Source organism: Enterocloster citroniae, from assembly GCF_040545455.1.
Lineage (GTDB): Bacteria > Bacillota > Clostridia > Lachnospirales > Lachnospiraceae > Enterocloster > Enterocloster citroniae.
The window spans coordinates 1-57671 of record NZ_JBEPLZ010000019.1 but is presented as its reverse complement, the minus strand read 5'-3'; the positions used below and the strand labels follow the sequence as shown (position 1 = coordinate 57671).

The window sequence follows — 57671 nt, the reverse complement described above, 5'->3', positions numbered from 1 at the left end:
GCAATGTATACCAGGCTCAGAAAAAGCCCTTTGGACTGTTGACAGAGGCATTGGACCAGCTGGAGAAGAATGAGGTTTACATTGCCACAGGCGCGCACAACAGCGCCATGTGGGGAGAGATACTGACAGCCACTGCCCGGATGCGCGGAGCCGTGGGCGCGGTTCTTGACGGATATACCAGGGATACGCCCCAGGTTCTGGAGCAGGACTTCCCGGTATTTGCAACCGGGCGCTGGGCCCAGGATTCCAGCATACGCACCAATGTTATTGATTTCAGGTGCACCATTGAAATCGGAGGCGTGATCATACATGACGGCGACCTGGTATTCGGTGACATGGACGGCGTTCTTATCATCCCCAAGGAAGCGGCCATCCGGTGTATTGAGGATGCTTTAAAAAAGGCGGCCGGTGAAAAGCAGGTGAGGAAGGCCATTGAAAACGGTATGTCCGCCACAGAGGCCTTCCATAAATTCGGCATCTTATAAAGTCCTGTTGTGGGCAATAAACTCCCGGAACTGCTCCAGGCTGTGATTGATCACCAGGCGTTCCGGGAAATCCGCTTCCTCCAAAAGAGGCTGGACGTGATCCAGGTTGGCGATGTCCGAGGTAAAATGGGCATCGCTGCTTGCTATGACAGGAACCTGCTGCTTGCGGCACAGGTCCAGCATCACGAGGGTATTTTCACGGGCGTGTTTGCGGGTGGGGGTGCGCAGGGAGTTGTTGTTGATCTCCAGCAGGGTGTGATGCCTCTTGGCTGCTGCCACCACTTCCTCATAGATCAGGGGACAGCTTCCGTCATCCGGGTGGCTGATGATATCCACATAGGGATTGGCGATGGCTCCCAGGATGGCGTCTGTGTTTTCCCTGGGGGAGCCTGGTTTATAACACATCTTGTGTATTCCGGCGATCCTCAGGTCCAGGTGCTTCATGTAGCGCTCCCCCAGATCCAGGGTGCCCTTATGATCAATGATATTGATCTCAGCTCCCAGCATCAGCTGGATGCCGAACATCTGACGCGGGACCACCTTCAGGTTCAGAAAGTAGATGTCCTTACAGGATCCGGCAATACCTTTGGTGTGCTCAGTGATGCCTAACAGCTTCAGTCCTTGCCGGGAGGCGGCGGATGCCATCTCGGTTATGGTGGCGTAAGCGTGTCCGCTGGCAATGGTGTGGGTGTGGACGTCAAGCTCAATTGGTGTCATGTTCCATTCCTCATTTCTTAAACGCAGATTTACCCTTAAGCGGACAAGGGGCGTGTGTCCGCTTGTCCGCTGGGGGTAGTGTAGATCAATGGTATATAGTCTACCACAAATCCTTGATAAAATCACAGATTTGTGGTAGACTTTCATAAAACGCAGCTGTCTGCCACCGGGTAGGCGGCCTGAAGCAGGGTTATGGTGTCCATGGCCCGCTTCTGTGCCTGAACACATTCCGTTAGGTCTTGGCGTGTGTTTGAACATTCCTTTCCTCCATCCGTGCCCCTGTTTTGGATCGCGTCTGCCGGAAAGGAATGTTCAAATACACTCTGGAAGGAATGGGTCCGGGCATTTTTTTGTCCTATCTTATATTGAACGGAGGAGAGAACATGAGTGAAAATAACCATATAGGAAGGGAATTTATAAAATACACCGGCCTGAATGTCCTTGGCATGATAGGTCTTTCCTGTTACATACTGGCGGATACGTTTTTTGTGTCAAAGGCCATGGGCACCAATGGGCTGGCTGCCCTGAACCTGGCGATCTCCGTGTACAGCCTGATCAGCGCCACGGGTCTGATGCTGGGGATCGGGGGAGCGACACGCTTTTCTATTTTCCATATCCAGGGAAATCAGGAGGAGGGGAGGAGGGGATTTACACGGACGGTTCTGCTGGGACTTATGGCAGGAGCCGTATTTTTTGCGGCAGGTGTTTTGGCAGCGCCTCTGATCGCAGGGATACTGGGAGCCAACGGGGATATATTGGGGGACACGGCCGTCTATCTCAGGGTCATACTCTGTTTTGCACCCTGTTTTATCATGAACAACATTCTGCTGGCGTTTGTGCGCAATGACGGAAACCCAAGGATATCCATGGCCGCCATGCTGACGGGAAGCATGGCCAATATTATTCTGGATTATGTATTCATGTTCCCCTTTTCCATGGGGATGTTTGGGGCCGCGTTTGCCACAGGGCTGGCGCCGGTCATAAGCATGGGGGTGCTTGCGCTGCATCTGTCCAGCAAAAAGAGCAGCCTGCATCTGCGCTCATCCAAGTGGAGATGGAAGGAGGCGCTTTCCATACTGTCACCGGGCGTTTCCTCCTTTGTCACGGAAATGTCATCAGGGGTCGTGCTCATTGTATTCAATCTGGTGATCCTGAGGCTGGCAGGCAATACAGGGGTGGCTGCCTATGGGATCGTTGCGAACCTGGCCCTGGTGGTGACCGCCGTGTTCACAGGGATCGCCCAGGGAATCCAGCCCCTTGTAAGCCGCGGATACGGGGCAGGGGACGGTAAAATGCTGAACATGATCCTTCGATCCGCCATGGTCCTGTCCCTGTCCCTGGCCGTGGGCATCTATATCAGCGCCAATCTGTGCTCAGGGACCGTGATCGCGGTTTTCAACAGCGAGGGCAGCCGGGATCTGGCAATGATTGCGGAAAGAGGGATCCGGCTGTATTTTGCGGGATTCCTCTTTGCGGGGCTGAACATTGTGAGCGCCGCCTTTTTAAGTGCGGTGATGGAGACGGGAAAGGCGTTTGGCGTCTCTGCGATCAGGGGATGTGCGGCGATCATTCCCCTGGCAGTCCTCCTTCCCATGGTATTTGGAATGGATGGTGTGTGGATGGCCTTTGTGCTGGCTGAGATGGCTGCCTGCGGGGTATCCGCCCGGGGGATTCTGGGCTTTGGCCGTTCATTTTCCCGTGTCACACCTTCATCTCACGAAACAGATTGACCATCTCAATGGCGCCCAGGGCGCATTCGTATCCTTTGTTGCCCGCTTTGGTTCCGGCCCGTTCAATGGCCTGTTCGATGGTATCCGTGGTCAGCACCCCGAACATCACAGGCAGGCCGTTTGAAAGGGAGGCCTGGGCAATGCCCTTGGACACCTCGCTGCAGACATAGTCATAATGGCTGGTGCTTCCGCGGATGACGGCGCCCAGGCAGATGACGGCATCGTATTTTCTGCTGGCAGCCATCTTGGCAGCCGCCAGCGGGATCTCAAAAGCGCCCGGCACCCAGGCCACATCGATCTCCTCCTCCCGCACATTGAGTCGTTTCAGGCCGTCCAGCGCTCCTCCCAAAAGTTTAGAGGTGATAAATTCATTAAAGCGGGCCGCTACGATCCCCACCCTTATCTGCTCTGATACAAGTTTTCCTTCATATATTGTCATGATCATTTCTCCTTTTTGGTTTTGTGTACCCTCGGAGTCTCCGAGAGTACACTTTTATGTTCAAAAGTGTATGTTTCCTTACCTGTAGTTCAGGATATGTCCCATGCGTTTCTGCTTTGTTTTCAGGTAAAAGATGTCATGGTCCGTTGCCTCGATCTGGATGGGGACCCGTTCCGTGATCTCCATGCCGAAACCGGACAGCTGGTAGACCTTATCCGGATTATTGGTGAGCAGCCGCAGGGTCTTTACCCCGAGATCCCTTAAAATCTGCGCTCCGATATAATACTCCCTCATGTCACCGTCAAATCCAAGGGCCAGATTGGCATCCAGGGTATCCATGCCTTGGTCCTGGAGCTGGTAGGCCCTCAGTTTATTGATCAGGCCGATGCCCCGCCCCTCCTGGCGCATGTACAGCAGGATGCCCCGCCCCTCTTTTTCGATCCGCTCCATGGCAGCGGCAAACTGCTGGCCGCAGTCGCACCGCATGGAGCCAAATGCATCGCCGGTCAGGCATTCGGAATGGACCCTGCAGAGCAGGCCGCGCCCGTCCCCGATCTCCCCCTTTACCAGAGCCACATGGTGTTCTCCGTTTAACCGGTTCACATAGCCATATGCTTTAAAATCTCCGTACCGGGTGGGCATACTGGTCACCGCCATGCATTCCACCAGGCATTCGTGCTGCTTGCGGTAATCCTTGATGGCTTGGATGGTGATAAAGGAAAGCCCCCACTTGCGGGCCAGGTCCATAAGCTCCGGAGTCCGCATCATGGTCCCGTCCTCTTTCATGATCTCACAGCACAGGCCGCACTCCTTTAAACCTGCCAGACGCATCAGGTCCACGGTGGCTTCCGTGTGGCCTTCCCGCTCCAGGACCCCGTTTTTTCTGGCCATCAGGGGGAACATATGGCCGGGTCTGCGAAAGTCCCCGGGCCGTGCATGGTCATCCGTGCAGAAGCGGGCGGTGGCCCCCCGTTCGGCCGCGGAAATGCCGGTGGTGGTGCTTACATGGTCCACGGATACTGTAAAGGCGGTTTCGTGGTTGTCGCCATTGTCCGCCACCATTTGGGGAAATTCCAGTTTACGGCAGAGCTCCATACTCATGGGCATGCAGATCAGCCCCTTGCCGTGTACTGCCATAAAGTTGACATTTTCCGTTGTGGCGTACTGGGCGGCGCAGATAAAATCCCCCTCATTTTCCCTGTCCTCATGGTCGGTTACCAGGATGATCCTGCCCTTTTGCAGGTCTTTAAGGGCATCTTCCACTGTGTTGAACTGAAACATATACTGTTACCTCCTTTAAGAATTAAAATCCATATTTTGTTAAGAAATCTCTGGTGATCGTTCCGGCGCAATGACTTTGGGAAATGCCGGCCCGGGAGATGTTGGGCTGGGGGCCGCCGGGTCCGGTGAAGCCGGCCCGGGAAACCTTGTCCTGGGAAAAAGATGAGGCGCCAAGAAGTTTCCCAATGTATTTTCCCACACAGTCATTCTCCAGGTTTACCCTGTCGCCGGCCCGTTTTGCACCAAGGGTGGTGTGGCGGATGGTATGGGGGATCACGGATACGCTGAAATCATGGTCCGTGACCCGGGCAACGGTCAGGCTGATGCCGTCCATGGCAATGGAGCCCTTTTCCACGATATAGAGCAGAATGCCCGGCGGCGCCTCCACGGTATACCAAACCGCGTTCCCGTCCTGCCGGATCATGGAAATGGTTCCGGTGCCGTCAATGTGTCCCGACACAATATGGCCTCCAAACCGCCCGTCCGCAGCCATGGCCCTCTCCAGGTTCACCAGACTTCCTGTTTTCAGATCCCCCAGGCATGACCGCGCCATTGTCTCATGCATGACATCGGCCTTGAAGCTGTCCTGTGACAGGGATGTGACCGTAAGGCATACGCCGTTTACCGCAATGCTGTCCCCCTGCCGGCTGCCGGAAGGGATGAGAGCTGCGCCGATTTGAAGAACGCAGGAGGCGGGGGTTTTGATCATGGATCTCAGGGCGCCGGTTTCTTCAATTATGCCTGTAAACATGCGGATACCTCGCTTTCCAGTAAAATATCGTCTCCCAGCACTGTGATACGGGGCTGTTTTAAGAAGAAAGCCTGTCCGGGAGCTCCCACGCCTTTTCCGTCCACAGGGGATGGAGCGTCCTTTCCTCCGAACAGCTTGGGCGCCACATAGGCCTGGACTTTATGTACCAGACCCTGATCCAGTGCGGACCAGTTAAGTGCGGCCCCTCCTTCCAGCAGGATGCTGTCAATGTTCATTTCCCCCAACCGCTTCATCAGGGCGGCCAGGTCCACATGCCCATCCGCCTGAGGCAGGGTGAGGATCTCGCAGCCCGCTTCCTCATAGGGACGGATTATATCCTCCTCTGTACGGCAGGTGGCCAGAATGGTCCTGACCGACCTGGCGGTGGATACGATCCTGGAAGTGGCAGGTGTGCGAAGGCGTGTGTCGCAGATGATCCGCACAGGGTTCCTGCCGTCCGGCAGACGGCAGGTGAGAAGGGGATCGTCCTTAAGGATGGTTCCCACACCTGCCATAATGGCGCTGTAGCGGTTCCTGTCCCTGTGGACCCGCATCCTTGCCTCATCTCCGGTGATCCACCTGGACCGTCCCGTACAGGTGGCTGTCTTTCCATCCATGGTCATGGCGTACTTCATCACAACGTAAGGCTGTTTTGTGCGGATGAAATGAAAGAAAACCTGATTCTGGGAAATGCACTCTGCTTCAAGCACGCCCTGAACCACCTGGATCCCGTGGCTGTTAAGGAGGGAGATCCCTTTTCCCGCCACCAGGGGATTGGGATCCGCGGTCCCTATGACAACGCGGCTTATGCCGCTTTCCATAATGGCATCCGTACAGGGGGGAGTCTTTCCGCAGTGGCAGCATGGTTCCAGCGTGACGTAGAGGGTGGCGCCCCGGGCCGTCCGGGTCAGGGAAGCCAGGGCCTCCCGTTCCGCGTGGGGACCGCCGTACTCACGGTGGTATCCCCGGCCTATGATCATCCCGTCCTTGACAATAACCGCTCCCACCAGTGGATTGGGATTCACCCGGCCTTCCCCTTTTTGGGCCAGCTTCAGGGCAAGGCCCATGTATTCTTCATCTGTCATTTTTACATCTGTCATTAAAACACCTCCAAATCTGTGGTTGGGTTGTATGGGGGATCTGTTTTATGGAAAACAAAAAACGCCTTGAACAAAGGTTCAGGGCGTGTAGAACAGGAACTGGGAATGTTTGGAAATCAAATAGCTGGCAGATGGCGGGTTCTGTTCATATATGACATTAAAGAACGGACATGATGCCGCCCGGACGGATCCGCAATCCAAAAAGCCCTGAAATGATAAAATCATTCCAGGGCAGTTAAACATTCTAACAGGTATGGATCCATTGAATAAAACAGATCCAACCATCCTATCTTCTTTCATCCAGACTTTACTGTCGGCTTCGGAGTTTCACCGAATCATGCCTTGCGGCTCGTGGGCTGTACCACCGGTAGGGAATTGCACCCTGCCCTGAAGATATTGATTCAATTGAATGTAATTATAGACAGGTAAACCGGATCTGTCAAGATATTTTTCTTGGGAGATTTCTATAAAGATTTTTTATAAAGATTTTTCACTCCGTATCCCATGATCAATTGTGATACATATTTTGGGTTCAGTGGTATAATAGAACCAGGGAAGGAGTCCGTATCAGTACAGGAGAAAGGTTCCCTGCAAAAAAAATAGGAGGATGGGCATATGAAAGACGGAAAAAAACTGATAATAACCATTGGCAGGCAGTTCGGCAGCGGCGGCAGTGAGATCGGCAGGCAGCTGGCAACGGAATTGGGACTGGGTTTTTACGACAAGAATATCCTCCGCATGGATTCGGATGAAAGCGGTATCAAGGAAAGCTTTTATTACATGACAGATGAAAAGGCGGGGAATAAACTGCTCTACAAGATCATAAAGGGCATGACACCGGAGATCGGATCCCCCTCCCTGGGCTCGGACCTGGTATCAGCGGACAATCTGTTCCGCTTCCAGTCGGAAGTTATCAGGAAGCTGGCGGCAGAGGAGGACTGTGTGTTCATTGGGCGGTGCGCCGATTATGTGCTGGAGGGAACGGAAGGGCTGGTCCGGATGTTCCTTTACGGGGACATGGATTACCGCGTCAGGCGTATAACGGAAAAAGAATATTTTGATCAAAAGGATGTCAAAAAGAACATCAAGAGGAACGACCGGGAACGCCGGGACTATTACCGGTATTATACCGGCCAGGACTGGCAGGATATGGAGAATTATGATGTGATGCTGAATACAGCCGTGCTGGGAACGGAAGGGACGGTCAGGGCGGTCAAGGCGTATCTTAAAATACGGGGATATGAGCTATAGGGTGTCAAACTTTTATGCACAGGACATGCATATAATAAGAAAGGCCATATTATATTTAGGTAATGATAAGAAATTATGAGGTATTACATGGCAACCAATCCAGAACGGACATCCAGTGGAATGCTGCAGATCAATGTAGTCAATATCCAGAACAACTTCCCCATTCAAAATGCCAGGGTGACAATCAGTTATAAGGGAGAGCCTACCAGCGCCATAGAACAGCTTCAGACCAACAGTTCAGGGCAGACAGAGACCGTATCCCTACCCGCCCCTCCGGTGGAACTGAGCCTGGAACCGGGCATTATCCAGCCCTATTCCGAATACAACCTTACAGTGGAGGCGGATGGATTTGATCCCCTTGTGGTGTCGGGTACGGAGATATTGGCTGAATCCACTGCGATCCAGCCTGTGAGCATGACTCCCCAGGGTGAGGGAACTCCTCCCGAAGACCCGATTGTAATTCCGGACCATACGCTGTACGGGGACTATCCGCCCAAGATCGCGGAGGCTGAGATCAAACCCGTGAACGAGAGCGGGGAAATTGTGTTAAGCCGTGTGGTGGTCCCCCAGACCATTGTGGTCCATGACGGGGCGCCCACGGACAGTACGGCCAAGGATTACTACGTACCGTACAGAGACTACATAAAGAACGTGGCCTCCAGTGAAATCTACTCCACCTGGCCCAGGGCCACCATCACGGCCAATGTGCTAGCAATCATGTCCTTTACATTAAACCGTGTGTATACGGAGTGGTACAGGAACCAGGGATATGATTTTACCATCACTTCCTCCACTGCGTTTGACCACAAATGGATCTATGGCAGGAACATATTTGAGAGCATTTCACAGATCGTGGATGAGATCTTTGACAGTTATCTGTCCAGACCCGGAGTGCGCCAGCCCATCCTCACCCAGTACTGTGACGGGCGCCAGGTGCAGTGCCCTAACTGGATGACACAGTGGGGATCCTGCTCATTGGGAGAGCAGGGGTACAGCCCCATTGAGATCCTGCGGCATTTCTACGGCAGCAGTATTTATATCAATACGGCGGAGCAGATTGCAGGGATCCCCGCCTCCTGGCCGGGGAATGACCTGACCATCGGAAGCTCAGGGGATAAGGTAAGGCAGATGCAGGAACAGCTGGATACCATTGCCACGGTTTACACCGCAATTCCCAGGGTGACGCCTGACGGGGTCTACGGGCCAAGGACAGCGGAGGCGGTCAGGGAGTTCCAGTCCATATTCGGCCTGCCCCAGACCGGGGTGGTGGACTTTGCCACCTGGTACAGGATATCGCATATTTATGTGGGAATCACCAGGATCGCGGAACTGGTATAGGGGCGCTCCCAGGATAAAAAGAGGATGAGAACAGCATAAGATCAGATGAGGACCGGGCAGGGCATATGGCATGGATAGAATGCCGTAAGGCCCTGCCTGATCATTTTGCGGGAGATGGGATGGAAATGATTCCTGAAAAACTGTTTGGCATAGACAAAAAAATTTAGCCTTTAAAGCTATTGAATAATAAATCGAAATACAGTATAATCTTTACAATTTGGGCTAAAGTGTGCAGTAAGCATTGTTCAGACACGCTTTGGCGTTATTGCGGCCCAACAGCAAACACATAGGAAAGGACAGGTACCCCCATATGAAAGCATACCTCATACTGGAAGATGGAACTGTATTCACCGGGACAAGTATTGGTTCCCAGCGTGAAGTGATCAGTGAGATCGTGTTTAACACATCTATGACCGGTTATCTGGAAGTGCTGACCGACCCGTCATACGCGGGACAGGCAGTAGTCATGACATATCCCCTGATTGGCAATTATGGAATCTGCCATGAAGACATGGAATCAGCAAAACCCTGGCCGGACGGCTATATTGTAAGAGAATTATCAAGAATCCCCAGCAACTTCCGTAGCGAGGATACCATCCAGAACTTCTTAAAAGAACATGACATTCCCGGTATCAGCGGTATCGATACAAGAGCCCTTACCAAAATTTTAAGAGAAAAAGGCACCATGAACGGTATGATCACCACAAAGGAGTATACCGATCTTAGCGAGCCCACAGAGCGCATGAAGGAATACAGCGTCACCGGTGTTGTTTTGAAAACCTCCACGAAGGAGAAGTATGTGCTTCCGGGACACAGTGAAGCCCCCGGCGGCAGCTTCCCGGGCGCGGGGAAAAAGGTGGCTCTTATGGATTACGGTGCAAAGAAAAACATTGCCCGTTCCTTAAACAGCCTTGGCTGTGAGGTTACCGTATATCCGGCGGATACCCCGGCAGAGGAAGTGCTGGCAGCCTGCCCGGACGGCATCATGCTCAGCAACGGCCCCGGCGATCCCAAGGAGAACACGGCCATTATTGAGGAAATAAAGAAACTTTATGCATCGGATGTTCCGATCTTTGCCATCTGTCTGGGACACCAGCTCATGGCTCTGGCCAACGGAATGGACACCTATAAACTGAAATACGGACACAGGGGCGGAAACCATCCGGTCAAGGACCTGGAGACAGGAAGAGTTTACATTTCTTCCCAGAACCACGGCTATGTGGTCGACATGGAAAAGGTGAACCCGGAGATTGCGGTTCCGGCGTTTGTGAATGTAAATGACGGCACCAACGAGGGGCTGAAATACGTGGGCAAGAACATTTTCACGGTTCAGTACCACCCTGAGGCCTGCCCCGGACCATTGGATTCCGGATACCTGTTTGACCGTTTCCTGAAAATGATGGAGGTGAAAAACTGATGCCAAAGAATCCTGATATTAACAAAGTTCTTGTACTCGGTTCCGGCCCGATCATCATCGGACAGGCCGCCGAATTTGACTATGCGGGTACACAGGCCTGCCGTTCCTTAAAGGAAGAGGGAGTGGAGGTTGTGCTCTTAAACTCCAACCCGGCCACCATTATGACGGACAAGGATATTGCGGACCGGGTTTATATTGAACCACTGACCGTGGAAGTGGTGGAGCAGCTGATCTTAAAGGAAAAGCCGGACAGCGTTCTGCCCACCCTGGGCGGACAGGCGGGGCTTAACCTGGCCATGGAACTGGAGGACGCGGGCTTTTTTAAGAAGCATAATGTGCGCCTGATCGGAACCACGGCGCTGACCATCAAGAAAGCGGAAGACCGCGAGATGTTTAAGGAAACCATGGAGAAGATCGGCGAGCCGGTGGCTCCCTCCGACATTGTGGAGGATGTAAAACGCGGTCTGGAGATCGCGGAGCAGATCGGATATCCGGTGGTGCTCCGTCCCGCCTATACCTTGGGCGGCTCCGGCGGCGGTATTGCCCAGAATCCGGAACAGTGTGCCCAGATTCTGGAAAACGGCCTCCGCCTCTCACGTGTGGGACAGGTTTTGGTGGAGCGCTGCATTGCCGGCTGGAAGGAAATCGAGTATGAGGTGATGCGGGACGGCGCCGGTAACGTGATCACGGTTTGTAATATGGAAAATATCGATCCCGTGGGCGTGCACACCGGCGACAGTATCGTGGTTGCCCCCTCCCAGACACTGGGGGACAAGGAGTACCAGATGCTTCGTACCTCCGCCCTCAACATTATCAGCGAGCTGGGGATCACCGGCGGCTGCAATGTGCAGTACGCCCTGAACCCTGACAGCTTTGAGTACTGCGTGATCGAGGTAAACCCGCGTGTGAGCCGTTCTTCCGCTCTGGCCAGCAAGGCCACCGGATACCCCATTGCCAAGGTGGCGGCCAAGATCGCCCTGGGCTACACCCTGGATGAGATCAAGAACGCGGTTACAAAAAAAACATACGCAAGCTTTGAGCCGATGCTGGACTACTGTGTGGTCAAGATGCCAAGGCTTCCATTTGATAAATTCATCAGCGCCAAGCGCACCCTGGGAACCCAGATGAAGGCCACCGGAGAGGTGATGAGCATCTGCACCAACTTCGAGGGCGGCCTGATGAAAGCCATCCGTTCCCTGGAACAGCATGTGGACTGCCTGTTGTCCTACGATTTCATCGGATTCACCGACAGTGAGCTTAGGGAGCAGATGGAAAAGGTGGATGACATGAGGATCTGGAGGATTGCGGAAGCGCTGCGCAGAGGCATTTCTTATGAAGAGATCCACGCCATTACCAAGATCGATGTGTGGTTTATCGACAAGCTGGCGATCCTTGTGGAGATGGAAAATGCCCTGAAGGCAGTGGGTGAAGGAAAGTCTGAGCTGACTGCAGAGCTTCTCAAAGAGGCCAAGAGGATCGAGTTCCCTGACAACGTGATCGCAAGGCTGACCGGCATTTCCCAGGAAGAGGTCAAAAAACAGCGCTATGAAAATGACATCCGCGCAGCTTACAAGATGGTTGACACCTGCGCGGCTGAGTTTGCGGCAGAGACGCCGTACTATTATTCCTGTTTTGGAAGCTTCAACGAGGCGGAGAAGACAGAGGGCCGCAAAAAGGTTCTGGTTCTGGGTTCCGGTCCCATCCGCATTGGACAGGGCATTGAGTTTGACTTCTGCTCCGTGCACAGCACCTGGGCCTTCAGCAGGGAAGGCTATGAGACCATTATCGTGAACAATAACCCGGAGACCGTAAGTACGGACTTCGACATTGCGGATAAGCTGTACTTTGAACCGCTGACACCGGAGGATGTGGAGAGCATTGTGGATATAGAGAAACCGGACGGCGCGGTGGTGCAGTTCGGCGGACAGACGGCCATCAAGCTGACGGAGGCTCTGATGAAAATGGGAGTCCCCATTCTTGGCACAGCTGCAAAGGATGTGGACGCTGCGGAGGACAGGGAATTGTTTGACGCCATCCTGGAGCAGTGCAATATCCCCAGACCGGCAGGCCGCACCGTATTCACGGCGGAGGAGGCCAAAGCGGCGGCCCATGAGCTGGGTTATCCCGTGCTGGTGCGCCCGTCCTATGTGCTGGGCGGACAGGGTATGCAGATCGCCATCAGCGATGAGGACATTGATGAGTTTATCGGCATCATCAACATGATCGCGCAGGAGCATCCGATCCTGGTGGATAAATACATCATGGGCAAGGAAATCGAGGTGGACGCCATCTGTGACGGCACCGACATCCTGATCCCAGGCATTATGGAGCATATTGAGCGCACGGGAATCCATTCCGGTGACAGTATTTCCGTGTATCCGGCCATGGATATCACACAGCACAATATCGACACCATTGTGGATTACACCGAAAAGCTGGCAAGGGCGCTCCACGTAAAGGGCATGATCAACATCCAGTTTATTGTGGACGGGGATAATGTGTATATTATCGAGGTGAATCCACGTTCCTCACGTACGGTTCCCTATATCAGCAAGGTAACGGGGATCCCCATCGTGCCCCTGGCAACCCAGATCATCTGCGGCCACACCATCCGGGAGCTGGGCTATAAGCCGGGACTTCAGCCCGCGGCTGACTATATTGCCATCAAGATGCCCGTATTCTCATTTGAGAAGATCCGGGGCGCGGATATCAGCCTTGGACCTGAGATGAAGTCCACGGGCGAGTGCCTGGGCATTGCGAAGACATTTAACGAGGCCCTGTACAAGGCATTTGAGGGAGCGGGCATCCGCCTTCCCAAGTACAAAAAGATGATTATGACCATCCGCCACAGCGATCAGGAGGAGGCGGTGGATATTGCCCGCAGGTTTGCGGCAGTGGGTTACCAGATCTTTGCCACCAGGGGAACCGCAAGAACCCTGAATAGGAACGGTGTCAAGGCTTATGAGATCCGCAAGCTGGAGCAGGAGTCACCCAATATCCTGGACCTGGTCCTGGGCCATCAGATCGACCTGATCATCGATATCCCGGCGCAGGGAGCGGAGCGAAGCCACGATGGCTTCATCATCCGCCGCAATGCCATTGAGACAGGGGTTAACGTGCTGACATCCCTGGATACGGCAGCCGCGCTGGTTACCAGTTTGGAGAACCGGGCAAGGGAGCTTACGCTGATCGATATTGCCATGGTAAAGAACGCATAGGAATGATCAAAAGCCATATCCGGCAATGGGCCGGGTGTGGCTTTTGTGTATTCTGTGTTACGGAAAAATAACGGTCTTGCTTTTGATGAATTTTCACATTAGAATAGAATTATTGGAAAAATTCTGACAAAGGGGGCGGGGGCTTTGGGATGGTGGTCGCTTAAAAAAGAATTGTTTACATATTTTTTTATCACTTCAACGGTCATCCTGATTTTTCTGGGGATCATCCTTTACTCGGTCATGGACAGGACCATCTATGAAAGGGTCCAAAAGGACCAGAAATTGTTTTTGGAAAACCAGCTGCAGTTGGTGGACTCCAATCTTTCACTGCTGGAAAACCTGATCCTCAAGGTTTCAAATGACAGCAATCTGCAGGCTATGATGCAGGTTCCAAAATCCCAGGCCGACACCTTCAGCGAGTCCAGTTCACGCTTTTACATGACTCTGGAAAATTATATGCAGCCCATAGAAAAGTACATCAGCGTCCTGCATATCGAGGGGAATAACGGCCTGAAGGTGAGAAAGGGATTTGAATCATATCTGATTGATAAAGAGGACTATGAGGGTACGGAGTGGTACCGGAAGAGCATGGATACCACAGGGGCCATCTGTTGGTGGGAGATGCAGAAAAATTTCACCAGGATCCCCCATGTGTGGGTGGCTGCGCCCACGGAATATATTGTGCCCATTTATAAAAAAATCTGCCGTTCCGATGATATGGAGATACTGGGGGATATGGTGGTGTTCATTAGCCCCAGCTTGTTTTTCGGGGAGGAATACCATCCTTTTTCAGACTCCGACACACACAGCTACCTGGTGGATGCCTCCGGACAGATCGTGTACTCGGATGATGAGGATTTTATCAACAGGGACAGCGGCACTACCATGAATCTCCTGGATATGGAGCCCATTGAGCTGGAGCGGTCTAATGCCAGGCAGACCAGGATCCAGTCCATGAACGGGAGACTGGTGGTGTACAGGAAGTCATCCGCCTCCAACCTCTGGCTGGTGCGTGTGATCCAGCTGGAGAATGTGGTGCGGCAGGAAAGCCATTTCCTCTATGTGACAGCGGCATTGATTATAGGACTGATCCTTTTGTCCTTTGTGCTGTCTCTTAAATTTTCCAACAGCTTCACCAGGCCCATTGAGGAAGTGATCGTAAAGATCAACCACATTGCCCAGGGGGATTTTAACTACAGCCATTCCATTGGTCCGGGAGGAAAGAAGTTTGAATTGCTGTACCAGAACCTCTATAAAATGGAGCAGGATATCCAGTCCATGATGGAGGAGAACCGGAGAAAGGAAAAGGAGAAACGAAAGCTGGAGATCTCCATGCTGCAGATGCAGATCAATCCGCATTTTCTCTATAATACATTAAGCTCCATCAAGTGGATGGCGGTATTTCAGGGAGCCAGGGGGATCGAATCCATGGTAAATTCCCTGGGGATCATACTGGAGGCATCCTACAGCCGGGTGGATGAATTTGTACGGCTTAAGGAGGAGCTGGAGATTCTGGGCCATTATTTCACCATACAGAAGATCCGGTACCAGGACAAGATCAGCCTGGAAACCAGCTGCGGGGACCAGGGGCTTTTGCAGTGTTATGTGCCCAGGTTTATCCTGCAGCCCATTGTGGAAAATGCCATCTTCCACGGCATTGCCCCAAAGGAGGAGCCGGGGGAGATACGGCTTACCATTGACAGGGACAGCCGGGGGATCGTCATTTCCGTATGGGATAATGGGGTGGGGATGGACCGGGACATTCTTGACAGGATACTAAAGGAAAACGAAGTGGGTAAGCGGGGGCGGATCGGGGTTTCCAATGTCCACTCCAGGATCACGCTGATCTACGGCGCGGAATACGGGGTGGAAATAGAAAGCCGGAGGAAACATTTTACAGCGGTCAGGCTGCATATTCCGGAGGAGTACGAGGAGAGGGGACACACAGATGAAGGTACTGGTGGTAGATGATGAGATGATAATCCGGGTGGGAATCCAGTCCATACTGGAGCGATCAGGGGGGATATACACCTATGCCGGAAGTGCCGGGAGCGGTAAGGCGGCCCTGAAGGAGATGGAAAAGGAAATGCCGGACATTGTGGTCACGGACATCAAGATGCCTGAGATGGACGGCATCCAGCTGATAAAGGAGATAAAAAGAAGGAAAATGCCTGTGGGGATCATTGTCCTCAGCAGCTACAGTGAGTTTGAACTGGTCAGGGAGGCCATGAAGCAGGGGGCCTCGGATTATGTGCTGAAACTCTCCATGACAGAGGAATCCCTCATGGGAGCCTTGGATGAAGCTGCAAAGAGCATTGCAAAGGAAAAGAAAAGCCGGGAGAAATCGAGGCCTGTAAAGCTGCTTTTATCAGACTATCTGTCCCAGACAGGGGAAATGCAGGAGGATGACGCACTTTGGAAGGTGGGGGGAGGAGACTGCCTGGTCACGTGTGTGTGCCTGAAATATGTGCAGGAAGGAAAGGAAGAACTGTCAGGGGAGGCGGTGGAACATGTTGTGGAGAACCTGTTCAATGAAGTGTTTACCACATGGTGCATCAAGCTGGACGATATGGCATACGGCATTGTGGTTTTCTCCAACAACAGGACTTTGGATGAGTTTCAGCGGATGCTGCGTCAAATGTGCGGCAGGTGCAGGACCGTGCTCCATGACATACTGAATATAAATGCCTGTATGTATACGGGGACCATGGAGAACCACCCCAACGGACTCCGCAGGGCCCTGCAGCATGCTCTGGAACAAGAGGGGCATGGTCCGGCGGATGAACATGAGGACAAAAGACAGGCCGGCGACCAGTGGTCCCGGGTATACCAGGTTTTCAGAAATACAAGGAAGAGGGAGTATGCAGACCAGTATCCCCCGGCAGTGCGCCGGTCTCTGGAATATATGAATCAATATTATAACCGGGATTTGACGCTGAATGAGATTTCAGATTTGGTAAATCTCAATCCTTCCTATTTCAGCTTTCTGTTTAACACGGCCCTGACCATTACTTTTTCCAATTATCTCATGTGCCTGAGGATCCACCACTCAAAGAAGTTTCTGAAAGAGACCAATCTGAAGATCTTTGAGATCGCGGAAATGGTGGGATACCGGAACAGCTATTATTTTAACCGGATCTTCAAGCGGATTACAGGAGTAACGCCAATGGAATACAGAAAGGGATAAACAGGCATGATACCCACAGCGGACAAGGGCGCATCCGCCTCCTTGTCCGCTGCGGGTAAAATAAAGATAGTACTAAATACAAAAAAAGTACTATCTTTATTTTTGTGCACATTGAAATGATATTAGGAATACAAAATCAGTTTATTGTAATAATTACACAGAATGCTATACTTAGTCATATCAAAAAGCTAACATAACATCAAAGAGAGGGAGGTTACATTCTATGAGGAAGAGACTTGCACTGCTGCTGGCGGGAAGTATGCTTACAGGACTTCTTGGGGGATGCGCAGGCAGCAGCCAGAAGGCACCGGCCACAGGCGCGGGAACGGAAACAGTGGCGCCTGCATCAGGAGGACAGGAGACAAACGCCGGACAGGAGACAAAGGGCCCGCAGGAGGAGACAAAGGAACAGGCAGGCGCAGATCCGGGGAAGGTACAGGACGCAGACGGACAGAAGGTGATGGATGAACTGTATGCCCAGATTGCGGACAAACAGATAGAGCTGGAGCTTTGGACCGGCCCGGACTGGAAAGGGGTATATGATTCATCTGTGGAAGGCGGAGATTACCTTGACTTTTTTAACTTTGTAAAATCAGAGTTTGAGGCTAAATACCCCAACATCAAAGTCAATCCCATCCTCATTGACGGTTCCCAGAGAGCGGAGAAGCTGGCCATCGCCATACAGTCGGGCACCCTGCCCAATATGTACTACGAATCGGATTTTGCCCTCAGTGATTATGTCCATGAAGGCCTTATGGTCCCTCTGGATGATATTGTTACAGAGGAGGACAGGGCGGACATACCCAAATCTGTCTGGGACAGCCTGGAACTGGGGGGAAAGACGTATATTTTCCCATTCAGCGCAGAGGTGGGGATGATGGGGATCAATGTGAGCCTGTTTAAGGAAGCAGGGGCTGAGAGCTATCTTCCCAAGGGAGACATAGGCGTGTGGACTCCGGAGGAATTTAAATCCGCCCTGGAAGCGGTAAAAGGGCTGGACAACTGTTATCCCTTTGCTGTGTTTGCCAACAGCCAGCAGGGTGACTCCTTTACCAACATGCTGCTGCGCATGTATGGAGGGAAATTTGTCAATGACCAGGGCACGGAATTTACCATTAATGATGAAAAAGGCGTTAAGGCCCTGGATCTGATCGTGGAGATGAAGAACGAGGGACTGCTGGCCCCGGGAGGGGAGACGCTGAGCCACGGGGATGTCTACCAGATGTTCCTGAACAAGAACCTGGCCGTGGTCACCTTAAACAACCTGACTTACAATAACCTGGTTGCAGGCCTTAAAAACGGATCCATTGAAGAACCTTTTGAATTCAAATGGGCCTACTATCCCAATGAGCCGGGGGAGACGGATCCCTACTGCCTTTCTTATGTAAAGGGAGGGGCCATATTTAACACAGGGGATGAGGCGGAAACCATTGCCTCCAAGCTGTTTGTCCGGTTTTTCTGCTCCGAACCTTATACAGAGGCATCCAAGGTGCTGATCCCTGTCCGCCAGTCAAAACTGCAGGAGCTTAAGGACGGGAACCAGGATATCCATATTGTAGAGGCATCGGAGGCTCTGGGCCATATGGTTTCCATCACAGGCAGGGTGCCGGGATATGTATCAGCGCGTTCCTATTATTTCCCCGAGATCCAGGCAGTCCTAACAGGTCAGAAGACTCCCAAGGAAGCGCTGGACCAGTTTGTGAAGTCCGCCAATGAAGCGATTTCCAAGGCAGCCAAGCGTTCCGTCATACTGAATCCTTGAGAAAAGTTGTGGGCAGGGACTTTTCCCTGCCCTTTTTATGCCAAAACGCAGTCGGCAGGACTGCTCAGACACCAGGAAAGGGTTGTTCACAATGACTCAGAGAAATATCAGGATATTAAAGGAAAATGCAGTGGCATACATGTTCATCACACCACAGCTGCTGTTCTTTGGATTGTTTTTGGTCTATCCGGTGATAGAGGGATTCCGCCTCAGCATGTTTGACGTTTCTTTTTTTGATGAAACATTCTGCGGCCTGGACAATTACAGATCCCTGTTTACAGATCCGATCTTTTACAAGGCCGTGGGAAACACGCTGGTCATGGTCCTGTGGACCACTGTTATAACCGTGGGGGCTGGTTTTTTTATATCCTCGTCCGTATTTGATAAAAGGGCGGGTTACATCACTTTTATAAGGGGGAGCTATTATATCCCCACGATCATCTCAATGGTGGTATATGGTACCATTTGGAAATGGATGTTGAACCCCTCCTTTGGAATCGTATATTACATACTTGGCAAATTCGGGATCCATGACCTAAACCTGCTGGGGGACTACAGATACGTTCTCTATGTGCTGATCCTGCTGATCTGCGTAATGAATGTAGGGCAGGCAATTGTCTTGTATGTGGCCGCCATGCAGGGGATCGATACAACGCTAATGGAATCGGCCAGGATCGATGGCGCCTCCAGGGTGGATATCCTTAAATCCATTGTGTATCCCTTGGTGAAACCTACCACACTTTATCTGGTGGTCATCAACATCATAGGGGTGATGAAGGTCTTTGTCATTGTCAATGTCATGACCAGCGGCGGGCCGAACTACGCCTCCTCCTCCCTTATGTACCTGTGTTACACCGAGGCGTTTAAATCATTTAACCAGGGCAGGGCATCTGCCATTGGAGTGGTGATGTTTCTTGTCACGTTCATGATCTCGCTGGTACCGTTTAAGCTGTTTCGGAGAAAGGGGTAGGTTAAGATGAAAGAGAGAAAGGGTTCTTTTGATTTTATCAGCAACTGCCTGATCGTGGCTGGGGCGGTCATCAGTTATTTTCCCCTGTACTGGCTTTTAAGCAGTTCCTTTAAGTACTCCCATGCGATCAATAACATGGTACCGGAGTGGTTTCCCAAACATCCCACACTGCAGAACTATGTAAATCTGTTCTCCAACAGCAATACGCTGCGCTGGCTGTTTAACTCGGTATTCATATCAACGGTCACCACGGCGCTGATCGTTCTGACCAGCGTGCTGGCTGCCTATGCCTTTGCTAAAATGCAGTTTAAGGGAAAGAAGGTCCTGTTTATGCTGTTCATTGCCACCCTGATGCTGCCCAAGGAGGTGTATATCATCCCTCTTTTTAAGGTGACCCAGAAGCTGGGGATCAGCGGCGGTTACGCGGGGGCCATTCTGCCCAATGTGGCCCTGTCCTTTGGGATCTTTTTGCTGGAGCAGCATTTTGAGTCCATTCCGGATGCCCTGAGGGAGGCGGCCAGGATGGATGGGGCATCGGAGTGGTACATATTCAGCGGAATTTACGTTCCCCTGATAAAGGCCGGGATCGCGGCCCTTATTATCCTGATGTTTATCCAGGTGTGGAACGATTACCTGTGGCAGCTGATCCAGCTGACCAAAGACGAACTAAAGACCATTCAGCTGGGGGTGGCGTCCACCCAGAATGAGCAGAACCCGGATTCGGGCCTTACCATGGCGGGGGCTGTATATGCAGCATTGCCCCTGTGCATCATGTTTTTAATGTTCCAAAATTATTTTACCCAGGGCATTACAATGGGCGCAGTTAAAGAATAGCGTGAAAGGAAGAAGAAAATGAACATCTTAAAAGAAAAACTGAAAAACCATGAACCGCTGGCAGGGGCGCATGTGATCCTCACAGACCCATGCATATCTGAGATCGTCAGCAATCTGGATTATGATTTTATCTGGATCGATACGGAACATTCGGCCATTGACTACAGGACCCTGGAGATGCACCTTATGGCAGTGCGAGCCGGGGGGACACCGGCTGTTGTCAGAGTACCCTGGAACGATCCCATACTTGTAAAGCGCGTTTTGGAGCAGGGGCCGGATGGAATCGTATTCCCTGTGATCAACACGGCTGAGGAGGCCAGACAAGCCATGGAAAGCTGTCTTTATCCTCCGGAGGGAAAGCGGGGCTTTGGTCCCATCAGGGCTGTCAAATACGGTTTGGAGGACATGGACGGGTACATACGCACAGGCCATAAGGAGTTGTGCAGGCTGATACAGATAGAGAGCAAGGAAGGAGTAAGGAATCTGGATGAGATTTTGTGCAACCCATATATAGACGGGGTGATCATTGGAGCCTGCGATCTGTCCGGCTCCATTGGGATCCTGAACCAGGTGTTTGATGAACGGAATTTAAAGCTCATTGATGAAGCGGTGCAGACGGCTGGGAGGCATCAGGTACCTATTGGGATATCCACCGGCTCCACTGATCCGGAAACACTGAAATTCTGGTATGACAGGGGACTGACCATCTTGTCCTCTGGAATGGATTATTCCTACATCCTTTCCGGGGCAAGGCAGACTCTGGATACGATCAGAACCGTGTTCGGCAGCTCCCCTTGTGCATGAATAGTGGAAAATGTGCACAAAGACAGCCACCCCCGCATGGGGCATATTGAATGAAAATAAAATGATCGTCAAAAAACGCCTGACATCGACCTGGTTTTAGTGTTACAATAAATATTATAAAATTAGGGAAGCAGGCGGTAAAAATATGTTTGAAAAAGGCCAGTATATCATTTACGGCATCAGAGGGGTCTGTGAGGTCATGGATATCACAACCATAGACAGGCCTGGCGGACCACAGGGCAAGCTCTATTATGTTCTCAGGCCCTATTATCATCAGGATTCCAAGATCGTCACCCCGGTGGATTCGGACAAGACCGTGATCAGGCCGCTCCTTACCCGGGAAGAGGCCCTTGAATTGATCGACAGGATCCAGGATGTGCAGGAGATGGAAGTGACGGAAGACAAGCAGAGGGAAGAACGGTATAAGGAGGCATTAAAAACCTGTGACTGCCGTGTATGGGTCAGTATGATAAAGGCATTATACCTGCGCAGAAAGGACAGGATCGAACAGGGAAAGAAGATGACGGACCTGGACGAGCGGTATTTTAAGACAGCGGAAGAAAATCTGTATTCAGAACTGGCCCTGTCCCTGGGAATGTCCCGGGATGAGATGGTGGACTATATTAAGGGGCGTGTGCTGGCGGAGACGCCGGCAGTAGGGTAAAGAAAATAGGGCGCAGCCAGGCTCCCTTCCGGTAAACAGTTGAGATCGTCAAACTGTTTACATGGAAGGGAGCTGTTTTTATGTGGGGAAATAGAGGAATTTTAGACAAGTCTTTGATATACTCATGTTCATAAAAAGCTGAAAGGAGAAAAAATAAAGATGAGGATAAAGAAGATTGCCCTATTGTGTACGACAGGTGCGCTGTTGATGAATGCAGTTCCCTGTTATGCCGCTTCCCAGACCATGGTATCGGTTTCCAGCTCTGCCAACAACTACGCTCAGATACCGGATGCCGAAACTCTCAAAAAGGATGTTGGTTTTGAACCAAAGGTGCCGGAGATGCTTGCCGGAGGATTCAAGTTTTCATCCGGGACCATAACAGAAACATATGATGGTGATGTAAGCAGCTCTGCTGCCAATAAGAGGATGGGGATCAGCTTCAAATATACGTCAGATAAGGATACCGCAAAAACAGTTTCCTTTTCTGCAGAACCATACGATGGCCAGTCTGTAAAGGAAAATGCATCGGTTTCAACATACGGTGATATAGAACTGTATTACAGCACGCAATACGCAAATTATCTGGGCTGGTTCCAGAATGATATTTATTACAGTCTGATGGATGTCAACCGGGGGATTACAAAGGATGAGATGACTGCCATGGCAAAGGAGATCATTAATATGGGGACAGATGCTGTGAATGAAAAATAATCTCAAGAGCGTAAAAAACTGCTAACCGGAGTCTTCACAGTTAGCAGTTTTTTAATATCCGCAGATCCTATCCGCCGAAATTATTCAATGACGGTTCCGCCATTTCCCTTCAAGCTTTCCTTGGCTTTGTCCAGGGTGGTGATGATGGCCTTGCGGCCCTTTCCGCTTTCCAGGAAATCCACGGATGCAGCTATCTTGGGCAGCATGGATGCAAATTCAAATTGTCCCTGGCTGATGTAATCCTTGGCCTGATCAATAGTCATGCGGTTGATGGGCTGTTCGTCCTTTGTCCCGTAATTCAGGGTTACGTTCTCAACACTGGTGAGGATCATCATCACATCGGCGTCCACCTCTTTTGCCAGAAGACCGGTGGCCAGGTCCTTCTCAATGATAGCGCTGGCGCCTCTTAAGTTATAGCCCTGTTCCATCACAGGGATGCCGCCGCCTCCGCAGGCGATCACAAGCTGGTCGGCGTCCAGCAGGGCCTTGATGGCATCGATCTCCACAATAGCGATGGGATGAGGGGAAGCCACGATCCTTCTGAACCCGCCTTCCACTTCCTTTACATGGTTGCCCTTTGCCTCTTCCTCCTCAGCTTCCTTTGCTGTCATCACACGGCCGATCACCTTCACAGGAGTATAGAAAGCCTCGTCATAGGGATCCACGGTGACCTGGGTCAGGACCGTACTGACTGGTTTATAGATTCCGCGTTTGATCAGCTCAGCCCGGATGCCGTTTTGCAGGTCATAGCCCACATAGCCCTGGCTCATGGCGGAGCAGACCGACATGGGGGCCTTGCTGTATCCATCGTGCTGTTTTCCGAATTCATTCATGGCAGTGTGGATCATGCCTACCTGAGGGGCGTTGCTGTGCACGATGGCTACCTGCCATCCCTCCTGTATAAAATCAGCAATGACCTTGGCAGTTCTGGCCACAGCCGCCTTCTGCTCCGGAAGATTGGTTCCCAAATCTTTGTGGCCAATGGCCATTACAATGCGTTTTTTTGCCATAATCCATACCTCGCTTGTCTTTATTTCAATCCACATCGGATTCGGATCAAAGAGAATCCGCACAGTAGATATACTGCTTTGAATGTGTTGTATAAATAAGATTATTATAGGGGAAATTGGGAAAAAATGCAATGAAAAGAGATAAAATATAGTGGCAAATCCCATACAGTCATGCTATACTGTCAGCAGAATGAAAACAGGAAGACAGGCGGTTATGAAGGATGGAAGAGAGCTGCTGCCCCAGGGATGGCAGCTGCGCATAGCATTAATAACAGCTGCTGCCGTGGCTGGGAACCTGCTGGTAAGGGTCATTCCGTGGCCGGAGAGCAGCCTGGCTGCTTACGAGGCAGCCATGGAACCGGCATCCCTCCATGGAATCCGGTTTCTCGCATCCACGCTGTTAGCCGCGCCCCTGGCAGAGGAACTTATATTCCGCGCGCTTCTTTACGGCTGGCTCAGAGGTTATATGGGATTTTGGTCTTCCTCCCTTATTTCAGCCCTGGCGTTTGGGCTGTATCACGGAAACTGGATCCAGGGCATTTACGCGTTCACGATCGGAATGATATTGGCATGGGGGTATGAGACCAGCATTTATAGGAAATACCTTATGGCAGTGCTCATGCACGGGGCAGCGAACCTGGCGTCCCTGGTGGTGTTTGGGCTGTGATGGAGAGGACATGCCCTCATCCGTCCGGGAGGACATGCACTGTACATGCTGCGTGCAGTACAGGCAGGTGTCTGCGGTGAAGACATGGAATGCCCATAACGGGCAAGGAACAGGAGGAGAAAAAGTGAAATTATTATCCGTAGCAATACCCTGCTATAATTCGGAACGTTATATGGAACATTGTATCCAGACCCTGCTTACCGGCGGGGACGAGGTGGAGATCATCATTGTGGATGACGGGTCCGCCAAGGACAGGACAGCAGAGATTGCAGACGAATATGCACAGAGATATCCCGATATCTGCCGCGCGGTCCACCAGGAAAATGGCGGACACGGAGAAGCGGTGAATACAGGTCTTAAGAATGCCAGGGGTATTTTCTTTAAAGTGGTGGACAGTGACGATTGGGTAAATGAGGAGGCGTTCCGGAGTGTTCTGGAAACACTGCGCCGTTTTGTGTACGGCAAGGATACCCTGGACATGCTGGTCACCAATTTTGTGTATGAAAAGCAGGGAGCAAGGCGGAAAAAGGTGATGAAGTATCACACTGCCTTTCCAAAGGATAAGGTGTTTGGATGGAATGAGGTCAAGTTTTTTATGACAGGTCAATATATCCTGATGCATTCCGTGATCTACCGGACAGGACTTTTGCGCCAGTGCGGTCTGGAACTGCCCAAGCATACATTTTATGTGGACAATATTTTTGTATACCAGCCATTGCCCCATGTGAAGAATATCTATTATCTGGATGTGAACTTTTACCGTTATTTTATCGGCAGGGAGGACCAGTCGGTGAATGAGGCTGTGATGATCGGACGCATTGACCAGCAGCTGCTGGTCACAAAGCTGATGCTGGGATATTATGACGTGATGAAGATCAGCAGCAGAAAGCTGCGCCATTATATGATACAGTACCTGGAGATCATGATGACGGTTTCATCTGTCCTTGCCATCAAGTCCGGCACGGAGGAAAACCTGGAAAAGAAAAAGGAACTGTGGCAGTATCTGAAGAAACTGAACCTGCCCCTGTACCTGCGCTTACGGCTGGGATTCCTGGGACAGGGATGCAACCTTCCGGGAAAGGGCGGCAGGGAGCTCCTGATCCTGGGGTATAAGATCACACAGAAGTTTTATGGATTTAACTGAGTGTCCTGAACAGTTACTATTATGAAATTAAAACGGCGTCCCCTGGGGGACGCCATTTATTATAGTTATGCCCTGAGCCGTTAACCAAGGGCTTTTTCCCTGACCTTCTTGCTTTCAGCAGACCAGTTGTATCCATAGACAATGCCGTAGATCACATAGGCCATGATAGCTGCTCCGATCATATCAATGACGGAATGCTGTTTCAGGAAGACTGTGGACAGACAGATGGAAACCATCAGTATGCCGGAACATGCCCTTATCCATGGGCGTTTTCTGAGGGACTCACTTTTCATGATAGCTATGTGGGTACCGATGGAATTATAAACGTGGATGCTGGGAAACACATTGGTGGGTGTATCGGTCCTGTAAAGAGCGGCCACCATGGTGGTGAATATGTTCTTGCCCGGTTCCAGTACCGGTCTGAAGTCTGTACCATTACGGAAAAAGGTGCAGATGATCAGGCTGATGGTCATGCCGGAAAACAGGAAAATGCAGATCCTGTAATAGTCCTCCCTGTTGGTGAACAGGAAATAGAGAATGGTCCCTGCCACGTATAAAAACCACATCATATAGGGAACAATAAAATATTCGTTAAATGGGATGAAATCATCCAGTGCCACGTGCATAACGTGGTAGTTGCGGGTAACAGTCTTTTCCAGGTAACAAAACCATGGGATATAGATAAATGCATAGGATAAAACCCACATGTGCCTGTACTTGTAAAGAAATGCTTTTATACCTTTCATAATACCAGCCTCTTTCTCAATAAGGAAGGATAAATTTGACACAAATGTAAAGAAAGTGTTAAATTTATGTTAGCGTTCTGAGATTATAGCACACTTAAAATCGAAAAACAAGGGGGTTCCCAAAAAGTTAATAAAGCTTTAGAAAGCATTATAATATATGACGAAAAACAACTTTTATTTTTAATTTTTATGTGCTATATTTAAAACATGAAATAAATTTACACAGAATGGACGGAATGTGATATGGGAGAGACACGGAGTGCGCTGGGGGTTATCTGCTCCTCCTATGACGGATTTTTTGAGGCTGAGAAAAAGATAGCAGATTATATGATGGAGCACAAGGCAGAGGTGGTGGATATGACGGTGGGGGAACTGGCCAGGGCCAGCGGCACCAGTGATGCCACTGTGTCACGTTTTTGCAGAAGATGCGGGTTTAAGGGGTTTCACAGCCTGAAGCTGGCTCTGGCCAGGGAGGTGCTGGAGGAAGAGCGGGGGGATGTAAATGTGTCCAATGAAATAAACAGGGACAAACTTTCCCAGTCCCTGCAGAATATCCTTGCCAATAAAGTGGCTGAACTGACCGAGACCGTGAATATGATGGATGTGACCCAGCTGGAGCAGATTCTTGACAAGCTGGAGCATGCCCGCATGGTGCAGCTGGCCGCGGTGGGCAATACCATTCCCGTTGCACTGGACGGGGCATTTAAGCTGAACCAGCTGGGGATCGCGGCTGTGGCCGGGGATATCTGGGAGGCGCAGGCGGCCTATGCCTTTAATCTGGGGCCCCGGGATGTGGTGCTGGTCATTTCTAATTCCGGTTCTTCCAAGCGGCTTCAGGCCCTGGCGGAAGGGGCAAAGGAAAATGGGTGTACCCTGATCCTTATTACAAACAACAGCAGTTCTCCCCTGGCTGAGATCTGTGATCATAAGATCGTCACAGCCACCAGAGAGAAGCTGCTCACCGAGGAATTCTGGTTTTCAAGAGTGACGGCAACCGCTGTGATGGAGATCCTGTATCTTTTGCTGCTGTCAAGTAAAAAGGATGCCGTGGAACATATACGGCGCCATGAAAAGGCTATATCACCGGACAAACGATGATTTGGGGATTATTGTAAATATACAAACGAAAAATCGAACATAATATACAAAAAACAGGCGGCTTTTTACATAAACAGGCAGCCTGTTTGTGCATTGTGTAGAAATATTATAAGAAATATATTTTCTTATAAATAACTATTGACGAAAATACAATATCGTATTATGATTAAGACAACAAAGAAATATATTTTCATGAATAGAGAGGTAAGTGATATATGATTTACACAGTAACATTCAATCCGGCACTGGACTATGTGGTAACCGTAAATCATTTCACACTGGGAAGCGTCAACCGGACGGTCAGGGAAAACATCTTTTATGGTGGAAAAGGCATCAACGTTTCGGCGCTGCTGGCAAATCTGGGGTATGAAAGCACGGCTCTGGGGTTTGTGGCAGGATTCACAGGAGAGGAAATTGAGAGGGGAGTAAAGGCGCTGGGATTCGGGTCTGACTTTATTAAGGTAGAAAATGGAATGTCCCGGATTAACCTGAAGCTGAAATCCGATGAGGAAAGTGAGATCAACGGCATGGGGCCGCAGATCACCCCGGATGATGTGAGGAAACTTTTTGAAAAATTGGGCAGACTGACTAAGGGGGATGTGCTGGTGCTTTCCGGAAGCATACCGGCAGCCATTGATGACACGATCTATGAGCGTATCATGGAACGCCTGGACGGCAGAGGGATCAGGATCGTTGTGGATGCGGAAAAGGACCTGCTGCTCAATGTCTTAAAGTATCATCCGTTTTTGATCAAGCCCAATAACCATGAGCTGGGACAGATGTTTGGGACAGAACTGTCCACAGATGAGGAGATTGTGGAGTATGCGGGAAAGCTTCAGGACATGGGAGCGGTGAACGTGCTGGTGTCCATGGCAAAGGACGGAGCCATCCTGGTATCTGAGGACGGCCAGGTGCATAAACAGGCTGTTGCAAAGGGCACGGTAAAAAATTCCGTGGGCGCAGGGGATTCCATGGTGGCCGGATTCATCGCCGGATATCTGGACACCGGAGATTACCGGCATGCGCTGAAACTGGGGACCGCCTGCGGAGGCGCCACTGCGTTTTCCGATGGGATCGGGACAAAAGACCTTATTATGAAGTTGTTTGAAACACTTTGATGAAGCAGGAGGGGCGATCTTTTATGCGTATAACTGAATTATTAAAAACAGAAAGTATTGAATTGGATGTAAAGGTGTCTTCCAAGGAGGAGGCCATTGACCGGCTGGTATCCCTGATGGATGCGGGCGGACGGCTGAAGGACAAGGCCGGTTATAAAGAAGGGATCCTTGCAAGGGAAGGATTGGGAAGCACGGCGATCGGTGAAGGGATTGCCATTCCCCATGCCAAGGTGGAAGCGGTGGGGACGCCGGGACTGGCAGCCATGGTGGTGCCTGAAGGGGTGGACTACGATGCATTTGACGGCTCGCTGGCCCATCTGCTGTTTATGATCGCGGCTCCGGCAGAGGGAGCGGATGTCCACCTGGAAGCATTGTCACGTCTGTCCACGCTGCTGATGAATCCGGGATTCAAGGAAGGACTCATTGCTGCAAAGTCCAAGGAAGAGTTCTTACAGATCATTGATGAAGCAGAGGTGGCTCGATTTGGCGCCCCGGAGGGAGCGGAGGCGTCAGAGGGCGGAAAGAAGGGTACAGAAGAGTCTGGGGGTGTGAAGGACGGAGCATCAGAAGGTGCAAATGCGGGAGCGCCTGCAAGCGGAAATGCCGGCAGCGTCAAGGCGGAAATAAAGGGCTACCGGGTGCTGGCGGTCACAGCCTGCCCCACAGGGATCGCCCATACCTATATGGCCGCGGAAAACCTGGAGAACACAGGTAAAAAGCTGGGGATTCCTTTAAAGGCTGAGACGGACGGTTCCGGCGGCGCCCAGAACGTACTCACCAGGGAAGAGATCGCCGGGGCGGATGCCATTATCATTGCAGCGGATAAGAACGTGGAAATGGCGCGGTTTGACGGCAAGCCGGTTATCATGGTTCCTGTGGCGGACGGTATCCACAAGGCGGAGGATCTGGTTAAGCGGGCTGTAAGCGGCACTGTACCGGTGTATCACCATACCGGGGCAGCGGGCAGTACGGGAATAGAGGACGGCAATGACAGCCTGGGGCGTACTGTTTATAAGCACCTGATGAATGGCGTGTCCCATATGCTTCCCTTTGTGATCGGAGGCGGTATCCTGATCGCCCTGGCGTTCCTCTTTGACGATTATTCCATTGATCCGTCAAACTTTGGCAAGAATACGCCTCTGGCAGCATATCTAAAGACCATTGGAGAGCAGGCATTCGGCATGATGCTGCCGATCCTGGCCGGATTTATCGCTATGAGCATTGCCGACCGCCCAGGTCTGGCTGTGGGCCTTGTGGCTGGCATGATCGCAAAGATGGGGTCCACCTTTGCCAATCCCGCAGGCGGTGATGTGAACGCAGGTTTCCTCGGCGCCCTGTTTGCGGGTTTTGTAGGCGGCTATATTGTGGTGGGGTTGAGAAAGCTTTTCTCCAGGCTGCCCAAATCGCTGGAGGGTATTAAACCCGTGCTCTTATATCCCGTGATCGGCATTTTCCTGGCAGCTGTGGTCACCACGTTTATCAATCCGTATATGGGCATGATCAATGACGGGCTGACCAGGTTCCTTGGCAGTATGGGCGGAGCCAGCAGGATCGTGCTGGGTATGGTACTGGGTGGAATGATGTCCATTGACATGGGCGGCCCGTTTAACAAAGCGGCGTATGTATTCGGGACAGCGCAGCTGGCTGAGGGAAACTTTGAGGTCATGGCAGCCGTTATGGCGGGCGGAATGGTTCCACCCATTGCCATTGCGCTGTGTACCACATTTTTTAAGAAGAAGTTCACGGATAAAGAACGCCAGTCCGGTATTGTGAACTATGTCATGGGACTGTCCTTTATCACAGAGGGTGCAATCCCCTTTGCGGCACAGGATCCGCTGAGGGTAATCCCTTCCTGTATCATCGGGTCTGCCCTGGCAGGCGGTCTTTCCATGGCCTTTGGCTGTACGCTGCGGGCGCCCCACGGAGGTATCTTCGTACTGCCCACCATTGGAAATCCATTTATGTATCTGGCAGCCGTTGTCGTGGGAGCGGCCGTGGGCTGTGTGATCCTGGGATTCCTTAAGAAGAATGCACGGCAATGATGAATGAAACAGGTACCGGGTGCTTATAAGGGGAGTATTTGGTATAATAAAAAAGATGTACACAGACAGCAGAGCGGTTTAGGCCGCTCTGTTATTTTTAAATTGCATTTAGCTATCATATTTTAGCGGTTCATTGACAGGTTGGATAAATGTTGGTAATATTATGGTAAAGATAATATGATTTAAATAAGGAGCAGTATGAAGATAAAAAGGATTGAACAAGAGGAAGCATATATCCAGAAAGCACAGAATGTTACGATTGAAGAGTTGTGTGAAAAATTTGGAGTGTCTAAAAATACAATACGCAGGGATCTGATAGAGTTAGAGAAGAAGGGGAGCATTGTAAAGAATTACGGGGGTGTTTCCAGTACGATCCAGAACTATGATGTTGGAATGCTTCCGTTTAATACGCGGGGATACCTGATGCTGGAGGAAAAGAAAAGAATTGCAGAAAGAGCGGCAGAATTTATAAATGACGGAGATTATATTTTTGTGGATTCCGGTTCTACGGTGTGTAATCTGGTGGATTACATAAAGAATCTCAACGTCACAGTGCTGACAAATAATCTGGATTTTATTATAAGAGCCCTGCAATATCCTAATATTCAGATTATCACATTTTCAGGTATCCTGAACAGGGACTACTACTCCTTTACAAGTATTGATGAGAGGAGCGCGGAAATACTTTCAAGCTATAATTTTACCAAGGCATTCATGGCAGCAACCGGCGTAACTGTACAATATGGTGTTATGAATTCCCTTCTTTCTGATAATGAATTAAAGGTAACTGCAGTTAACCGTGCCCAGGAGGTATATTTGCTGGTTGATCATACTAAATTTGGAAAGGTGACCATAAAATCCTATGGATCCCTGGAACAGATTGACACCATTATTACAAACCAGCCTCCGTCTGATGAGATGATGGAGAGTATCCGGCAATGCGGCTGTGAAATTATTGTTGTTTAGTGAAATTAATATGATGCAAATCATATCCATGGACTGGTATAATTTACCAATTCATGGATTTTTTTGTATGACCAAAATATAACCATAATAAAACCATAAAACAATCAAAATAAACCATAATATCATCAAAATATATTGACAAGATAACCGTTAAGTGATACTATAATGGCGAAACCACAGATGATTATTGTAGCATTATCCAATGATTTTTACAAAGAAGGGGGATCTTTCAAATGAAAAAAATTATGACACTCATTGCCGCAATCTCAATTGCCAGTACGATACTGTACGGATGCGGAGGAAAAGAGACCGCTGTGCCAACAACCTCAGGCGGAGGTCAGAATGTGGAGGCAGCTGAACGGAGCGGGGAAACTATTAAATTTACAATTACATCAGATTCGCCTAAACGGGCAGAATACTGCCAGTTATTCGTGGATTACGTTGCCGAGGCTTCAGAGGGGAAGTATGTGGGTGAGGTTCTTGCGGCCAGTTCACTGGGCTCTGCTGCGGATACAGCCCAGATGATACAGATGGGTACATTGGATTTCAATCTGAACGATGATATGTCAATTGATGGCATTCTTGATGGAAAACTGGGATTTGCATGGCTTCCCGGTCTTGTATCAGACTATGATGAGGCAGATCAATATTATAATGAGGGATGGATTGCAGACCAGGTTGCAAAGATCATGGAAGAGAACAACATAATCAGAATCAGTTCTTTCTGTAATGGTTTCAGGCAGGTGGGGAATATGAAGCGTGAGATAACTGACATGTCCGATCTGAAAGGACTGAAAATCAGAATCCCTTCTGTAGCCTCTGTAGAATCCTTCTATGAGAAATGCGGTGCCCTTCCTGTTTCAATTCCAGGGTCTGAAGTATTGTCAGCTATCCAGACAGGGACGGTAGACGGTCTTGATAATGCGGTATTCAATTATGTAAATCAGGGGTTAACAGATGTTATAAAGTATATTACGGAACTGAACTACTGCTATTCCGGCGGATGTTTTGTATCAAGCCCTAAATTTTGGAACACCTTAAGCGATGATGACAAGGATATGTTTACGGAGTGTGCAAGGAAAGCATCAGCGGAGTTTACGGAATATTTCAGGAATACAACGGATGAACTGGTGAAGAGCGGTGTTGACAGCGGACAGTGGGTGGTATCACAGCCGTCAGAGGACATGAAGGCTGGGCTGCAAAAGATTTATGAAGAAATATGGGAAGAATCAAAAGGCAAATATCCGGCAGATATCATGGATATGATCATCAGCGGAGATTATAAAAAATAAGGTTTTAAAGCTGCATGAAAGAGAGAATGTATATGGGAGAAAGTAAATCAACAAGATCGCATAATATGAATGTATTTGAAAAAATAAATCACTGCTTTCTTTATTTTGAAAAGATTGTGCTTACGTTCTGCACCATTGTTCTTGTTATAGCTATTTTTATTCAGGTTGTCTGCCGTTACATATTACTGATCTCTACCCCGTGGGCAGAAGAATTGGCACGGTATCTGTTTGTGTGGATGGCTTATCTGGGAGGGGGATATGCGCTCCATACCGGGGGACAGATAGAGATTGATATAGCGCCTACCATTATCAAATCATTGAAAGGGATAAGCGCTGCAACAAAAGACAGGATCATTCTGCTGTTAAAAACAGTAGGTCTGGTGATAACAGTGGTGTTTCTCCTTGGTTTTTGCTGGGTATTTGGGAATTACATTATGTTCATAGCTGGAGGAAGCCAGACATCCCAGACAATGCATATTCCTATGTGGATTGTATATTTCCCCGTACTTATTGGATCCCTTATTACGGTGTGGCATGGGGTATACAGGATACTGTGCAATATTTGGCCTGTATCCGTTAATGCAGAATGAAGGGAGGGGAATAAGATATGACACCATTAACAGCATTATTGGTATTTATAGGTACGTTTTTATTTGTGGCAATTGTTTTTGTGATTCCTGTTAGCTACGCATTGGGAATTGCCTCCATGGTTGTGTTTATGGCTGGGGGCCATGATGTGGTTACGGTTGCACAGTATGCATGGTCCTCCTTGGACAGCTTTTCTTTCCTGGCAATACCGTTTTACATATATGCCGGTACATTGATGGAGTACAGCGGCATTTCCAAAATGCTGATAAACTGGATCGGAGGTATTATAGGCAGGGTAAGGGGAAACCTTGGAATCATAACCATTCTTGCATCCATGGCCTTTGGCGTGCTTACCGGTTCTGCTATGGCAACAATATCCGCTATTGGAAAAATTGTTCAGCCGGAAATGGAAAAAGAGAAATATCCCAGAGGTTATGTGGCGGCATTACTGGCAGCTACATGCTTTTTAGGGATCCTTATTCCTCCGTCCGTACCGGGAATCATGTACGCGCTGTCGGCGGGAATTAAAATATCGGATGTCTGGATGGTCACTATTGGACCGGCGCTTATTTTTATGGTTGGATATATTGCTGTTAATTATTGCAGGATTGGGCGCCATCTTCCAAAGCCGGAGGCAGTTTCCATAAGCGGAACTGAACGGCTGGCAGAGTTTGGAAAAAACACATTCCGTGCAATTCCAGCGTTACTCATGCCTGTTATTATATACGGATGTATATATGGCGGTATTTGTACGCCTACGGAAGCCGGCGCGTTAAGTGCGGTATATGGCATTTTTTATTATCTGATCTTATGGTTTGTAAATAAGAAAGCGATCAAGGTCGATTTCCTTACCATAGCGGCGATCAGCGGTGCATCAACAGCTGTGATCGGATTGTTAAACGCCTTTTCGGTTATTGCAGGGAAAGTGATAACACTCACCGGGGTCTCCGGTTTCCTTTCAAACCTCATTACACAGTCCATTTCAACCAGAGGCGGCTTCCTTTTAATGATTAATATCCTGTTTCTGTTTATGGGAACATTTATGGATATTAACGCCACAATTCTGATCATGACGCCGCTTCTTCTTCCGGTAGCAATGAACGCTTATGGTATTACAGCGATCCATTTTGGCGCGATCATGCTTGTGAATATGTGCGTGGGATTTTTGACACCGCCTTTTGCAGTGGGGATATTTGTGGGACAGAAAATCGCAGGAGCTACATTTACAGACACAGTAAAGGAAGCAGTACCCTTTATCATAGTTGGTCTGGCGGCGGTTTTGGTCACAACTCTTTGTCCTGGATATTTAATGTTTTTTGTTAATCTGTTTACGTAAATAAAATATACCCGGATAATAATTTAAGAAAGGTAAAGGTGATGATTGATGGAATTCATGGGATATAGTGCACGAATGCGCCGGTTAATGCCTGAAAAGGACGGCAGATATTTCGGATTGACTGTGGACCACAGTATGGCCAGGGGAGTTATGAGAGGACTTGATACCTTCCAGCAGACCATAGATGATATGTGTGCAGGAGGACCGGATGCTATAACCATGCATAAAGGATTGGCAGAACGGTGCTTTGGCCAACATGCAGGTATTACCCCCTTGGTATTGAAATGCACTACTTTTTCGCCCTACCAGCCGGATTTTGACACACCGGTGGCCACGGTAGAGGAAGGTGTAAGACTGGGGGCGGACGCAGTGTCCATCGGGTGTATTGTATGCGGAGACAAACAGCCGCAGCAGTTATCTACGCTGGCCGATTACTGTAAGAAAGCAAAAGAACTGGGAATGCCTGTCATATCCCACATATATCCAAGAGGAAACTGCTTAAAAGATGATGCAAGATATGATTGGAAAAATATACTGTATGCAACAAGAGCTGCGGCAGAGCTGGGAGTTGATCTGATCAAGACGAATTATACGGGAGATCCGGAAAGTTTTGCAAGGGTAGTGGAAGGAACCCCCAGTATGGTTGCCATTGCTGGAGGCGATAACTGCCGGACTCCTCAGGAATTGTTGAAAATGACAAAGGATGTACTGGACTCCGGTGCAGTGGGAGTTACCTATGGCAGGTTTATTATACAGTATCCTAAAATCACTCCCATGGTCAAAGCAGTAAAGTCGATCATACATGGCGGATATTCAGTGAAAGAAGCAATGGAACTTTTGGAAGAGCTGGAACATGAGTGATGGAGATGACATAATGCAATTGGACAGATTTAGAAAAATGGATGTAATAGCAATGGGAAGGGCAACGGTAGACCTGTATGCAAATGAAACCGGGCCCATGGAAGAAGCAAAGACATTTTCCAAATATGTGGGAGGGTCTCCGGCCAATACCGCTGTTGCCATGGCGAATCTTGGACTGAAGGTGGGATATATTGGAAAAGTGTCGGATGATGCTTTCGGAAGATTCATATGTTCCTATTTGAATGGAAAAGGTGTGGATATTTCCCATATACGTACTGATGACACGGGAAGAAGATCAGGATTGACCATGGGAGAGATCAGAGAAAATGGTAAGTGCAGTTATTTTATGTACCGTCAGGATTGCGCGGATTTGAATATACAGTGCACAGAAATCGATGAAAAATATATTGCCGATGGGAAAATGCTTCTGATATCCGGCACATCACTTACACATAGCCCTGCCAGGGAAAGTGTTTTTCTTGCCATGTCCTATGCCAGGAAAAATAACACCAGGATCATACTGGATTTAGACTATAGGACCGATACGTGGGATACGGAGGAGGAAGCATCTGTGTATTACCATATGGCAGCGCTTCAATCAGATATGGTAATCGGTACGCGGGAGGAATTCGATGTTATGGAGCGGATGTTTCTTCCTGGAAACAGGGATGACAGGAAATCAGCAGAATATTTCCTTGAGCGTGGGGCGGAATATGTGTCTATAAAAAGGGGAAAGGAAGGCTCCTGTATATATACCAAAGAGGATATCTATCATGGCGGGGTATATCCTGTGAAGGCGATCAAAACATTCGGCGCAGGAGATGCATACTCAGGTGCATTTAATTATGGGATAATCAGTGGATTTACCATAGAGAAGTGCTTGATGTATGCGGCTGCGGCTGCCTCCATTACGATATCAGGACACAGCTGTTCTGATTCAACGCCTACACTGGAACAGATCGATAGGTTTATTACAGAGAATGACTATATATGCGGATAAAAAAAGAACTGCCGGTTGGGCCGTTAAGGCAGGACCGGCAGTTCTTTTTTGGAAAGGAAGGCATGAAACAATTAGTCTCAATTACGGATGATTTGACAGGGGCGGCAGCAAAATTGAAACTAGGTTGTGTACCAATGATTCCCTATGCAGAGCCAGGCAGTAAAGATTTGGCTGAAAAAGCACGGATCTCTATACTGAAAAATCCCTCCAGTAAAATATTTTTAATGAAAGCCCATGGCATACTGATTTTGGAACAGAGTGTAAAAGCTGGATTTGAGCTGGCAGAACTGACAGAAGATACTGCGAAAATCGCTTTATTAGCAGGAGACAGGTTAATAATGCGGAGGAGATGCCTTAAAGGGGATGGGTTTTAGGTGAAATCATTATTTTTACGCATCCGGCGGTATGAATAAAGACTTTCTCTGGGCTTGACAACCAGACAAAGCTGGAATAATATGATTCCAGAAGTGGAAGGACTTTTTAAGCCCGTTCCACATGTGTACTCCCGGAATCACCGGGAGCATGCCATATAATATAAGGAGGAAACAGATATGCTGCAGGCAGGAGTGAAAGCGCCGGATTTTACATTAAAGGACAAGGATGGGAATGAGGTTACACTGTCTTCCTTTCAAGGAAAGAAAGTAGTTCTTTATTTTTACCCCAAGGATAACACCCCTGGATGCACCAAGCAGGCGTGTGCGTTTGCGGGAGCTTATATTGGTTTTAAACAGAGGAACGTGGAGGTGATCGGGGTCAGCAAGGACAGTGAGAAGTCCCATTCCAACTTTGCCGCCAAGTATGAACTTCCCTTTATCCTGGTATCGGATCCTGAGCTCACAGCCATTCAGGCATATGATGTGTGGAAGGAAAAGAAGCTTTACGGAAAAGTTTCCATGGGCGTGGTGAGAAGCACCTATGTGATCGATGAAAAAGGTGTGATCGAGAAAGTGTTTGAAAAGGCCAAGCCGGACACCAATGCCCAGGAGATACTGGAGTATCTGGACCTGGCATCAGAATAGATAAGGGGTATAATATGGAGAGACAGGAAGAACGCTCCCTGCCGGAACAGATATCAGAGGCCCTCATTGACTATATTTTGAAACAGAAGCTTCAGAAGGGGGACAAGCTGCCCAACGAATTTTCCCTGGCTCAGATGCTCTGTGTGGGAAGGGGGACCATAAGGGAAGCAATTAAGATACTGGAATCCAGGAACATTGTGACGGTGAAACACGGGGCCGGAACCTTTGTTTCTGAAAAATACGGGATTTCAGATGACCCGCTGGGGCTTTGCCTTATGGAGAACAAGGAAAAAACCGTAAAAGATATGGTGGATATGTGCGTGATCATTGAACCGGAGATCGCTGCCATGGCTGCACAGTATGCAGAGGAAGAGGATGTGAAGGAGCTGGAGCGGTGCTGCCAGGAGGCGGAGCAGTGCATCAGGTGCAGTCAAAGCCATGTGGAATGTGATATTTCCTTCCATACACAGATCGCGGTGTGCAGCAAGAACCGTATTGCAGCCAGCCTGATACCGATCATCACATCTTCGGCAAGGATTTTTTCCGAGCTGACCAATTACAGTTATCCGGAGGATACTGTAAGGTGGAAATTGGGGGGGGGGGGGTATAAAGAGATCACTGAGGCTATTAAAAGACATGACTGCCGGGAGGCCAGGGAATCCATGCTGCTTCACGTGATGACCAACAGGCGCAGATTGGCACAATTTTTGTGACAGATTACATAAAATGTAAAAACTTTGATAAGATGCAGTGATAATAGAAAACAACGATAGTAAGGTGGTATGATGACTTTGTGAAACACAAAAAGACATCATACCATTTTTTGTTCCCCAATACCCACCCATATATTGTAAAAAGTAAGAAAATGTCTAATAAATTATACAAAATACACAAATATATAAAAGATTTATTGATTATATTAACATATTATTAAGTTTGCATAAAAAACATGTTGACGTTCTATGGGCATGTTGTTATAATACAAATTAGCGATACGTCATACCTATTTTGCAAAATGCCCTTTCGGAAGCAGGAGGGTAAAAACAGACGGGAATTGACATATTAATGGTCCTGTGACCAGCTTAACTGAGGGTTAAGCACTAGTGCACTCTCGGAGATTCCGGGAGTACACAATATACCAAAGGAGGATTTTGATTATGACAAAGAAGATTTTATCAGTAATGCTGTCGATCTCCATGATGGCAAGTCTTGTAGCCTGTGGCGGCGGCTCTTCCACACCATCCACCACGGCGGCTGCATCCGGAACAACAGCGGCAAGTGAAGCAGCGGCAGGCGGCAGCGAGGCGGAGAGCAGCGAAGCTCCAGCAGAGGCAGCCGGAGATTACAAGATTGGCATCATGACCACAACGGTTTCACAGAGTGAGGAGAGCTACCGGGCAGCTGAGATGCTTCAGGAACAGCATCCGGACACAGTTGTACTGGCAACATTCCCTGATAAATTTGCAACTGAGCAGGAGACCACTATTTCCACAGCCCTGAGCCTTGCTTCTGATCCGGATGTAAAGGCGATCATTTTCAGCCAGGCTGTACAGGGTACTGCAGCAGCTTGCCAGAAGATCCGCGAAGTACGCCCTGACATCCTTCTGATCGCAGCCGGCTATCAGGATGACTCTGCTACCACATCTTCTAACTGTGACGTGTTCTATCACTCAAACGTTCCGAAGATGGGCTTCCAGATGGTGGATGAGTTAAGCGATATGGGCGCTAAGACATTTGTACACTATTCCTTCCCGCGCCACCTGGCATGGCAGCCAACCGCTGACCGTCTTCAGAACATGAAGGACCGCTGTGCAGAGCTGGGCCTGACCCTGGTTGAGACCACCACACCTGACCCAATGTCGGATGCAGGCACTTCCGGCACACAGCAGTTCGTATTAGAGGATGTTCCGCGTGCAGTTGACCAGTACGGCGCCGAGACAGCTTTCTTTGGCACCAACACCAGCCAGCAGGAGCCTATGATCAAGTGCGTGGTTAATACAAAGTCCTACTTTACCATGCCTTCCGACCCCTCTCCATTCGTTGGTTTCCCATCTGCTCTGGGTATTGAGGTACCGGCAGACAAGTTATATGATTCTGATTACATGATGAATGCTATTTCTGAGAAACTGGCAGAGGCGGACATGACAGGCCACATGGGAACATGGACCGCACCTCTTATGACCCTGTTCATGACAGGAAGCTACGCTTATGCGGAAGCATTCTGCGAAGGCAAGACGAACGGAGAGAAGCTGGATGCAGAAGTATTCAAGCAGACCCTCAGCGATGCGGCCGGCGGCGAAGTGGACGTAGAGAACATTACAGACGGCGGAACTACATATGACAACGGCTTCTTCATTATGTGTAGCTACGAAAGATTCTAATTGTTAAATCTCTCTCTATCAATTTTTATATGGGGAACGAAACTTCCCTGATGCTTTCAAAAGGAAGGGATGCAGCGCTAGGCATCCTTTCTTTTTTTAAAAACAGCCCTTTAAACGTGAGTTTTCCGTGGACTGGGGGAAGTACAACCCTGAGAAAGCTTCGGGTTACTGGAAAGGAGAAGAACATTGAGCAGTAAATACATATTAGAGATGAATCACATTGAAAAGGATTTCTTTGGAAATAAAGTCCTGAAAGATGTGAGCATAAAAGTCAAGCCTGGTGAGATTGTGGCATTGATCGGTGAAAATGGAGCCGGAAAATCCACCATTATGAATATCCTCTTTGGTATGCCCGCGATCCAGCAAACTGGAGGTTTTAAGGGCAGCGTTCTCATAGACGGGGAGGAAGTCAATATTAAGTCGCCCATAGAGGCCATGAAATATGGAATCGGCATGGTGCATCAGGAATTCATGCTTATCGATGGTTATGATGTTGCTGAAAACATTAAGCTGAACAGGGAAAATGTAAAAAAGACCCCGGCCAGCCTTGTCTTTGGAAAACGCCTGGATCTGGTAGACCGGGCATCCATGCACAAGGAGTCCAGAGCGACCCTGGATTCCCTGGGGATCGAACTCAGTGACAAGACCAGGGTGGGAAGCCTTCCTGTGGGATATAAGCAGTTTGTGGAAATAGCCAGGGAACTGGATAAGAAAAATACCAAGCTGATCGTGCTGGACGAGCCAACGGCCGTACTTACCGAGACGGAAGCAGAGCAGTTCCTGGCCTGTGTCCGCTCCGTGGCAAAACGGGGGATTGCCTTTATCTTTATCAGCCACAAGCTGGATGAGGTGAAGAACAACACCCACCATGTATTTGTCCTCAGGGACGGCGAGATGGTGGGAGACTATCACACGGCTGACCTGAGCACGGTGAAGATGTCACAGCTTATGGTGGGCCGCGAGGTTGAGATCCTCAACCGGGAGATCGGCCATGAGGAGGAAAACGGGGAGGTCTGCCTGGAATTTAACCACTTTGGGGTCAGCATGCCCGGGGAGGTTGCCAGGGATGTGACCTTCCAGGTAAAGAAAGGTGAGATCTTCGGAATCGGAGGCCTTGCAGGCCACGGAAAGATCAGCATTGCCAACGGGGTCATGGGACTTTACCCTTCCAAGGGGGAGGTAAAGGTACACGGCAGGGTCCTGGACGTGACAAAGACAAAGGATACCCTGGATGACGGTATTGCATTTGTGTCTGAGGACAGGCGCGGTGTGGGACTGATGCTGGATGAGTCCATTGAGCTGAACATCGCCATCGCAGCCCTTAAGACAAAGGACAAATTTGTAGTGAAAAAATTCGGGATACCCTTTTATGATAAGAAAGGCGCCATCGAATATGCCAAGAAAATGATCAAGGATCTGGATATCCGGTGTACCGGCCATGCACAGCCGGTAAAGAGTTTATCCGGAGGCAATCAGCAGAAGGTTTGTATTGCCAGGGCGCTGACCCTGGAGCCTGATATCCTGTTTGTATCAGAGCCCACCAGAGGTATTGATATCGGCGCTAAAAAGATGATACTGGATTCCCTGATGAAGCTGAACAAGGAAAAAGGCGTTACGGTCATTATCACCTCCAGCGAGCTGGCTGAGCTGCGCTCCGTATGCAACCGCATTGCCATTGTCACAGAGGGAAAGATAGCCGGGATCCTCCGTTCCGATGATAAGGACTATAAATTCGGACTGCTGATGAGCGGATCCAAATTAGAAGATGCAGATGAGGAGGCGATGTAAGAATGAACCAGATAAAAAGAGCTGTTAACTTCCTGGGCGTTTCGCGCCTTGTGGTAATTGGATTCCTTTTGCTGCTGATCGTTTCCGTATTCCCCCTGGGGATTAACCCGGGCATGATCTATTCCGACTGTCTGGTGCGTATCGGCATGAACGGATTCCTGGTGCTGGCAATGATGGTTTCCATTGTCTGTGGAGCCGGACTGAATTTCGGACTTCCCATCGGTATCCTTTGCGGTCTTCTGGGCGGTTCCATTGCAGTACAGTTTAACTGGAGCGGCCTGGCCGGTTTCTGGGGCGCATGTATCGTATCCGTCCCCTTTGCCCTTGTTGCGGGTTACTTTTATGCGGTGCTGCTGAATAATGTAAAGGGGTCTGAGATGACGGTAGGAAACTACATGGCCTTCTCCATTGTATCCCTTATGTCCATTGCGTGGCTGGTGCTTCCATACAATAATCCCAAGATCGTATGGCCCATCACAGGTGTGGGTCTGCGTACAACCATGACGCTGGAAGACAACTATGACAAGGTGCTGGACAATTTTCTGCGCATTGATTTTAAGCAGATGGGCGTTCTGCAGAACAATCCCTATTGGAAGGATTTCTCCGTGTCAACGGGACTTTTACTGGTGTTTGCCGTGGGCTGCCTTCTTATGTGGCTGTTCATGAAGACAAAGGCAGGGATCATCATGCGGTGCAGCGGCGTGAATCCGGGCTTTTCCAGAACCCTGGGCGTGAATAACAACAGGGTCCGCACCATCGGTATTGTGGCTTCCACCGTGATCGCGGCCATCGGGATCAATATCTACTCACAGAGCTATGGTTTTTACCAGTTTTATTCCGCTCCTCTGATGATGGCGTTTCCGGCCATGGCAGCGATCCTCATTGGCGGTGCCACACCGAAAAAAGCCAGCGTATTTAATGTGGTTCTGGGTGTTATCCTGTTCCAGTGCCTTCTGACCCTGGCAACTCCGGTTGCCAATGCGGTGATTAATGCGGGAAGCATTTCCGAGGTAGTCCGCATCATTGTCCAGAACGGTATCATTTTGTACGCGTTGACCAAGATTAGAGCGAATGGAGGAAAATAACCATGGAAAATAAAAAACGTAATAAAGTGTTAGAATTCCTTCAGGGCAATATGGTTCCCATTCTCTTCACCCTGCTGTGTCTGGCCAGTATCAAGATATCCGGACAGAATGCAAGCTATGTGATCACGGAGACCGTATCACGTGTGGGCAGGAACGCCATCCTCATTGTATCACTGATCCTTCCTGTACTTTGCGGCATGGGCCTGAACTTCAGTATTGTTCTGGGAGCCATGGCAGGGGAGATTGGCCTGATCCTGATCACCCACTGGAGCTATGACGGATTAAAGGGGATCATACTGGCAGGCATCATTGCCACCGCTTTGTCCATTGTTCTGGGAACCCTTACAGGAATCCTTTTTAATAAGGTAAAGGGACAGGAAATGATCACAGGCATGATCCTTGGATTCTTTGCAGTGGGCGTGTATGACCTGATCTTTATCTTTATGGTGGGAAGCGTGATCCCTATGGTAAACCCTGAGATCATGCTGAATTCCCAAAATGAGGCAGGAGAGACGATTTACGTGGGCCTTAGGAACACCATTGATTTCCACGCCGAGACAAAATACGCGGTGGACAATGCCTGGAAGGTGATGTTTGTAAAGCTGCTCCCATGGCTGCTGGCTGCCCTTGCGGCGGTAACCGTGTGCATCCTGGCCTATAAGATCATGAAAAAGAAGTCGGAGGTCAAAGAAGCGCTGTTTACAACCAAGGGATTTTTAACAGCCACCATTTTACTGGCAATCCTGCAGATCCTTATGAAAACAGTAAAATCAGTGCAGAAGGCATTTTTCATTGTACAGATTCCCATGCTTACAGCCATTGTGATCGCGGCGGTCTGCCTGCTGGTGGTGTTCATAACAAAGACAAAGCTTGGGCAGGACATCAGGACCGTGGGTATGAACATGCAGGTGGCAACAGCGGCCGGTATCAATGTGGATAAGACCCGAATCGTGGCAACCGTGCTGTCAACGGTGATCGCATCCTGGGGACAGATCATTTTCCTTCAGAACATAGGAAATGTACAGACCTTTAACAGTCATGAGCAGGTGGGCACCTATGCGGTGGCAGCCCTGCTGGTAGGCGGAGCATCCATTGACAAGGCCACCATGGGCCAGGTGTTCTCAGGAACCATCCTGTTCCATATCCTGTTCTTCATGACCCCGCTGGCCGGCAAGGTGCTCTTTAACGACCCGCAGCTGGGCGAGTATTTCCGCGTATTCCTGTGTTACGGTATTATCGCCATATCCCTGATCCTGTATGCGTGGAAGAAGGTTGCAGCGGACAGGCGCAGAATTGAAGAAGAAAACCGTCAGCAGCTGGCTGAACTGGATGCAAAATAGGAGGAACGTATGTCAGATATCAATACAAAGGACTTTGCAAAGGCAGTGGAGGACCAGGTCATAGGATGGAGAAGGGAACTTCACCAGTGCCCGGAGCTTGGCATGAAGACAGTGGAAACTGAGAAGATCATTCTCAGGGTATTAGAGGAGATCGGGATCGATGAAGTCCGTTCAGGGATCGGCGGTGAGGACTGCCACGGCGTGGCTGCCGTTATCCATGGCGCCCTTCCGGGAAAATGCCTGGGGATCCGGGCTGACTGTGACGCCCTCCCCATATTGGAGGAGACAGGGCTTTCCTTTGCCTCAAAGAATCCGGGCTGCATGCACGCCTGCGGTCATGACGGCCATACGGCCATGGGCCTGGGAATCGCGAAGATCTTATATGAGAACAGGGATAAGCTGAAGGGGACTGTGAAAATGATATGGCAGCCCGGCGAGGAAGGCGACAACGGGGCGCTGAAGATGATAGAGGACGGTGTCCTGGAAAATCCCAAGGTGGATGCCATGATCGGCCATCACTCCGGTACCAGTAGGTTTCAGGAGGTGGCGCCGGCCCAGATCGGCTGGACACATGAACCCTCCTCCTTCTGTATCACGGGCTGGTGGGCAAAATTCCACGGAAAGAGCGCCCATATCGCGGAGCCTCATCTGGGAGTGGACCCGCTGCTGGCCGCCTGCTATGCGGTGACGGAGCTTCAGGCCGTGCTAAGCCGGGAGAAGCAGCCCAACAAGCCCGCAATCTGTGCGGTGAGCATGTTCCATGCAGGGGATAAGAACAATATCATTCCGGATACCTGCTGTCTGGAGGGTTCCATCCGCTCCAACAACGAGGAGGACCAGGAGTACTATTACCAGCGGTTAAGGGAGATCTTCCAGGGAGTGGCAAAGACCATGCGCTGCACGGCTGAGGTTGGTTACGGGCATTACCTGGGCGCAACGGATAATGACCCTGAGATGGTAAAGAAACTAGTGCCCATCGCGGAAAAGGTCCTGGGAAAGGAAAATGTAATAGAGGTAAAGATTGCAATTCCCGGCGGGGAGGATTTCAGTGAGTTTACAAAGCGCGTCCCCTGTGTGTATTACTATCACGGCGGAAACTTTGGGGATGAAAGGGATTTCCCCCAGCACAGCTCCAGATTTGACCTAAATGAACAGACCCTGTGGTCCGGCGTGGCAGTCATGACCCAGTTTGCATTTGACTGGCAGGATATGTAAGATACAGCCCCCGCCTGACCTTCCGGTTTGGCGGGGGCTTTTGTAAATGCCCCACTAAGCTCGTGGAAGACCTCGCAAAGTGGGGATGACATCTATCGCACGTAAGCGCCTAGAGGACAGGCGCTAAGTGCTCATAAGGAGCCACCCCACTAAGCTCGTGGAAGACCTCGCAAAGTGGGGATGACATCTATCGCACGTAAGCGCCTAGAGGACAGGCGCTAAGTGCTCATAAGGAGGAAAAGATGACGGAACAGGAATTATTATTAAAGGCAGATGAATTTATTGAGGCAAATATGGAGGATATCATCCGGGATATAAAGGCCGTGGTGGATATCCCCAGCGTAAAGTCGGAGGCAAAGGAAGGGGCGCCTTTTGGAGTGGAGGTGAGGCGTGCCCTGGGCAAGGCGCTGGAGATCGGGGAGCGCATGGGATTTAAGACCGTGAACTGCGGGGACTATCTGGGGTATGCGGAGCTTGTGGGGGAGAAGGAGGAGTATATCGGCACCATCGCCCATCTGGATGTGGTGCCGGCCGGCAACGGATGGAACACGGATCCCTATGATATGGTGGTAAAGGATGGCTATCTGATGGGGCGCGGAGTTGTGGATAACAAAGGCCCGCTGATCCTTACTTATTATATGGGAAAGTTTTTTAAGGATCTGGGCACCACCCTTCCCTACAGCCTGCGCATGATGGCAGGGTGTGATGAGGAGAGCGGCATGGAGGATGTGGAGTATTACATCCGCCACTATGAGGAGCCGGTATTCCTGTTTACGCCTGACTCGGAGTTCCCCCTGTGCAACGGTGAAAAGGGATGCCTGTGCGGCAATTTTACAAGCCTTCCCTTTAAGGACGGGGCTATCGTGGATTTTGGCGGCGGTATGGCTCACAATGCAGTGGCTGACCAGGCATATGCGGTCATCCGCGCCGGCCTGGAGCAGTGTCCTAAGGCAGAGCGGATCACGGTCACTCCGGCGGATGAGGGCGTAAGGATCGATGCCGCCGGTATCGGGGGCCATGCTTCCCATGCGGAGGGGACGATCAATGCCATCGGGCTGATCGCGGACTATCTGCTGGAGCACGATCTTGTAACTGAGGAGGAAAAAAGGTTCCTGAAAGTGGTGTCCCTGTTGTGTGAAGACTATCAGGGGCATGGACTGGGGATCCAGTGTGATGACGGCATTTTTCCGCCCCTGAGCATTATCGGGGGAATGATCAGGATGGAGGACGGTGTGCTGAAGCAGAACTTTGACTCCCGGTATCCCACCAATACCACAGGCGGTGAACTGGTGAAAAAACTGTCCGAACTGTGCGCCCAGTATGGTGTAACGGTCACGGATGTGGAGGACAGCGTACCGTTTTATATCGGTGTGGATAAGCCGGAGATCAAGGCCTGCCTGGATGCGGGCAATGAGATCCGGGGAGTGGACGGAAAGCCTTTTACCATGGGAGGGGGAACCTATGCCCGCCATTTTAAGAATGCAATCAGCTTCGGCACTGAGATCCCGGCCGAACCCCTTCCAGGCTTTGTGGGAAAAATACATACCTTTGATGAGGGAATCGGCATTGACCGCCTTAAGATGTCCCTGAAGATCTATATCCTTGCACTGTACAGGCTGATGCAGATTGAGTTCTAAAGGAGGAGCATATGAAGAGAAACCGAGTGGATGCAGTCCTTGACAGGTTGGAACAGATGGGTCTGGAGCAGCTGGTCATAACGGACGCCACCTCCATTTTCTATCTCACAGGTATCTGGGTGGATGCGGGAGAGCGCCTGGTGGCCCTGTACTTAAGCAGGCACCGGGACTGCTGTTTCTTTGTAAATAATATGTTCAACCTGCCGCCGGACCCGGGAGTTAAGATTGTGCGTTTCTCCGACACGGATCCGTATCTTGAGATGCTGGCAGGCTGCACGGACAGTACCAGGCCTTTGGGGGTGGACAAAAATATGCCGGCCCGCTTCCTGCTGCCCCTGATGTCAATGGGATGCGGTGCAGAATATGTGAATGCCTCCATCTGTGTGGATGGGGCCAGGGCAGTGAAGGACGAGGAGGAAATGGAGGCCATGCGCCGCGTTTCCGCCATCAATGATAAGGCTATGGCGGAATTTAAGGCGCTGTTAAAAGAAGGGGTGACAGAGCGGGAAATCTCCAATCAGATGAAAGAGATTTACCAGAAACTGGGGGCTGATGACCTGTCCTTCCCGCCTTCCGTGTGTTTTGGGGCCAATGCAGCCATCGGGCATTACCGTTCCGGAAATGTTGCCCTGAAAAAGGGGGACTGTGCGCTTCTGGATGTGGGGTGCAAAAAGGACAGCTATTGTGCGGATATGACAAGAACCTTTTTTTGCGGGGAAATAGCCAAAGAGGAGCACCGCAGGGTGTATGAGCTGGTGCTGGAGGCGAACCGGGCGGCGGAGGCCATCATAAAACCAGGTGTCAGGCTCTGCGACATTGACGCGGCAGCCAGAAAAGTGATCGAGGACGCGGGATATGGTGATCGGTTCACTCACAGGCTGGGGCATTTTATCGGACTGGAGGTCCATGATTTCGGGGACGTGTCCGGCGCAAACCAGGAAACAGCCGTGCCGGGCAATATTTTCTCCATCGAGCCGGGAATTTATCTGGAAGGCGATGTGGGAGTGCGCATCGAGGACCTGGTGCTGGTGACAGAGACGGGGTGTGAGATACTTAATTCCTACGGCAAAGATCTGGAGATAATCTGACAGGGAAGGACGGATCAGAACAATGATAGAAGAGTTAAATAAGTGTATAGAGTCCAATAAAGAACAGATGGTGCAGTCCCTTTGTGAGATCGTGGGTATTCCCAGCAAATACGGCCGGCCAAAGGAAGGGGCGCCATACGGCGAGGAGTCCCGGCGGGCCCTTGGGTTTGCCATGGACCTGGGAAGGAAGCTGGGGTTTGAAACCGTTGTCAATGTGGGGGATCGGGTATGCTATATTGAGTACGGCACAGGAACCAAGGTGGTGGGGGTATTTGCCCACCTGGATATCGTGCCTGAAGGGGATGGATGGACCTATCCGCCCTTTGGAGGCGAGATCCATAACAACCGGGTCTACGGCCGCGGTACCGTAGACAACAAGGGACCCTTCATCGCATCCCTCTATGCCCTTTATGCCATCAAGGAATGCGGGCTGTCTCTTGGGGATTACCGGATCCGCATTGTGGGCGGGACCAATGAGGAAAAGGGTATGGACGATATGAAATATTACGTGTCCCAGTGCGGTGCCCCTGACGCCGGTTTTACGCCGGACGGCCTGTTCCCCATGTCCTTTACGGAACGAGGGATCAATTATTATTATATGTCCTACGGCTTTTCTGAGAGATCCACCTCAAAGGTCAGGGTCTTGGAGCTCCATGGAGGGGAAATCCTCAATATGGTTCCTGACAGGGCCTTTGCAAAGCTGGAGGTTTCAGATGCAGCAGAAGCGGACCGGGTGATGAAGCTGGTGGAGGAATACCGTCAGACAACAGGCAGGGATGTGACTGCCAGGCTGGAGGAAGACAGGATCGAGATCACATCCAGGGGACTGTGCGCCCACTCCTGTACGCCTTTTAACGGCAAAAATGCCATTGTGGCGATTCTTATGCTGTTAGCTGATCTGGGGATCAACGGATCCATGGGAGCATTCCTGAAGTTCTTTGCGGAAAAGATCGGGATGACCACGGACGGGAGCCTTCTTGGGATGAAGAGGGAGGATGAGTGCGGCAAGCTCACATTCAGCCTTTCAAAGATGGATGTGGATGAAAAGGGGTTAACGTGGGTGGCTAACATACGCTATCCGTATACCTATAAAGACCAGGTGACAGAGGATTTTACGGCCAGGGTCGCTCCTGAAGGAATCGTGGTCCATGAGGTGGACGCCCACAACACATACAGATTCCCTATGGACCATCCCCTGATCCGGACGCTGCGCGGCGTTTATGAGGAGCTGACCGGAAAGGATTCGACCCCCAGCCATGAGGGCGGTACCTACGCCCAGGTGGTGCCGGGCATTGTGCCCTTTGGCTCCATTTTCCCGGGAACCCCGGACCTGTGCCACAGGCCGGATGAGTGCATTGACATTGATGAATATGTCCTGGACGCAAAGCTTTTTGGAAATGCCATGTATGCGCTGACCAGGGAAGATCTTTAAAGACAGGTTACCCTCAGTGGGCAAGGGGCGTGTGTGCCCTTGTCCACTGAGGGTACGGATTAATGATGTAGACTCCGAGAGTACACACAGGAACAAAGGGAGGAAATAAACCAGTGATAGAAGTAAAAGACCTGGTAAAACAGTACGGAAGCTTCAGGGCAGTGGATCACCTGAGCTTCACAGTGGAAAAAGGACAGATATATGGGTTCCTGGGACCCAACGGGGCGGGAAAATCCACCACCATGAATATGATCACAGGCTATCTGTCCGCCACGGAGGGAACCGTGCTGATTGACGGACACGATATATTTCTGGAGCCGGAGGAGGCCAAGCGTCATATGGGATACCTGCCCGAGATACCGCCTGTGTATCCGGATATGAATCCCCAGGAGTACCTGACCTTTGCGGGGGAACTGAAGGGCATTCCCAGAAAAGGACTTATGGGGGAAGTGGAACGGGTAATGGGGCTTACCGGCATCACCCATATGAGACTTCGCCTGATCAAGAACCTGTCCAAAGGGTACAGGCAGAGGGTGGGATTTGCCTGCGCCCTGCTGGGGGACCCGCAGGTCATTATTCTGGATGAACCCACCGTGGGTCTGGACCCCAGACAGATCATAGAGATCAGGGAACTGATCAAGTCACTTGGAAAAAAGCATACTGTGATCCTCAGCAGCCATATCCTTTCTGAGGTCAGCGCGGTATGTGATCATATACTGATCATATCAAAGGGAAAGCTGGTGGCCAGCAATACGCCGGAAGGGCTTGGAAAGCTGATGCAGCGCACCAATGTTTACGATATGCTGGTTCAGGGAGACCATGAACGGCTGGGGGAACTGCTGAAAGGGGTCCATGGACTGCAGGCCATCACCACCTCTGCCCATGATTCGGGATTTGCCGCCGTCCATCTGGAGACGGATGAAAAGACCGATCCCAGGGCCCAGGTGTTCCGGCTGCTGGCAGGAGCCGACTGCCCCATCATGGAGCTTAAGTCCGCTACCATGAGTTTGGAGGACGTGTTCCTGGAACTGACCGCCCAGGATATGCAGACAGAAGGAGGAACGGAACATGAAGGCGATTTATAAAAAAGAAGTACTCTCATTTTTCCGCTCCATGATGGGGTATCTGTATACAGCCTTCCTGCTGCTGATCGCCGGCGTATTCTTCACAGCCTTTAACCTCCAGGGCGGCGTTGCGGAGTTTGGGTATGTGTTGGGCAATACCACGGTTGTGCTGCTGATCGTGATACCTGTCATTACCATGAGGGCCCTGGGGGAGGAGCAGCGGCAGAAAACGGACCAGCTGCTGTTTACTGCCCCTGTCAAGGTGAGCAGGATCGTGCTGGGCAAATTTTTTGCCATTCTTACCGTATTTGCAGTGCCTCTGACCGTGCTGACAGCCTGCCCGCTGGTGCTTTCCCTTTACGGCGCAGTGCCTTTAAAGGAATCCTATTCCTGCTTCCTGGCATTTTTCTTTATGGGAGCTGCCTGCATCGCGATCGGCATATTTATATCCAGCATCACTGAGAGCCAGATCATAGCAGCGGTGGGGACCTTTGCCATCATGCTGTGCAGCTACCTGATCAATGGCATGAGCGGTCTTATGGGCATCTCAGCAGTCAATTCCGTGGCAGGTTTTGCGGTTGTGGTTCTTCTGGGGGGAATACTGCTTGCCGTAATGACAAAGAGCCTGCCTCTGGGTGCTGCGGCAGCCGGCATATGTGAAGTGGGGCTGGGGGCCGTCTACCTGATGGACAGTACCGTGTTTGAGGGCGCATTTCCACGTTTTTTAGGTTTCTTTTCCCTGTTCCAGCGCTATTATGATTTTGTGGACGGGATATTTGATGTCACCCATCTTGTGTATTATCTGGGAATTGTGGTGTTGTTTTTGTTCTTTGCCGTGCAGTCGGTGGAGAAGCGCAGATGGGATTCCTTTAAGGGCAAGCATTTTAAGATCGGGCTGTATGCAGTTACAATGTGCGTCCTTATGGTAGTGATCGTGGTCCTGTCCAATCTGATCGCGCATAAGCTCCCTTCCAGGTATACCAGGTATGATACGTCTGCTTCCGGGCTGTACAGCATATCACCCCAGACCAGGGAGGTGGTTTCGGCCAACGAGGCTCCGGTCAGCTTATACCTGATTGCTTCCAAAGGAAAGGAAGACCGGAAGCTTACGCAGCTTTTGGAAAAATACAGGGATTTAAGCGGAAGGATCACAGTGGAATACGTGGACCCCATCCTGTCACCAGGGTTTGTATCAGAGTACACATCGGATAAGGTCAGTGACAACAGCATCATTGTGGTGGGAGAGAAGCGGTCCAGGGTACTGCGCAATACGGATCTGTATCCGGTAAACTACGATTACGATACGGGCAGGACTACCACGGATTTTGACGGTGAGGGGCAAATCACCAGCGCAATCCATTACGTGACCTCAGACACCCTTTCAAAAGTATATCTGATCAATGGACATGGGGAAAATGAACTGACGGAATCCTTTGTCTCCGCCATGGGAAAGGAAGGCGTGGAGGCTGAACCCCTGAATCTGACCTCGGCGGACCGGGTGCCGGAGGATGGGGGCTGCCTGTTCCTAAACGTGCCTGTGTCCGACCTGACGGACAGGGAACGGGATGTGCTGGTTTCCTATCTGGAACAGGGGGGGCGCATGCTCCTGATCACAGGCATTACCGCTGCCCGGACGCCCAACCTGGACCAGGTGCTGGCCGGCTACGGTGTATCCGCGGTCCAGGGCATGATCGTGGAGGGGGACAGCAATTACAGCATTCCCTCTTATCCCAATTTCCTGCTTCCGGAGATTAGAAACAGCCAGATCACGGAGCCATTTATTTCGGAGGGCAGTCTGCTGCTCATGCCCAATGCCCATGGCATTGTGAAAACGGAGGATGTGCGCAGCACGGTGGAGGTGGACGGGATCCTTACTACCTCCTCCAACTCCTATATAAAGACAGACAGCTCATCCTTGGGATATATGCGCGGTGACCCGGTGGGACCCTTTGCAACAGGGGTAACCGCCGTGGAGCGGACAGACGAGGGGGAGACCAGGATCGTATGGTTTTCCAGCTCCGGTATGCTGATGGAGGAGATGGATGAAATGGTGGGAGGAAATAATACAAACCTTGTATTAAATTCCATCGGATGGATGACGGAGCAGGAAAACAGCATAACCATCCGTCCAAAGCCCGCCTCATCCGCGTCCCTCAGGCTTACTTCGGCCCAGGCCATGCGCTGGAGCGTGCTCTTTGTGCTGGCGGTTCCGGCTGCCGTGATGACCGGAGGCAGTATCCTGTGTATAAGAAGGAGGAGACGTCAATGAGACGAGAACAGAAACGAAATCTACTGCTGGCGTCAGTGACAGCCATTCTGCTTCTTGCAGTCTACCTCATGATACCACCGGACACCAACATAAAGACCGGGAAAGAGGAACATCTGGTGGTGTATTCCATGGATCCGCAGGATGTGACAGGTCTTGCATTTAACAGCGGGAACGGCAGGATCTCCCTTGTAAGACGGGAGGGGGGATGGGTTTACACGGAGGATGAGACATTTCCCCTGAACCAGAATTTTGTGGATACCATGCTGGACAAGACGGCGCGGCTCACCGCAGGGCGCTTTGTGGCGGAGGGCAGCGCTCATTACGGCGAATATGGACTGGACCAGCCATCCAACGAGATCCTGGTGACCGGAACAGCGGGAACCCGGACCATCTATCTGGGAAGCACCAACAGTGCAACAGGAGACTGTTACATGGCGGTGGATGGATCGGAGAAAATATACACGGTGGATGCCACCTTCGCTAACCTGTTTTCCAGCAGCCTGAATACCATGGCAACGCGGGAGACCCTGCCGGGGATCAGCCTGGATAATATGGTTGTGGTCACTGTGAAAAAAGAGGGGAGTACGTTTGCCTTTTCCAGGCCTTCCCAGGGAGAGAGCCAGGGAGAGGGAGGCTGGAGCGTTTCGGAAAATGACGGGCCGGCCAGGGCGGCTGACAGCGGGCTGGTATCAGAGTGCCTGGGCAAGCTGGTGAAACTCAGATATGAGGAGATGACAGTGTACCACCCCACACAGGCGCAGAAAAAGGAATACGGACTGGCAGGGAACGAAGGGGAATCAGGCAGCTTGATCCGGGTTGTTTACCGGGATGATGCCGGGCAGGATGGTTCCGGGGATTCCGGTCAGGATATATCCGGGCAAGGCGGGGCCGGGCAGGATGGGAGCGGGGATACCATGGGGGAATTTGTGCTGCACATGGGAAGAGACAGCAAAGACGGCCTTTACACCTATGTATATCCGGAAGGCGGGCAGGGGATCTATGCTGTGAAAAAAGATGGACTGGAGCCCTTCCTGCACCTTTCATCTGAAAACTTCCTGTCCCTGAGCGTGGCGCCTGTTAAGGCGGAGACCCTTGCCGGACTTACACTCACATGGGAAAACGGCAGGGCGGAGTTCAGGATCAGCCCGGCCGGAGATGAAGGCCGGGAAGAACAGCCGGAGGAACAGAACGGCGGACAGGAAAACGGACAGAAAAAGGTCTATACCCTGAACGGACAGGAGATAACGGAAGCGGAATTTAATAAATTTTATTATCCGCTCTATGGTTTTGCGGCGGAAAAGAGGGTTTCGGACATGGCTTCACAGCTGATCAGCCAGCCCATTCTCACCATGGAATACCGGTGCGTTCCGGGGACTGCACAGGATATGACCGTGGACCTCATTCCCTATGACCAGAATTATTATGGTGCCAGGGTAAACGGCCAGGCATTCCTGCTTGTAAACAGGCAGAGGGTCAACAGCCTGATGAATGAAGTGAATAAACTACCATTGGAGTGAGAACCCATATCTTTTGTCCCTGTTAAGTGGTATGATATAGATATATCTTGTACACAGATGGCAGAGACAGAGGAGGTAATACAATGGAGCGTAAAGTGGTAAAAATATACTCGGCAGAGAGCAGCATACAGGCTGAGATGATCCTGGATACCCTTGGCGGCAACCAGATACCGGCCTATAAAAAGGATGTTGGTTCCAGTGGGATCATGAATGTATATGGCACCAATTCCCTGGGCGGGGAGGAGATCTACGTTGCTGAGGAGGACGCGGAGCAGGCGCTGGAAGTATTGGGAGGAATGGGGCTTTGATCATGGAACCGTTTAGCTGCTGCAAGATGGAAATTTTTATACCTGAATCCCATTTGAATGTGCTGCAGACCGCGCTGCAGCAGGTGGACGCCGGACACATCGGAAATTATGACAGCTGCCTGTCCTACAGTTATGTGACAGGATGCTGGAGACCGCTTAAGGGCAGTAGTCCATATCTGGGCAGCTGTGATGAGGTCAGCCGGGAACAGGAACTTAAGGTGGAGGTGACCTGCATGAGGGAACGGGTCAAGGAAACCCTGGCTGCTGTTAAGAAAATCCACCCCTACGAGGAGCCGGTCATCAATGTGATACCGCTGTATATGACCGGAATGGATGGGATTTCCTGACAGTTTCAAAAGAGATAAAATGAAAGGATGACTGAGAAATGTTCAGCCATCCTTTTTGTTGTATTACGGGCAAAAATAGTGTTTTTTATGATGGGAATCTGTTTTAAACACAAAATGTAGTGGGGATTCTTGGGGAGTTGACCGTTCTAGTAATAGGGAGGGGTGGTATGAAAAAATATAAAACATACATTGGCCTTATGATTCTGATGCTGGTATTTGCCTTAAGCGCACACTATACCCGTATTCCGGAATATAAAATATATAAAATATTTTCACAGGAAGGTGCAGACTTTAAGGAGACGGAGCTCCATGTCATCGTATATAAGCCATGGAATACGGATGGAACCGCGGGGCGGATCGTTACCCAGCATAATAAAATGAATGGAATGCCTGACAGACTGACGGTTTTGCTGTATCACAGCAAATATGACGTGGACCACGGCCGGGATTATTACAAGGCCGTGTATGAAAATCAAGGTGGATATGATCCGCCTCCTTTGTGTTTCCCGTAGCGGAATTTGAAGCTCGCTGATCTAACGAGGCCGCACACAACTTGCCCGATGCGTCCGCCCGGGTATGGACAGCTGTAATAAAATAGGGGGCCGGTGGATAAGGGCATTCATGACCCCGCCAGTATCAGTAGCGGATAAATTGCCGGCAAACCACTTAATAAGCCTATGGGAACGTGTTATATGCACATACTCATAGGCTTATTCTGGTTTTTCCTATTTTTGAGAACAGCGGCCCTGATCGCAGGCTCAAAGCATATTGCGGTCCTTCTTCGCAACCACTAAATAAAATATAAAATGTGCAATTGTTGTCAAAACCCAGGAAATGGGAAAGCTTAAGAACAATACCTCAAGGGATGTCCAGGTTTTGAATATGGTTTGGATCCATATGATGCGGAAACCACAGGCTCCCACAAGGGTAACCACTGTGGGCATCACAGAGTATCCCAGGCCACGGAGCACTCCTGCAACTGCTTCCATGATACCGCACAGGAAATAGGGGAGCATAAGGACTGCCATTCGGATCATGCCATACTCAATATCTGCTGTTTCATGAGTATACAGGGATAGCAGAGGCCTGCCAAGCCCATAAACCGCAAAACCTAAGACCAGGCCAAAAAGACCTGCATATAACAGGCACAATCTTAATATCTTAGGCACCCGGTCCCGCCGTCCTGCCCCCACATTCTGGCCCGTAAAGTTAATGCCTGCCTGATGCATGGAGTTGGTGGCAGCGTATACAAAGCCCTCAATGCTGGTGGCAGCGGAACACCCTGCAATTGCCGCGGAGCCAAAGAGATTGATGGAGCTTTGGATCTGCATATTGGAAATGGAAAAAACAGTGTTATTCAGTCCTGCGGGGATACCCACACGAAGAATGCGTCCCAATATGGTTTTGTCTATGCGCAGTTTCCTAATATCCAAATGGAAAGCGCCTTTCTGGCGCACAAGGTAACGGATGACTAAGATAGCTGAAACAACCTGGGAAACAAGGGTGGCGATGGCAACCCCGGCAACGTCAAGGTGAAATCCGATCACCAGGATCAGGTTTAATATGACATTGATGACGCCCGTACAAGCAAGGTAAAATAAGGGCTGTTTCGTGTTGCCCTGGGCCCGGAGAATGGCTGCCCCAAAATTGTAAACCATGATTGCTGGTGAACCGAGGCAGTAGATCCGGATATACAGCAGAGACTGGTCAATGATATTATCGGGAGTGTTCATGTATATCAGACAGATGCGGCTGACACAAATACCGATAACGGCAAGGAGTATCCCGCTTAGCAGGCTTACTGTAATTGCAGTATTCACGGTCTTCTTCAATTGTTCCTGATTCTTGGCGCCAACATACTGTGCGGCTATGACATTTACTCCGATTGATAATCCAAGAAAGGTATTGACCAGAAGGTTTGTCAAATAAGTGGTGGCCCCAACGGCCGCCAAAGCGCTGCTTCCTGCAAACTGTCCCACCACAGCCATATCACAGGCATTAAACAGCAGCTGCAAAACTCCGGTCAGAATGACCGGAATTGTAAAGCGGAAAATATTTTTTGTTAGGGATCCCCCCAGCATATCGATTTCTGCGCGTTTCATCTTTCCCTCCGATTGAGACTCCCGCCTTTTCCGGCAGCGAGCCATAACTATTTGTCTTGGCAAAAGTGTCAATCTCCTTCTGTCAATCTCCTTCCAAGATGAAGCTCCAGCGGATTGCTTAAGGCGCCTGGTTATTTTTGCCGTGCCAAATATGGCGTGCGCCTTGCAAATAGATAGATAACTAAATTTATTATATCGTATATGCGTTTATTGTCAAGAAATGGTATTTATAAAAGTTAGAATAGAGAGACAAGGAACCGTCTTACCCACTTCTATTTTTTTGCCAATTATGGTAAAATATTCATATATTATAAATCCAATAGGCACAGCAACCACATCTGCTGATCAACAGGAAACCGTGGTGCATGGTGCAGAAAATCATGGCGGCCGGTCCTTAAGGGGAATACACAGGGGTTACAGCAATAAAAAGCAGAAAATATCAAGCAGGAAACACCTGCTCAGACTGTAGACAAAATGGTTCCTGGTGCGATGCACCCGGAACCATTTTGAATTTTATATAGAGATATATTGGTTCGAATATCCAGACAAAAG

General features: G+C 50.3%; 50 protein-coding genes and 1 riboswitch (1 of these 51 running past the window's edge). Of the genes, 42 read left to right on the top strand and 8 right to left on the bottom strand.

The features are described from left to right. On the top strand, positions 1-485 hold the 3' portion of the coding sequence (locus ABID13_RS20475; protein ID WP_085952484.1) for an RraA family protein. It extends 178 nt beyond the left edge of the window; 485 of the gene's 663 nt are visible here — the last part of the coding sequence; its start codon lies off the left edge, out of view; the stop codon is at positions 483-485. On the opposite strand, the gene ABID13_RS20470 is transcribed toward ABID13_RS20475, so the two are convergent. After that, entirely contained in the window at positions 480-1202 is a 723-nt protein-coding gene (locus tag ABID13_RS20470) for a phosphatase (protein ID WP_007867239.1), read from the bottom strand. The genes ABID13_RS20475 and ABID13_RS20470 overlap by 6 nt on opposite strands. A gap of 383 nt (positions 1203-1585) precedes the next feature. On the opposite strand from ABID13_RS20470, the gene ABID13_RS20465 reads away from it, so the two are divergent. Then, positions 1586-2932, top strand: a complete 1347-nt coding sequence (locus tag ABID13_RS20465) for an MATE family efflux transporter (RefSeq protein ID WP_048929606.1) — start codon at positions 1586-1588, stop codon at positions 2930-2932. Here the strand turns inward: ABID13_RS20465 and ribH are convergent. From ribH to ribD, 4 genes are all read right to left on the bottom strand, one after another. Then, positions 2904-3371: a 6,7-dimethyl-8-ribityllumazine synthase gene (gene ribH / locus ABID13_RS20460; protein WP_007867216.1), complete on the bottom strand. Its 468-nt coding sequence runs from the start codon at positions 3369-3371 to the stop codon at positions 2904-2906. The genes ABID13_RS20465 and ribH overlap by 29 nt on opposite strands. A 78-nt stretch (positions 3372-3449) precedes the next feature. Continuing rightward, entirely contained in the window at positions 3450-4652 is a 1203-nt protein-coding gene (locus ABID13_RS20455; protein ID WP_045092300.1) for a bifunctional 3,4-dihydroxy-2-butanone-4-phosphate synthase/GTP cyclohydrolase II, read from the bottom strand. Between the two features lie 22 nt (positions 4653-4674). After that, positions 4675-5403 (bottom strand): riboflavin synthase, encoded by a 729-nt coding sequence (locus tag ABID13_RS20450; RefSeq protein WP_045092299.1) that lies wholly within the window; start codon positions 5401-5403, stop codon positions 4675-4677. Beyond that, a complete protein-coding gene (gene ribD / locus ABID13_RS20445) occupies positions 5388-6488 on the bottom strand; it encodes a bifunctional diaminohydroxyphosphoribosylaminopyrimidine deaminase/5-amino-6-(5-phosphoribosylamino)uracil reductase RibD (protein WP_040417150.1) in 1101 nt (366 codons plus the stop codon). The genes ABID13_RS20450 and ribD overlap by 16 nt, the downstream gene beginning before the upstream one ends. A gap of 299 nt (positions 6489-6787) precedes the next feature. After that, positions 6788-6902, bottom strand: a riboswitch (FMN riboswitch). Positions 6903-7118: 216 nt separating this feature from the next. Between ribD and ABID13_RS20440 the strand changes: the two genes are divergently transcribed. From ABID13_RS20440 to ABID13_RS20385, 12 genes are all read left to right on the top strand, one after another. Then, positions 7119-7754 carry a cytidylate kinase-like family protein gene (locus tag ABID13_RS20440; RefSeq protein ID WP_048929347.1) on the top strand — a complete coding sequence of 212 codons (636 nt, stop codon included), beginning with the start codon at positions 7119-7121 and terminating at the stop codon, positions 7752-7754. A gap of 87 nt (positions 7755-7841) precedes the next feature. Next, positions 7842-9092: a peptidoglycan-binding protein gene (locus ABID13_RS20435; RefSeq protein WP_007867203.1), complete on the top strand. Its 1251-nt coding sequence runs from the start codon at positions 7842-7844 to the stop codon at positions 9090-9092. Positions 9093-9402: 310 nt separating this feature from the next. Beyond that, positions 9403-10509, top strand: a complete 1107-nt coding sequence (locus tag ABID13_RS20430) for a carbamoyl phosphate synthase small subunit (RefSeq protein WP_007867201.1) — start codon at positions 9403-9405, stop codon at positions 10507-10509. Beyond that, the gene (gene carB / locus ABID13_RS20425) at positions 10509-13727 is read left to right on the top strand and encodes a carbamoyl-phosphate synthase large subunit (RefSeq protein ID WP_048929346.1); all 3219 of its coding nucleotides are present in this window, start codon (positions 10509-10511) and stop codon (positions 13725-13727) included. Before ABID13_RS20430 ends, carB begins: the two co-directional genes overlap by 1 nt. A 144-nt stretch (positions 13728-13871) precedes the next feature. Then, on the top strand, positions 13872-15698 hold the full coding sequence (locus ABID13_RS20420) for a cache domain-containing sensor histidine kinase (RefSeq protein WP_045092297.1): 1827 nt from the start codon (positions 13872-13874) through the stop codon (positions 15696-15698). Further along, positions 15676-16914, top strand: coding sequence for a response regulator transcription factor (locus ABID13_RS20415; protein WP_048929345.1), 1239 nt, complete (start codon positions 15676-15678; stop codon positions 16912-16914). Before ABID13_RS20420 ends, ABID13_RS20415 begins: the two co-directional genes overlap by 23 nt. A gap of 223 nt (positions 16915-17137) precedes the next feature. Then, on the top strand, positions 17138-18676 hold the full coding sequence (locus ABID13_RS20410) for an ABC transporter substrate-binding protein (RefSeq protein WP_045092296.1): 1539 nt from the start codon (positions 17138-17140) through the stop codon (positions 18674-18676). A 91-nt stretch (positions 18677-18767) separates the two neighbouring features. Next, the gene (locus tag ABID13_RS20405) at positions 18768-19646 is read left to right on the top strand and encodes a carbohydrate ABC transporter permease (RefSeq protein WP_007867190.1); all 879 of its coding nucleotides are present in this window, start codon (positions 18768-18770) and stop codon (positions 19644-19646) included. A gap of 6 nt (positions 19647-19652) precedes the next feature. Continuing rightward, positions 19653-20480, top strand: coding sequence for a carbohydrate ABC transporter permease (locus ABID13_RS20400; protein WP_007867177.1), 828 nt, complete (start codon positions 19653-19655; stop codon positions 20478-20480). Between the two features lie 18 nt (positions 20481-20498). Then, entirely contained in the window at positions 20499-21284 is a 786-nt protein-coding gene (locus tag ABID13_RS20395) for an HpcH/HpaI aldolase family protein (protein ID WP_007867174.1), read from the top strand. Positions 21285-21429: 145 nt separating this feature from the next. Continuing rightward, on the top strand, positions 21430-21948 hold the full coding sequence (locus ABID13_RS20390) for a CarD family transcriptional regulator (protein ID WP_007867171.1): 519 nt from the start codon (positions 21430-21432) through the stop codon (positions 21946-21948). Positions 21949-22107: 159 nt separating this feature from the next. Further along, positions 22108-22659 (top strand): DUF4367 domain-containing protein, encoded by a 552-nt coding sequence (locus tag ABID13_RS20385; RefSeq protein ID WP_007867169.1) that lies wholly within the window; start codon positions 22108-22110, stop codon positions 22657-22659. Between the two features lie 80 nt (positions 22660-22739). Here ABID13_RS20385 and arcC read toward each other — a convergent pair whose 3' ends face one another. Further along, a complete protein-coding gene (arcC, locus tag ABID13_RS20380; RefSeq protein ID WP_007867166.1) occupies positions 22740-23669 on the bottom strand; it encodes a carbamate kinase in 930 nt (309 codons plus the stop codon). A gap of 214 nt (positions 23670-23883) precedes the next feature. Between arcC and ABID13_RS20375 the strand changes: the two genes are divergently transcribed. Next, positions 23884-24336, top strand: coding sequence for a CPBP family intramembrane glutamic endopeptidase (locus tag ABID13_RS20375; protein ID WP_007867164.1), 453 nt, complete (start codon positions 23884-23886; stop codon positions 24334-24336). Positions 24337-24460: 124 nt separating this feature from the next. Then, positions 24461-25480 (top strand): glycosyltransferase family 2 protein, encoded by a 1020-nt coding sequence (locus tag ABID13_RS20370; protein ID WP_040417148.1) that lies wholly within the window; start codon positions 24461-24463, stop codon positions 25478-25480. 80 nt (positions 25481-25560) lie between these two features. Here the strand turns inward: ABID13_RS20370 and ABID13_RS20365 are convergent, their stop codons facing one another. Continuing rightward, positions 25561-26226, bottom strand: coding sequence for a phosphatase PAP2 family protein (locus tag ABID13_RS20365; protein WP_007867160.1), 666 nt, complete (start codon positions 26224-26226; stop codon positions 25561-25563). Positions 26227-26469: 243 nt separating this feature from the next. Here ABID13_RS20365 and ABID13_RS20360 point away from each other — a divergent pair, with 243 nt between their 5' ends. The 26 genes from ABID13_RS20360 to ABID13_RS20235 all read left to right on the top strand — a co-directional run bounded on the left by ABID13_RS20360 (position 26470) and on the right by ABID13_RS20235 (position 55529). Then, a complete protein-coding gene (locus tag ABID13_RS20360; protein WP_007867158.1) occupies positions 26470-27324 on the top strand; it encodes a MurR/RpiR family transcriptional regulator in 855 nt (284 codons plus the stop codon). Between the two features lie 215 nt (positions 27325-27539). Further along, positions 27540-28442 carry a 1-phosphofructokinase gene (gene pfkB / locus ABID13_RS20355; RefSeq protein ID WP_007867156.1) on the top strand — a complete coding sequence of 301 codons (903 nt, stop codon included), beginning with the start codon at positions 27540-27542 and terminating at the stop codon, positions 28440-28442. 23 nt (positions 28443-28465) lie between these two features. Then, positions 28466-30484, top strand: coding sequence for a PTS fructose transporter subunit IIABC (locus tag ABID13_RS20350; RefSeq protein ID WP_045092294.1), 2019 nt, complete (start codon positions 28466-28468; stop codon positions 30482-30484). Positions 30485-30682: 198 nt separating this feature from the next. After that, on the top strand, positions 30683-31450 hold the full coding sequence (locus ABID13_RS20345) for a DeoR/GlpR family DNA-binding transcription regulator (RefSeq protein ID WP_048929344.1): 768 nt from the start codon (positions 30683-30685) through the stop codon (positions 31448-31450). A 233-nt stretch (positions 31451-31683) separates the two neighbouring features. Further along, positions 31684-32742 carry a TRAP transporter substrate-binding protein gene (locus ABID13_RS20340; RefSeq protein ID WP_007867152.1) on the top strand — a complete coding sequence of 353 codons (1059 nt, stop codon included), beginning with the start codon at positions 31684-31686 and terminating at the stop codon, positions 32740-32742. A gap of 32 nt (positions 32743-32774) precedes the next feature. Next, a complete protein-coding gene (locus tag ABID13_RS20335) occupies positions 32775-33332 on the top strand; it encodes a TRAP transporter small permease (protein WP_157140332.1) in 558 nt (185 codons plus the stop codon). A gap of 17 nt (positions 33333-33349) precedes the next feature. Continuing rightward, positions 33350-34666, top strand: coding sequence for a TRAP transporter large permease (locus ABID13_RS20330; protein ID WP_007867150.1), 1317 nt, complete (start codon positions 33350-33352; stop codon positions 34664-34666). Positions 34667-34741: 75 nt separating this feature from the next. Then, complete coding sequence (locus tag ABID13_RS20325) at positions 34742-35527, top strand: class I fructose-bisphosphate aldolase (RefSeq protein ID WP_197092166.1); 786 nt, start codon at positions 34742-34744, stop codon at positions 35525-35527. A gap of 13 nt (positions 35528-35540) precedes the next feature. Then, positions 35541-36527: a 5-dehydro-2-deoxygluconokinase gene (gene iolC, locus ABID13_RS20320; protein WP_007867146.1), complete on the top strand. Its 987-nt coding sequence runs from the start codon at positions 35541-35543 to the stop codon at positions 36525-36527. Beyond that, positions 36518-36901, top strand: coding sequence for a class II aldolase/adducin family protein (locus tag ABID13_RS20315; protein ID WP_045092291.1), 384 nt, complete (start codon positions 36518-36520; stop codon positions 36899-36901). The genes iolC and ABID13_RS20315 overlap by 10 nt, the downstream gene beginning before the upstream one ends. A 177-nt stretch (positions 36902-37078) precedes the next feature. Next, positions 37079-37546, top strand: a complete 468-nt coding sequence (gene bcp / locus ABID13_RS20310) for a thioredoxin-dependent thiol peroxidase (RefSeq protein WP_007867143.1) — start codon at positions 37079-37081, stop codon at positions 37544-37546. A 14-nt stretch (positions 37547-37560) separates the two neighbouring features. After that, positions 37561-38259: a FadR/GntR family transcriptional regulator gene (locus ABID13_RS20305; RefSeq protein ID WP_354021211.1), complete on the top strand. Its 699-nt coding sequence runs from the start codon at positions 37561-37563 to the stop codon at positions 38257-38259. 444 nt (positions 38260-38703) lie between these two features. Beyond that, positions 38704-39927: a DUF3798 domain-containing protein gene (locus tag ABID13_RS20300; RefSeq protein WP_007867140.1), complete on the top strand. Its 1224-nt coding sequence runs from the start codon at positions 38704-38706 to the stop codon at positions 39925-39927. Positions 39928-40113: 186 nt separating this feature from the next. Then, on the top strand, positions 40114-41715 hold the full coding sequence (locus ABID13_RS20295; protein WP_045092290.1) for a sugar ABC transporter ATP-binding protein: 1602 nt from the start codon (positions 40114-40116) through the stop codon (positions 41713-41715). A 2-nt stretch (positions 41716-41717) separates the two neighbouring features. Further along, complete coding sequence (locus ABID13_RS20290) at positions 41718-42800, top strand: ABC transporter permease subunit (RefSeq protein WP_007867135.1); 1083 nt, start codon at positions 41718-41720, stop codon at positions 42798-42800. A 2-nt stretch (positions 42801-42802) separates the two neighbouring features. Next, positions 42803-44140: an ABC transporter permease subunit gene (locus ABID13_RS20285; protein ID WP_007867132.1), complete on the top strand. Its 1338-nt coding sequence runs from the start codon at positions 42803-42805 to the stop codon at positions 44138-44140. A gap of 9 nt (positions 44141-44149) precedes the next feature. Beyond that, positions 44150-45355 carry a M20 metallopeptidase family protein gene (locus tag ABID13_RS20280; RefSeq protein ID WP_007867126.1) on the top strand — a complete coding sequence of 402 codons (1206 nt, stop codon included), beginning with the start codon at positions 44150-44152 and terminating at the stop codon, positions 45353-45355. Positions 45356-45597: 242 nt separating this feature from the next. After that, positions 45598-46992: a Sapep family Mn(2+)-dependent dipeptidase gene (locus ABID13_RS20275; protein ID WP_007867124.1), complete on the top strand. Its 1395-nt coding sequence runs from the start codon at positions 45598-45600 to the stop codon at positions 46990-46992. An 11-nt stretch (positions 46993-47003) separates the two neighbouring features. Beyond that, positions 47004-48080 (top strand): M24 family metallopeptidase, encoded by a 1077-nt coding sequence (locus ABID13_RS20270; protein WP_007867122.1) that lies wholly within the window; start codon positions 47004-47006, stop codon positions 48078-48080. 22 nt (positions 48081-48102) lie between these two features. Continuing rightward, a complete protein-coding gene (locus ABID13_RS20265) occupies positions 48103-49512 on the top strand; it encodes a Sapep family Mn(2+)-dependent dipeptidase (RefSeq protein ID WP_048929342.1) in 1410 nt (469 codons plus the stop codon). Between the two features lie 113 nt (positions 49513-49625). Further along, positions 49626-50597, top strand: coding sequence for an ABC transporter ATP-binding protein (locus ABID13_RS20260; protein ID WP_007867118.1), 972 nt, complete (start codon positions 49626-49628; stop codon positions 50595-50597). Next, positions 50581-52845 carry an ABC transporter permease gene (locus ABID13_RS20255; RefSeq protein WP_007867116.1) on the top strand — a complete coding sequence of 755 codons (2265 nt, stop codon included), beginning with the start codon at positions 50581-50583 and terminating at the stop codon, positions 52843-52845. The genes ABID13_RS20260 and ABID13_RS20255 overlap by 17 nt, the downstream gene beginning before the upstream one ends. Then, positions 52842-54362 (top strand): DUF4340 domain-containing protein, encoded by a 1521-nt coding sequence (locus ABID13_RS20250; RefSeq protein ID WP_045092289.1) that lies wholly within the window; start codon positions 52842-52844, stop codon positions 54360-54362. Before ABID13_RS20255 ends, ABID13_RS20250 begins: the two co-directional genes overlap by 4 nt. 83 nt (positions 54363-54445) lie before the next feature. After that, positions 54446-54670 carry a putative signal transducing protein gene (locus ABID13_RS20245; protein ID WP_007867110.1) on the top strand — a complete coding sequence of 75 codons (225 nt, stop codon included), beginning with the start codon at positions 54446-54448 and terminating at the stop codon, positions 54668-54670. Between the two features lie 2 nt (positions 54671-54672). Further along, positions 54673-55017: a divalent cation tolerance protein CutA gene (gene cutA / locus ABID13_RS20240; RefSeq protein WP_040417145.1), complete on the top strand. Its 345-nt coding sequence runs from the start codon at positions 54673-54675 to the stop codon at positions 55015-55017. 167 nt (positions 55018-55184) lie between these two features. Beyond that, positions 55185-55529: a hypothetical protein gene (locus ABID13_RS20235; RefSeq protein ID WP_007867106.1), complete on the top strand. Its 345-nt coding sequence runs from the start codon at positions 55185-55187 to the stop codon at positions 55527-55529. Between the two features lie 246 nt (positions 55530-55775). Here ABID13_RS20235 and ABID13_RS20230 read toward each other — a convergent pair whose 3' ends face one another. Continuing rightward, complete coding sequence (locus ABID13_RS20230) at positions 55776-57119, bottom strand: MATE family efflux transporter (protein WP_045092288.1); 1344 nt, start codon at positions 57117-57119, stop codon at positions 55776-55778. Between the last annotated feature and the right edge of the window lie 552 nt (positions 57120-57671).

Coding starts and splice junctions, on each gene's coding strand:
- carB (WP_048929346.1), top strand. CDS start 10,509: ATGCCAAAGAATCCTGATATTAACAAAGTTCTTGTACTCGGTTCCGGC.
- ABID13_RS20235 (WP_007867106.1), top strand. CDS start 55,185: ATGAAAAAATATAAAACATACATTGGCCTTATGATTCTGATGCTGGTA.
- ABID13_RS20465 (WP_048929606.1), top strand. CDS start 1,586: ATGAGTGAAAATAACCATATAGGAAGGGAATTTATAAAATACACCGGC.
- ABID13_RS20435 (WP_007867203.1), top strand. CDS start 7,842: ATGGCAACCAATCCAGAACGGACATCCAGTGGAATGCTGCAGATCAAT.
- ABID13_RS20290 (WP_007867135.1), top strand. CDS start 41,718: ATGAACCAGATAAAAAGAGCTGTTAACTTCCTGGGCGTTTCGCGCCTT.
- ABID13_RS20440 (WP_048929347.1), top strand. CDS start 7,119: ATGAAAGACGGAAAAAAACTGATAATAACCATTGGCAGGCAGTTCGGC.
- ABID13_RS20395 (WP_007867174.1), top strand. CDS start 20,499: ATGAACATCTTAAAAGAAAAACTGAAAAACCATGAACCGCTGGCAGGG.
- ABID13_RS20400 (WP_007867177.1), top strand. CDS start 19,653: ATGAAAGAGAGAAAGGGTTCTTTTGATTTTATCAGCAACTGCCTGATC.
- ABID13_RS20255 (WP_007867116.1), top strand. CDS start 50,581: ATGAAGGCGATTTATAAAAAAGAAGTACTCTCATTTTTCCGCTCCATG.
- ABID13_RS20450 (WP_045092299.1), bottom strand. CDS start 5,403: ATGTTTACAGGCATAATTGAAGAAACCGGCGCCCTGAGATCCATGATC.
- ABID13_RS20405 (WP_007867190.1), top strand. CDS start 18,768: ATGACTCAGAGAAATATCAGGATATTAAAGGAAAATGCAGTGGCATAC.
- ABID13_RS20300 (WP_007867140.1), top strand. CDS start 38,704: ATGACAAAGAAGATTTTATCAGTAATGCTGTCGATCTCCATGATGGCA.
- ABID13_RS20385 (WP_007867169.1), top strand. CDS start 22,108: ATGAGGATAAAGAAGATTGCCCTATTGTGTACGACAGGTGCGCTGTTG.
- ABID13_RS20350 (WP_045092294.1), top strand. CDS start 28,466: ATGCGTATAACTGAATTATTAAAAACAGAAAGTATTGAATTGGATGTA.
- ABID13_RS20250 (WP_045092289.1), top strand. CDS start 52,842: ATGAGACGAGAACAGAAACGAAATCTACTGCTGGCGTCAGTGACAGCC.
- ABID13_RS20390 (WP_007867171.1), top strand. CDS start 21,430: ATGTTTGAAAAAGGCCAGTATATCATTTACGGCATCAGAGGGGTCTGT.
- ABID13_RS20470 (WP_007867239.1), bottom strand. CDS start 1,202: ATGACACCAATTGAGCTTGACGTCCACACCCACACCATTGCCAGCGGA.
- ABID13_RS20245 (WP_007867110.1), top strand. CDS start 54,446: ATGGAGCGTAAAGTGGTAAAAATATACTCGGCAGAGAGCAGCATACAG.
- ABID13_RS20305 (WP_354021211.1), top strand. CDS start 37,561: ATGGAGAGACAGGAAGAACGCTCCCTGCCGGAACAGATATCAGAGGCC.
- ABID13_RS20325 (WP_197092166.1), top strand. CDS start 34,742: ATGCGCCGGTTAATGCCTGAAAAGGACGGCAGATATTTCGGATTGACT.
- ABID13_RS20340 (WP_007867152.1), top strand. CDS start 31,684: ATGAAAAAAATTATGACACTCATTGCCGCAATCTCAATTGCCAGTACG.
- ABID13_RS20415 (WP_048929345.1), top strand. CDS start 15,676: ATGAAGGTACTGGTGGTAGATGATGAGATGATAATCCGGGTGGGAATC.
- ABID13_RS20330 (WP_007867150.1), top strand. CDS start 33,350: ATGACACCATTAACAGCATTATTGGTATTTATAGGTACGTTTTTATTT.
- ABID13_RS20345 (WP_048929344.1), top strand. CDS start 30,683: ATGAAGATAAAAAGGATTGAACAAGAGGAAGCATATATCCAGAAAGCA.
- ABID13_RS20410 (WP_045092296.1), top strand. CDS start 17,138: ATGAGGAAGAGACTTGCACTGCTGCTGGCGGGAAGTATGCTTACAGGA.
- ABID13_RS20265 (WP_048929342.1), top strand. CDS start 48,103: ATGATAGAAGAGTTAAATAAGTGTATAGAGTCCAATAAAGAACAGATG.
- ABID13_RS20375 (WP_007867164.1), top strand. CDS start 23,884: ATGAAGGATGGAAGAGAGCTGCTGCCCCAGGGATGGCAGCTGCGCATA.
- ABID13_RS20365 (WP_007867160.1), bottom strand. CDS start 26,226: ATGAAAGGTATAAAAGCATTTCTTTACAAGTACAGGCACATGTGGGTT.
- ABID13_RS20455 (WP_045092300.1), bottom strand. CDS start 4,652: ATGTTTCAGTTCAACACAGTGGAAGATGCCCTTAAAGACCTGCAAAAG.
- iolC (WP_007867146.1), top strand. CDS start 35,541: ATGCAATTGGACAGATTTAGAAAAATGGATGTAATAGCAATGGGAAGG.
- arcC (WP_007867166.1), bottom strand. CDS start 23,669: ATGGCAAAAAAACGCATTGTAATGGCCATTGGCCACAAAGATTTGGGA.
- ABID13_RS20280 (WP_007867126.1), top strand. CDS start 44,150: ATGTCAGATATCAATACAAAGGACTTTGCAAAGGCAGTGGAGGACCAG.
- pfkB (WP_007867156.1), top strand. CDS start 27,540: ATGATTTACACAGTAACATTCAATCCGGCACTGGACTATGTGGTAACC.
- ribH (WP_007867216.1), bottom strand. CDS start 3,371: ATGACAATATATGAAGGAAAACTTGTATCAGAGCAGATAAGGGTGGGG.
- ABID13_RS20275 (WP_007867124.1), top strand. CDS start 45,598: ATGACGGAACAGGAATTATTATTAAAGGCAGATGAATTTATTGAGGCA.
- ABID13_RS20270 (WP_007867122.1), top strand. CDS start 47,004: ATGAAGAGAAACCGAGTGGATGCAGTCCTTGACAGGTTGGAACAGATG.
- cutA (WP_040417145.1), top strand. CDS start 54,673: ATGGAACCGTTTAGCTGCTGCAAGATGGAAATTTTTATACCTGAATCC.
- ABID13_RS20230 (WP_045092288.1), bottom strand. CDS start 57,119: ATGAAACGCGCAGAAATCGATATGCTGGGGGGATCCCTAACAAAAAAT.
- ABID13_RS20360 (WP_007867158.1), top strand. CDS start 26,470: ATGGGAGAGACACGGAGTGCGCTGGGGGTTATCTGCTCCTCCTATGAC.
- bcp (WP_007867143.1), top strand. CDS start 37,079: ATGCTGCAGGCAGGAGTGAAAGCGCCGGATTTTACATTAAAGGACAAG.
- ABID13_RS20315 (WP_045092291.1), top strand. CDS start 36,518: ATGCGGATAAAAAAAGAACTGCCGGTTGGGCCGTTAAGGCAGGACCGG.
- ABID13_RS20285 (WP_007867132.1), top strand. CDS start 42,803: ATGGAAAATAAAAAACGTAATAAAGTGTTAGAATTCCTTCAGGGCAAT.
- ABID13_RS20335 (WP_157140332.1), top strand. CDS start 32,775: ATGGGAGAAAGTAAATCAACAAGATCGCATAATATGAATGTATTTGAA.
- ABID13_RS20430 (WP_007867201.1), top strand. CDS start 9,403: ATGAAAGCATACCTCATACTGGAAGATGGAACTGTATTCACCGGGACA.
- ribD (WP_040417150.1), bottom strand. CDS start 6,488: ATGACAGATGAAGAATACATGGGCCTTGCCCTGAAGCTGGCCCAAAAA.